Origin of the sequence: Kitasatospora arboriphila, assembly GCF_039528095.1 — a bacterium.
Classification (GTDB): Bacteria; Actinomycetota; Actinomycetes; order Streptomycetales; family Streptomycetaceae; genus Kitasatospora; species Kitasatospora arboriphila.
Genome location: NZ_BAAALD010000020.1, coordinates 16145 through 62707, shown reverse-complemented (window position 1 = coordinate 62707; position 46563 = coordinate 16145). Strand labels below are relative to the sequence as shown.

General features: G+C 73.6%; 38 protein-coding genes. 18 read left to right on the top strand and 20 right to left on the bottom strand.

Annotated elements, in window-relative coordinates; all coding sequences use genetic code 11:
* On the bottom strand, positions 1–795 hold a 795-nt coding region (locus tag ABD353_RS13430), incomplete at its 3' end, for a substrate-binding domain-containing protein (RefSeq protein ID WP_344623786.1).
* A gap of 707 nt (positions 796–1502) precedes the next feature.
* Complete coding sequence (locus ABD353_RS13425; protein ID WP_344623785.1) at positions 1503–2423, bottom strand: aldose 1-epimerase family protein; 921 nt, start codon at positions 2421–2423, stop codon at positions 1503–1505.
* A gap of 367 nt (positions 2424–2790) precedes the next feature.
* On the opposite strand from ABD353_RS13425, the gene ABD353_RS13420 reads away from it, so the two are divergent.
* The 8 genes from ABD353_RS13420 (at position 2791) to ABD353_RS13385 (ending at position 13578) form a co-directional block, all read left to right on the top strand.
* Positions 2791–4131: an NAD(P)/FAD-dependent oxidoreductase gene (locus ABD353_RS13420; RefSeq protein ID WP_344623784.1), complete on the top strand. Its 1341-nt coding sequence runs from the start codon at positions 2791–2793 to the stop codon at positions 4129–4131.
* Between the two features lie 84 nt (positions 4132–4215).
* Positions 4216–5694, top strand: coding sequence for a cytochrome ubiquinol oxidase subunit I (locus tag ABD353_RS13415; protein WP_344623783.1), 1479 nt, complete (start codon positions 4216–4218; stop codon positions 5692–5694).
* On the top strand, positions 5694–6734 hold the full coding sequence (locus ABD353_RS13410; protein ID WP_344623782.1) for a cytochrome d ubiquinol oxidase subunit II: 1041 nt from the start codon (positions 5694–5696) through the stop codon (positions 6732–6734). The genes ABD353_RS13415 and ABD353_RS13410 overlap by 1 nt, the downstream gene beginning before the upstream one ends.
* Positions 6735–6862: 128 nt before the next feature.
* Entirely contained in the window at positions 6863–8683 is a 1821-nt protein-coding gene (locus ABD353_RS13405) for a glycoside hydrolase family 15 protein (RefSeq protein ID WP_344623781.1), read from the top strand.
* Positions 8684–8776: 93 nt separating this feature from the next.
* Positions 8777–9334, top strand: a complete 558-nt coding sequence (locus ABD353_RS13400; RefSeq protein WP_344623780.1) for a gluconokinase — start codon at positions 8777–8779, stop codon at positions 9332–9334.
* Positions 9335–9483: 149 nt separating this feature from the next.
* Positions 9484–11064, top strand: a complete 1581-nt coding sequence (locus ABD353_RS13395; protein ID WP_344623779.1) for a GMC oxidoreductase — start codon at positions 9484–9486, stop codon at positions 11062–11064.
* A 28-nt stretch (positions 11065–11092) separates the two neighbouring features.
* Positions 11093–12469 (top strand): glucose-6-phosphate dehydrogenase, encoded by a 1377-nt coding sequence (gene zwf, locus ABD353_RS13390; RefSeq protein ID WP_344623778.1) that lies wholly within the window; start codon positions 11093–11095, stop codon positions 12467–12469.
* Positions 12470–12627: 158 nt separating this feature from the next.
* Positions 12628–13578: a DUF389 domain-containing protein gene (locus ABD353_RS13385; RefSeq protein ID WP_344623777.1), complete on the top strand. Its 951-nt coding sequence runs from the start codon at positions 12628–12630 to the stop codon at positions 13576–13578.
* 45 nt (positions 13579–13623) lie between these two features.
* On the opposite strand, the gene ABD353_RS13380 is transcribed toward ABD353_RS13385, so the two are convergent.
* The gene (locus tag ABD353_RS13380; RefSeq protein ID WP_344623776.1) at positions 13624–15411 is read right to left on the bottom strand and encodes a cation:proton antiporter; all 1788 of its coding nucleotides are present in this window, start codon (positions 15409–15411) and stop codon (positions 13624–13626) included.
* A 728-nt stretch (positions 15412–16139) separates the two neighbouring features.
* Between ABD353_RS13380 and ABD353_RS13375 the strand changes: the two genes are divergently transcribed.
* The 3 genes from ABD353_RS13375 (at position 16140) to ABD353_RS13365 (ending at position 20362) form a co-directional block, all read left to right on the top strand.
* The gene (locus ABD353_RS13375; protein ID WP_344623775.1) at positions 16140–17108 is read left to right on the top strand and encodes an Lrp/AsnC family transcriptional regulator; all 969 of its coding nucleotides are present in this window, start codon (positions 16140–16142) and stop codon (positions 17106–17108) included.
* A 156-nt stretch (positions 17109–17264) separates the two neighbouring features.
* Positions 17265–18719 carry an APC family permease gene (locus ABD353_RS13370; protein WP_344623774.1) on the top strand — a complete coding sequence of 485 codons (1455 nt, stop codon included), beginning with the start codon at positions 17265–17267 and terminating at the stop codon, positions 18717–18719.
* Complete coding sequence (locus ABD353_RS13365) at positions 18716–20362, top strand: amidohydrolase (RefSeq protein WP_344623773.1); 1647 nt, start codon at positions 18716–18718, stop codon at positions 20360–20362. Before ABD353_RS13370 ends, ABD353_RS13365 begins: the two co-directional genes overlap by 4 nt.
* Positions 20363–20478: 116 nt before the next feature.
* Here the strand turns inward: ABD353_RS13365 and ABD353_RS13360 are convergent, their stop codons facing one another.
* The 3 genes from ABD353_RS13360 to ABD353_RS13350 form a co-directional block, all read right to left on the bottom strand.
* Entirely contained in the window at positions 20479–21516 is a 1038-nt protein-coding gene (locus ABD353_RS13360; RefSeq protein ID WP_344623772.1) for an ABC transporter permease, read from the bottom strand.
* The gene (locus ABD353_RS13355) at positions 21513–23084 is read right to left on the bottom strand and encodes a sugar ABC transporter ATP-binding protein (RefSeq protein ID WP_344623771.1); all 1572 of its coding nucleotides are present in this window, start codon (positions 23082–23084) and stop codon (positions 21513–21515) included. Before ABD353_RS13355 ends, ABD353_RS13360 begins: the two co-directional genes overlap by 4 nt.
* 102 nt (positions 23085–23186) lie before the next feature.
* Positions 23187–24233: a substrate-binding domain-containing protein gene (locus ABD353_RS13350; protein WP_344623770.1), complete on the bottom strand. Its 1047-nt coding sequence runs from the start codon at positions 24231–24233 to the stop codon at positions 23187–23189.
* Positions 24234–24543: 310 nt separating this feature from the next.
* On the opposite strand from ABD353_RS13350, the gene ABD353_RS13345 reads away from it, so the two are divergent.
* The gene (locus tag ABD353_RS13345) at positions 24544–24897 is read left to right on the top strand and encodes a VOC family protein (protein WP_344623769.1); all 354 of its coding nucleotides are present in this window, start codon (positions 24544–24546) and stop codon (positions 24895–24897) included.
* Between the two features lie 239 nt (positions 24898–25136).
* Here ABD353_RS13345 and ABD353_RS13340 read toward each other — a convergent pair whose 3' ends face one another.
* Positions 25137–26030, bottom strand: coding sequence for an NAD(P)H-binding protein (locus ABD353_RS13340; RefSeq protein ID WP_344623768.1), 894 nt, complete (start codon positions 26028–26030; stop codon positions 25137–25139).
* A gap of 104 nt (positions 26031–26134) precedes the next feature.
* Between ABD353_RS13340 and ABD353_RS13335 the strand changes: the two genes are divergently transcribed.
* A complete protein-coding gene (locus ABD353_RS13335; RefSeq protein WP_344623767.1) occupies positions 26135–27118 on the top strand; it encodes a LysR family transcriptional regulator in 984 nt (327 codons plus the stop codon).
* Between the two features lie 65 nt (positions 27119–27183).
* Here ABD353_RS13335 and ABD353_RS13330 read toward each other — a convergent pair whose 3' ends face one another.
* Positions 27184–29328: an NPCBM/NEW2 domain-containing protein gene (locus tag ABD353_RS13330; protein ID WP_344623766.1), complete on the bottom strand. Its 2145-nt coding sequence runs from the start codon at positions 29326–29328 to the stop codon at positions 27184–27186.
* Between the two features lie 272 nt (positions 29329–29600).
* Here ABD353_RS13330 and ABD353_RS13325 point away from each other — a divergent pair, with 272 nt between their 5' ends.
* Positions 29601–30227: a hypothetical protein gene (locus ABD353_RS13325; protein WP_344623765.1), complete on the top strand. Its 627-nt coding sequence runs from the start codon at positions 29601–29603 to the stop codon at positions 30225–30227.
* 25 nt (positions 30228–30252) lie between these two features.
* Here the strand turns inward: ABD353_RS13325 and ABD353_RS13320 are convergent, their stop codons facing one another.
* From ABD353_RS13320 to ABD353_RS13305, 4 genes are all read right to left on the bottom strand, one after another.
* Entirely contained in the window at positions 30253–30699 is a 447-nt protein-coding gene (locus tag ABD353_RS13320) for a carboxymuconolactone decarboxylase family protein (RefSeq protein WP_344623764.1), read from the bottom strand.
* A 27-nt stretch (positions 30700–30726) separates the two neighbouring features.
* Entirely contained in the window at positions 30727–31287 is a 561-nt protein-coding gene (locus ABD353_RS13315; protein WP_344623763.1) for a hypothetical protein, read from the bottom strand.
* 267 nt (positions 31288–31554) lie between these two features.
* Positions 31555–31857 carry a hypothetical protein gene (locus tag ABD353_RS13310; protein WP_344623762.1) on the bottom strand — a complete coding sequence of 101 codons (303 nt, stop codon included), beginning with the start codon at positions 31855–31857 and terminating at the stop codon, positions 31555–31557.
* A gap of 155 nt (positions 31858–32012) precedes the next feature.
* A complete protein-coding gene (locus ABD353_RS13305) occupies positions 32013–32849 on the bottom strand; it encodes an EamA family transporter (protein WP_344623761.1) in 837 nt (278 codons plus the stop codon).
* A gap of 133 nt (positions 32850–32982) precedes the next feature.
* Here ABD353_RS13305 and ABD353_RS13300 point away from each other — a divergent pair, with 133 nt between their 5' ends.
* The gene (locus ABD353_RS13300; protein WP_344623760.1) at positions 32983–33567 is read left to right on the top strand and encodes a helix-turn-helix domain-containing protein; all 585 of its coding nucleotides are present in this window, start codon (positions 32983–32985) and stop codon (positions 33565–33567) included.
* Between the two features lie 207 nt (positions 33568–33774).
* Positions 33775–33906, top strand: a complete 132-nt coding sequence (locus ABD353_RS13295) for a hypothetical protein (protein ID WP_344623759.1) — start codon at positions 33775–33777, stop codon at positions 33904–33906.
* Between the two features lie 174 nt (positions 33907–34080).
* Here the strand turns inward: ABD353_RS13295 and ABD353_RS13290 are convergent, their stop codons facing one another.
* From ABD353_RS13290 to ABD353_RS13275, 4 genes are all read right to left on the bottom strand, one after another.
* Entirely contained in the window at positions 34081–36828 is a 2748-nt protein-coding gene (locus ABD353_RS13290; RefSeq protein WP_344623758.1) for an AfsR/SARP family transcriptional regulator, read from the bottom strand.
* 115 nt (positions 36829–36943) lie between these two features.
* The gene (locus ABD353_RS13285) at positions 36944–37507 is read right to left on the bottom strand and encodes a hypothetical protein (RefSeq protein ID WP_344623757.1); all 564 of its coding nucleotides are present in this window, start codon (positions 37505–37507) and stop codon (positions 36944–36946) included.
* Positions 37508–37511: 4 nt separating this feature from the next.
* Positions 37512–38342 carry a Crystal protein ET79 gene (locus ABD353_RS13280; protein WP_344623756.1) on the bottom strand — a complete coding sequence of 277 codons (831 nt, stop codon included), beginning with the start codon at positions 38340–38342 and terminating at the stop codon, positions 37512–37514.
* A gap of 400 nt (positions 38343–38742) precedes the next feature.
* Complete coding sequence (locus tag ABD353_RS13275; RefSeq protein ID WP_344623755.1) at positions 38743–39147, bottom strand: hypothetical protein; 405 nt, start codon at positions 39145–39147, stop codon at positions 38743–38745.
* A gap of 495 nt (positions 39148–39642) precedes the next feature.
* On the opposite strand from ABD353_RS13275, the gene ABD353_RS13270 reads away from it, so the two are divergent.
* Positions 39643–39951 carry a hypothetical protein gene (locus ABD353_RS13270; protein WP_344623754.1) on the top strand — a complete coding sequence of 103 codons (309 nt, stop codon included), beginning with the start codon at positions 39643–39645 and terminating at the stop codon, positions 39949–39951.
* Positions 39952–40358: 407 nt separating this feature from the next.
* Here the strand turns inward: ABD353_RS13270 and ABD353_RS13265 are convergent, their stop codons facing one another.
* Positions 40359–40874 (bottom strand): GNAT family N-acetyltransferase, encoded by a 516-nt coding sequence (locus ABD353_RS13265; RefSeq protein ID WP_344623753.1) that lies wholly within the window; start codon positions 40872–40874, stop codon positions 40359–40361.
* Positions 40875–41054: 180 nt separating this feature from the next.
* The gene (locus ABD353_RS13260; protein WP_344623752.1) at positions 41055–41351 is read right to left on the bottom strand and encodes a hypothetical protein; all 297 of its coding nucleotides are present in this window, start codon (positions 41349–41351) and stop codon (positions 41055–41057) included.
* A gap of 596 nt (positions 41352–41947) precedes the next feature.
* On the opposite strand from ABD353_RS13260, the gene ABD353_RS13255 reads away from it, so the two are divergent.
* Complete coding sequence (locus ABD353_RS13255) at positions 41948–42307, top strand: hypothetical protein (protein ID WP_344623751.1); 360 nt, start codon at positions 41948–41950, stop codon at positions 42305–42307.
* Positions 42308–42337: 30 nt separating this feature from the next.
* Here the strand turns inward: ABD353_RS13255 and ABD353_RS13250 are convergent, their stop codons facing one another.
* Both ABD353_RS13250 and ABD353_RS13245 read right to left on the bottom strand, forming a co-directional pair.
* Positions 42338–43006 (bottom strand): TetR/AcrR family transcriptional regulator, encoded by a 669-nt coding sequence (locus tag ABD353_RS13250; protein ID WP_344623750.1) that lies wholly within the window; start codon positions 43004–43006, stop codon positions 42338–42340.
* 186 nt (positions 43007–43192) lie between these two features.
* Entirely contained in the window at positions 43193–46450 is a 3258-nt protein-coding gene (locus ABD353_RS13245; RefSeq protein WP_344623749.1) for a type I polyketide synthase, read from the bottom strand.
* Positions 46451–46563 lie beyond the last annotated feature (113 nt).

The following is a 46563-nucleotide window of genomic DNA, read 5'->3' as shown; positions in this document are numbered from 1 at the left end:
GCCCTCGCCGACGCCGGCGGCCCGCAGTGCGGCGATGCCGCCCTGGACGTTCTCGTCGTTGCAGCCCCACACCACCCAGTGCTCGGGGTTCCCCGCCTCCGCGGCCGTGGTGGAGGCGACGGCGCTGCGGGCGCCGTCCGGCGTGTTGTCGGTGTTGACGTTCAGGGTGCGGACCTGGCCGCCGTCCCGGAGGAACGCCAGCTTGGCGGCGTCGATGCGCTCGCGGCAGACGCTGAGGTCCATCCGCGCCGCGGCGACGATCCGGGTGTCGGCGGCCTTCCAGCCGGTCGTGCGGTACTCCTGGGCGGAGATCCGGCCGACGACCTCGCCCATCCGGCTGCCGCTGAAGCCGACCCTGGGCACGAGCTTCTGCCGGGCGCAGACGCTCGGGTCGCCGAGGTCGGCGCAGATCTGGTCGTCGGAGGCGAGCAGTTCGATCCGGGCGTCGTGCGCGATCCGCACGAGTTGCGGTCCGAGCGCCGGGTCCGGCACCGCCACGACCACGCCGCTCGCCCCGCGGGCAACGGCGGACCGGACGGCGTCGAGGGTGCGGGCCGCGTCGGTGCCGACGTCCACCACGTCCAGGTCGACGCCGAGTTCGGAGGCCCTTGCCCGCGCCCCGGCCGCCTCCTCCCGGAAGTACTGCTGGTCGCCCTGCTTCTGGATGTAGGCGACGGAGATCCGCGCCGTCCGGTGCATCTCGGGGCCCTGGGTGGTGCAGGCGCCGAGCGTCGCGATCGCGGCGAGGACGGCGACGGTGCCCGAGGGCGTGGGCAGGAGCGGGAGACGGGACATGGGCGGCCTCGGGGCGGTTCTGGGCTCCCCCGCCCACGGCCCCGACCACGGCCCGGGCGGCGGACGTGGGCGGGACGTGAGCGGGACGGCATCGGCGTGGAGCGCGGGACGGTTCGACAGCAAGAACGCGGCAGGGGTGTGTCAGGGAACGCGCGGGGGCGCGCGGGCCACCCGGCCGGCGGACCGGTGCGGTTCTTGACGCGGTGTCCGGGGCTGCGGTGTGATGATGCCGCGCGTTCGATTCTGTTGGAGTGTGGGGTTTTCTGATGGAGCGACGCCGCGCCCGCGCCGTCGGCTGCCACCGGTCCGGGCACACCGCCGGCGCGGCCCGTCCGACTCGTCCCCGGGCACGCCGTGCCGGCGGCCCTTCCCGGGTGGTCGACCCGTCGCTGCGCTGTCCGTGGTGCGTCGAACCCACGTGCCGAGGTCGTGCCGTCCTGTGCCGCGGGCGCAGGACCGGCGGCACGGTCCACCACCTCGCAGGAGTCCTTCTCCGGCCCCGCTGCGACGCGTGAGTCCTGGGGCGACCCGCGGGCTGTGGCTGCGGCCGGTGGCCGCCCGCGGGGCGTGAAGGGCGGCTCTGCGGGAGCGCCCGGTGTTCCCTCAGCCGGCGCCGGTGCAGCGGGACGGGTTCGGCGCAGCACCGGCGCCGCGCCCGACCGGAGCCGGACCGGCGGGAGGCTCCGTCGTGCAGCGGCTCCCGCCGGTCACCCGTGCCACGGGGTGATGCCCCAGCGCATGGTGTGCCGGGCGCCCGGTTCCAGGGCGACGATCGAGGTTCCGTCGACGAAGGCGTTCGGCGGGCACGACATCGGCTCGACCGCGAGGGCCAGGCGTCGCTGCGGCTCCGGCAGGGTGTCCCCGCTGTAGATCTGGAGGTACTCCGCGCCCTCGCCGAGCCAGAGGTCCGCACCGTGCTCGCCGGAGGGGTGGGCGAGTCGGACGACCGCCCGCCCGCGCCCGTCCCGGACGAGCGAACCGAACGGGGTGTCCAGCCGGGTGGCACCGATGCTCCGCGGCGCGCGGAAGTCGTAGGGCGTACCGGCGACGGACTCCTCCGCCACCGGAAGACCGCTGTCGTCGGTGCGCAGCCAGGTGTCCGCGGGAACGGTCAGCACCACGTCGTCGACCGTCCCGGTGCCGACCGTGAGGTAGGGGTGTTGGCCGACGCCGTAGGGCGCGACCTGCCCGCCCGCGTTCCGCGCGGTCAGGGCCACCTCGAGACCGGTGTCGTGCAGTGCGTACTCGGCGCGGATGCGGAGGTGGAACGGGTAACCGGGCTGCGGCCACAGATCGGTCTCGCACACGGCGCGGGCCGTGTCGGACTCGACGACCTGCCAGGAGGTCCAGCGGAGCAGCCCGTGGATGGCGTTCCCGTGCTCGGGCTCGGACAGCGGAAGCTGCAGGTCCTCGCCGTGCCACCGGTAGCGTCCCGCACCGACCCGGTTCGGCCACGGGACGAGGATCTGGCCGCGCCCTCCGGTGATGCGGTCGTCGGCGTCGAACCCGTGGAGCACGGGCCTGCCGTCGACGGTGTACGACCGCAGAGCGGCCCCGAGTTCCACCACGACGGCGACCTGGTCGCCGTGTCGCAGGGTCAGCTGACGTCCTGTTCGGCTCACATGCACGGATAGAGCGTGCGAGCCGTCCCGCGCCGGTGCAAGCACGACACGTGCGAACCCGCGGAATCGCCGCCCTGCGACACGTCGCCGTGGCGCCGGACCCCTCCTCAGCGGCTGTCGGCCGCGCGGCGGCTTGGTCCGTTCCGGTGACGTGACCGGAGGGAAGCACCCGTCTGGCGCGCCAGCCTGTCGGCCGACCGCGCACCGTGGTTCCGTTTGAATTCCGCGTCCCAGCGGCTCGCACCCTCGGCCCCGGAGCGCGTCCACCGACCGATTCCCCGCGGCCTGCCGTGTGCACCGCTGCAGGGCCGTTCGACATGCCCGGAGGAGAGACCATGGTCGCAGGAACGGCCGGCGGGTCCCGGGGGAGATGATGGAGGACCACGTCACGCCCCGCCGGGTGGTGATCATCGGTGGCGGGTTCGCTGGCCTGTTCGCCGCCCGGGCCCTGCGGCACGCTCCGGCCGCGGTCACCGTGATCGACCGCCGGGCCCACCACTTGTTCCAGCCGCTGCTGTACCAGTGCGCGTCCGGGATCCTCTCGGAGGGCCAGATCGCGCAGCCGCTGCGCGGGGTCCTGCGCCGGCACCACAACGTGGACTGCCTGCTCGCCGAGGCCACCGACGTGGACCCGCAGGCCAAGGTGGTGCACGCGCAGCGGCCCGGCGGCGAGCCCCTGGAGGTGCCCTACGACGACCTGATCGTGGCCGTCGGCATGCGCCAGTCCTACTTCGGGCACGACGAGTATGCGGCGCACGCGCCCGGCATGAAGACCCTGGACGACGCCCTCGGCATCCGCCGCAGGCTCTACCAGGCCTTCGAGATGGCCGAGACGGCCACCGACCCCGAGGAGCGCCGGCAGTGGCTCACCTTCGCGCTCGTCGGGGGCGGGCCGACCGGCGTGGAACTCGCCGGACAGATCAGGGAGATCGCCGGGCACACGCTCGACCGGGAGTTTCGCGCCATCGACTCCGCCCAGGCCCGGGTGCTGCTCTTCGAGGGCTCCGACGCCGTCCTGGGCGCCTTCGGCCCCCACCTCGCCGACCGGGCGGCCCGGACGCTGCGGAACCTCGGCGTGGAGATGCACCTCGGCACGATGGTCACCGGTGTCGACGCCGACGGGCTGACCGTGAAGGACCGGAACGGTGCCAGCACACGGTTCCCGGCGCGCACGGTGCTGTGGACGGCGGGTGTCGAGGCCCCGCCGATCGCCGCCGCACTGGCGCGGGCCACCGGAGCGTCCCAGGACCGGGCCGGCCGCATCGCGGTCGAACCCGACCTGACCCTCGCCGGACACCCGGACATCCGCGTCACCGGCGACGTGATGAGCCTCGACCGGCTGCCCGGCCTCGCCGAGGTCGCCATGCAGTCCGGCGCCTACGCCGGCCGCGCCGTACGTCACTCCATCGAGGGCCGCAAGCGCAAGCCGAAGCCGTTCAAGTACGTGGACCTGGGCAGCGCCGCCTACATCTGCCGCGGGAGGGCCGTCGTCAAGGTCGGCCGGATCCACCTCTCGGGCAGGACGGGCTGGCTGGCCTGGCTGCTGATCCACCTGGCCTTCCTCACCGGCTTCCGCAGCAGGTTCGGCGCGGTGCTGAGCTGGGCGGTCGTCTTCGCCTCCGGCTCGCGGCGCGAACGCGCCTTCACCATGCCCGACCCACCTGCGCCACCGGTTCCCCCTGCCGGCCCGAAGCCGTCCGCCCCCTCGTCCTGACATCGCCCCGGCCAGCCGCGCCGGCCGCACCCCTGCCGATTCCTCTCAGCCCCGCCGCACGCGGGGCGGACCATCGAGGCGCACATGCTCAGCATCGCCGCCCATCTGGCGGACACACCTCCCCAACTCCTGCCGGCCCGTGAGCAGATGGCCTTCACCCTGGCCTCGCACATCCTGCTGGTGCCGTTCGGCGTGGCGCTGCCGTTCATCACCGTCCTGATGCACTACCGCGCGCTGCGCCGCAACGACCCGGTGGCCCTGCTGCTGGCCCGGCGGTGGTCCGCGGTGATGGCGGTGCAGTTCGCCATCGGGATCATCACCGGCACCGTGCTGTCCCTGGAGTTCGGCCTGCTGTGGCCCGGGATGATGGGGCGCTGGGGCGACGTCTTCGGCGTCGGCTTCGGCGTGGAGGCCTGGGCGTTCTTCCTGGAGGCCGTCCTGATCGCGGTCTACCTCTACGGCTGGCGCCGGCTGAAGCCGTGGACGCACTGGTGGCTGGCCGTGCCGCTGCCGCTGACCGCGGCGATGGGGGCGTTCGGCATCATCGCGGCCAACTCCTGGATGAACACCCCCCAGGGCTTCACCCTGGACTCCCAGGGCAACCCGGTGAACGTCAACGTGCGGCAGGCGATCTTCACGCCGATGTTCGGCCCCCAGTACTGGCACTTCGTGGTCGCGATGTTCATGACGGCCGGCTACGTGGTGGCCGGCGTGTACGCGGTCGGCTGGCTGCGCGGGCGGCGCGACCGCTACCACAAGCTCGGGTTCACCGTGCCGTTCACCGTCGCCGCGATCCTCACCCCCGTCCAGTTCTTCCTGGGCGACTCCGCCGCCCGCGCGGTCTACAACAAGCAGCCGGTCAAGTTCGCCGGCATGGAGCTGGTCTGGGACACCTCCACCCACGTGCCCGAGTACGTCTTCGGCCGGCTGAACGAGGACGGGACGATCTCCGGCGGGATCAAGATCCCGCAGCTGGACTCCATCCTCGCCGGGTTCAAGCCCAGCACCCAGGTGACCGGCCTGACCTCCGTGCCGGCGTCCGACCGCCCCACGGCCGTGGAGGCGACCATCGTCCACTGGGCCTTCGACATCATGGCCACCATCGGCAGCGTGCTGATCCTGCTCGCCCTCTGGTACGCCTGGATCTGGTGGCGACACCGGGACCTGCCGATCAACCGCTGGTTCTTCTCCTGCGCGGCGCTCGCGGGAGCCGCCTGCCTCATCACGGTGGAGTGCGGGTGGATCACCACCGAGGTCGGCCGTCAGCCCTGGATCGTCTACTTCAACATGCGAGTCTCCGAGGCCGTCACCCCGACCCGTTCCGACGGCATCTGGACGATGTTCGGCATCGTCGTCGTCCTGTACGTGGCCGTGTTCGCGTCCTTCCTGGCGGTGCTGCTGAAGATGCGGACCCGCTGGAGAATCGCCGACGAGGGCAGGGCGGTGCGGGGGACACCCGCCCCCGAGACCGACACCCCGTACGGGCCCAGGCGCGAACCCCTGCCCGACGAGGCCGGTGTGGTGTCCGGCGGGTCCGGCCCGGCCGCGGGCGGTGACCGGTGATGGCGGACCTCATCGCCTGGCTGCTGGTGATCGCCATCGCCGCCTACGCCTGCGCCGGCGGCACCGACTACGGCGCGGGCTTCTGGGACCTGCTGGCCGGTGGTGCCGAGCGCGGGAAACGGCCCCGCTGGCTGATCGACCACGCCATGGCGCCGGTCTGGGAGGTCAACAACGTCTGGCTGATCTTCATCCTGATCCTCATGTGGACGGGGTTCCCCACGATGTTCCAGGCGGTCTTCGAGGCGTTGTGGCTGCCGCTCGCCCTCGCGGCCGTCGGACAGCTGCTCCGCGGAGCCGGCTTCGCGCTGCGCAAGCCCAGCCGCCGGATCGCCCAACGGCGCGTCTACGGCGCGGCGTTCGCGATCTCCTCGCTCCTCACGCCGTTCTTCCTCGGCGCAGTGCTGGGCGGCATCGCCTCCGGACGGGTCGCGGTGGGCGTCCCGGCGTCCTCGGACGCCTGGGCCAACCCCACCTCGCTGATGGCGGGCCTGATGGCCATCGCCTCGACCGCCTTCCTCGGCGCGGTCTTCCTCTGCTCCGACGCCCGGCGGTTCGGCGCCCACGACCTCGTCGACCACTTCCGCCTGCGGGCGTGGGCCGCCTTCGCGGCCCTCGTCGTCCTCGCTCTCATCGCCCTGCCCGTCACCAGGGACGACGCCCGGTACGTGTGGGACGGTCTCACCGGCGGTCTCGGACTGCTGATGGCGATCCTGGCCGGGGTCTGCGGCCTGGCCACCGTCCTGCTCCTGGTGCGCCGGTTGTACGGCTGGTCCCGCTACACCTCGGTGGCGACCGTCGCGCTGGCCGTGCTGGCCTGGGGCTTCGCCCAGCGGCCCTACCTCCTGCCGACCTCGCTCACGGTGTCCCAGGCCGCCGGGGCCGCGCACAGCCTGCGCTGGCTGGCCATCGTGACGCTCATCGCGGTCGTGCTCGTCGGCCCGGCCCTGGTACTGGTCTACCGGCTCGACACCAAGGGCCGGTTGGAGCCGCTCACCGACTCCGACACCTCGTCCGCGGGGATGCCCGGGGACAACGTCTAGCGCAGGCACGCCGGTTCGGCCGTCCGAGGGGGGCAGGCCGGCCGATGTCACCGACAGGAACGGCCGGGGCAGAAGGGCCTCGGTCGGCTTCGTCCGGGGGGGCTGGAACTCGAACACGGAGTGTGCTGATGGACCGCTACCCGCCGATCGCCGAACACGGCCTGGTGGGCGACCTCCAGACCGTCGCGCTGGTCTCCTCCAAGGGCGTCATGGACTGGTTCGCCGCGCCCAGGGTCGACTCGCCCAGCATCTTCGCCGCCCTGCTGGACCACGACAAGGGCGGCCACTTCCACATCGGCCCCGATGCCACGGACGTCACCTACCGCCAGCTGTACTACCCGGACACCGCCGTCCTGGTCACCCGGTTCATGTCCCCCGACGGCGTCGGCGAACTGATCGACTGGATGCCGCCCAACACCTCCGGCAGCCCCACCGACCGGCACACCGTGATCCGCGGAATCCGTGCCGTGCGCGGCACCGTCACGTTCAACCTCGACTGCCGGCCGCGCTTCGACTACGGCCGGGCGAAGCACGAGCTCCGTCTCGACGACCGGTACGCGGCCTTCCACGCCCCGGGCATCGCCTGCCACCTGCGGACCACCTTCCCGGTCGCACGGGCCGGCGACGACGTGACCGGCACGGTCACGCTCAACGCCGGCCAGACCGCCGGCGCCGTGCTCACCGTCTGTGCCGCCGACGGCGCCGCGCCGCCCCCCACCAACGAGGAGGAGATCACCGAGGCCCTCTGGGACGCCGTCAACTTCTGGCAGGACTGGGTCCGCACCGCCAACTACCGAGGCAGGTGGCCCGACATGGTCCGCCGCTCGGCGATCACCCTCAAGCTGCTCACCTACGCCCCGACCGGCGCACCGATCGCCGCCGCCACCATGGGCCTGCCCGAGCAGGTCGGCGGCGAGCGCAACTGGGACTACCGCTTCACCTGGGTGCGCGACGCCTCGCTGTCGGTGCGCGCGCTCCTCGACCTCGGCTTCGCCGAGGAGGCCAGTGCGTACACCCGCTGGCTCGGCGACCGGATCCACGATCGGCTGGAGATGCCCGGCGAGCGGCTGCAGATCATGTACCGCGTCGACGGCGACCCGCAGCTGACCGAGGAGATCCTCGAACACTTCGAGGGCTACCGCGGCTCGTACCCCGTCCGGGCCGGCAACGCCGCGATGGACCAGTTGCAGCTGGACATCTACGGCGAGGCGCTGTACGCCATGGCCGAAGGACGCGAGATCGGGGTCCAGGCCGGCTACCGCGGCTGGAAGGCGGCGGCGAAGACCCTCGACTGGCTCGCGGACAACTGGGACCGCCCCGACGAGGGCATCTGGGAGACCCGCGGCGGCCGCAAGGACTTCACCTTCAGCCGGGTGATGACCTGGGTCGCCTTCGACCGCGGACTGCGCCTGGCCGAGGAGTTCAGCCGGCCCGCCGACATCGTCCGCTGGCGGGACACCCGCGACGCGATCCTGGGCCAGATCATGACCAAGGGCTGGAGCGAGAAGGAGCAGGCGCTCGTCCAGCACTACGACGGCGACGTCCTCGACGCCTCCCTGCTACTGATCCCGCGGGTGGGCCTGCTCGGACCGAAGGACCCCGCCTGGCTGTCCACCCTGGACGCGATGGACCGCAAGCTCGTCTCGGACAGCCTCGTCTACCGCTACGACCCGGCCGCGTCGCCCGACGGCCTGCGCGGCTCGGAGGGCACCTTCAGCCTCTGCACCTTCCTGTACGTCGACGCGCTCGCCCGCGCCGGCCGGCTGCGGCAGGCCCGCTACGCCTTCGAGAAGATGCTCACCTACGCCAACCACGTCGGTCTGTTCGCCGAGGAGATCGGCCCCTCCGGCGAGCAACTCGGCAACTTCCCGCAGGCGTTCACCCACCTCTCCCTGATCATGGCTGCCAGCACCCTCGACGACGCACTGGACGGGAAGCAGACGTTGTGACCGGCCGTGGACCCGGCGGCGGTCGGGCCTCCTTGGGACGAGAGTGGAGACACACCCATGTTCCCGCAGCCGACCCGGGGAGGCCCGCGCACCATGGCCAGCGAAGTCCTCGACAACCGCGTGGTGGTCGTGATGGGGGTCTCCGCCTGTGGGAAGACGACCGTCGGCCGCCGGCTGGCGGACCGGCTCGGTGTGCCGTTCCTCGACGCGGACGATCTCCACTCGGCCGCCAACCGCGCCAAGATGGCCTCGGGCCGGCCGTTGAGCGAGGCCGACCGTCGACCCTGGCTCGCGGCCGTCGCGGAGTGGATCCACACGGCGGCGGACCGCAGCGGCGGCGTCCTGGCGTGCTCGGCACTGCGGCGCGAGTACCGGGAGCTGCTGCGGCCGCCGGGCGCCGACGTGTGGTTCCTGCACTTGGCGCTCGACCCCGCCGTGGCGCTGCAGCGGATCTCCGCACGGAAGGGGCACTTCATGCCCCCGGAGTTGCTGGACTCGCAGTACCGGCTGCTGGAGCCGCTCGGGTCCGATGAGCCGGGAGCCGCCGTGGACGCCTCCGGCAGCACGGAGCAGACCGCGGAGGCGGCGCTGCAGGCCCTGGCCAGGTCCTCCCCCGGCCCGGCCGCCCCGATCCGCCCGGCCCGTCCCTGAGGTGCCGCCCGGCCCCCGCGGTTGTAGCTTGCAGAGGACGGGACCTGTCCTGCCGACGCGGTGGTGCGTGATGCGACCCCCGCCGCGCCGGTCACCGCGGGGGCGGTCGGCGCAGCCGGGCAGGCAATGACTCCAGATCGGAACCCTCCGTGGCCGACGATCAGCACTACGACGTCATCGTCATCGGCACCGGCGCAGGCGGTGGCACCCTGGCCCACCGGCTGGCCCCGACCGGGAAGCGCATCCTCATCCTCGAACGCGGTGACTACCTGCCGCGCGAGCGGGACAACTGGGACTCCACCGCGGTCTTCGTCAAGGGCAAGTACCGTGCCCCGGAATTCTGGTACGACAAGGACGGCAAGGAGTTCCCGCCGGAGGTCAACTACTACGTCGGCGGGAACACCAAGTTCTACGGAGCCGCACTCTTCCGCCTGCGCCCCGAGGACTTCGGCGAGTTGCAGCACCACGACGGGATCTCCCCGGCCTGGCCGATCGACTACACCGACCTGGAGCCCTACTACTCACAGGCCGAGCAGCTCTACCTCGTCCACGGCCGGCACGGTGAGGACCCGACCGAAGGACCGGCGAGCGCCGACTACCCCTTCCCGCCCGTCGAGCACGAGCCGCGCATCCAGCAGCTCAGCGACGACCTCCAGAAGCACGGGCTGCACCCCTTCCACCTGCCGATCGGCGTCAACTTGATCCAGGACGACCAGGGCCGGGCGGTCCACGGCAGTGCCTGCATCCGCTGCGACCGGGTCGACGGCTTCCCCTGCCTGCTGGGCGCCAAGTCCGACGCGCAGGTGATCTGCGTCGACCCGGCCCTGGAACACGACAACGTCACCATGATCACCCGGGCCGACGTGCGCCGGCTGGAGACCGACCCCACCGGCCGGACGGTCACCGGGGTGGTCACGGAACTCGGCGACGGCACCACCGCGACCTTCGCCGCGGACGTCGTGGTCGTCGCCTGCGGTGCCGTCAACTCCGCCGTCCTGCTGCTGCGATCCGCCGACGACCGGCACCCGGACGGACTGGCCAACAGCTCCGGCGTGGTCGGCCGCAACTACATGCGGCACAACAACCTGGCCCTGATGGCGGTTTCGAAGGAACCGAACCCCACCCTGTTCCAGAAGACGCTCGCCGTGAACGACTGGTACCTCGGTGCCGACGACTGGGAGTACCCGCTCGGCGGCATCCAGATGCTCGGCAAGTCCGACGCCGACCAGATCCACGGCGAGGCGCCGCGCTGGGCCGGGGCCGTCTCGCCCGACATGCCCTTCGAGGTGCTCGCCCACCACGCCGTCGACTTCTGGTTGTGCGGCGAGGACCTGCCGGCCCCGGAGAACCGGGTGACCCTGGACGCCGACGGAGGCATCCACCTCGCCCTGGACGAGAAGAACAACACCGCCGGGCTCAAGCGGCTGCGCCACAAGCTCCAGGGGATGCTGGGCCAACTCGGCATGCACCCGCACCACTTGCTCTCGCACAGCATCTACCTGCACAAGGGCATGCCGATCGGCGCCACCGCACACCAGGCCGGCACCGTCCGCTTCGGCACCGACCCGGCCGCGTCCGCCCTCGACGTCAACTGCCGGGCCCACGACGTGGACAACCTCTACGTCGTCGACACCTCCTTCTTCCCGAGCATCGGCGCCGTGAACCCCTCGCTCACCGCCATCGCCAACGCGCTCCGGGTGGGCGACCACATCGCCGACCGGCTGCGCTGACCACCCGGACCACACAGGAGAGTTCGCGATGACGACACAGCAGATGGACGCCCTGGTCATCTTCGGGGCCACCGGCGACCTCGCCAAACTGGAGACCTTCCCCGCCCTCGTGGGTCTGGTCGAGCGCGGCGTCCTCGACGTACCGATCGTGGGCGTGGCCAAGGCCGGCTGGGACCTGCAGCAGTTCCGCAACTACGCCGAGGCCTCACTCACCCTCAACGGTATGGACCCCAGGACCCCGGCCGCGACCACGATGCTCGGTCTGTTGCGCTACGTGGACGGCAACCTCGGCGACGACGCCACCTACCGCGCGATGTCCGAGGCCATGGGCGCCGGCGGGCGGGCCCTCTACTACCTCGAGGTCCCTCCGCCGCTGTTCGGCCGGATCGCCCAGGGCATCGCCACCGCGGGCCGGGCCAAGGACGCCCGCATCATGGTCGAGAAGCCCTTCGGCACGGACCTGGCGAGCGCGCGCGCCCTGAACGCCACCATGCACGAGTACTTCCCCGAGGACGCCATCTACCGGGTCGACCACTGGCTCGGGCTCGACCCCGTCGAGAACGTCCTGTTCGCACGCTTCGCCAACTCCGTGATCGAGCCGCTGCTCAACCGCACCCATGTGGAGAGCATCCAGATCACCATGGCGGAGGCCTTCGACGTCTCCGACCGCGGCCGTTTCTACGACCGCACCGGTGCCGTCCGCGACGTGATCCAGAACCACATGCTGCAGGTTCTCGCCACCGTGCTGGCCGACCCGCCGTCCGGGCACGGCCTGAGCGCCTGGCGGGACTCCAAGGCCGTCGCCATCGCCTCGTTGCGGCCACTCGACAACGACCACATCGTGCGCGGACAGTACGACGGGTACCTGGATGTGGACGGCGTGGATCCGAAGTCCACCGTGGAGACCTTCGCCGCGATCCGGCTCACCGCCGACTCCTGGCGCTGGGCCGACGTGCCGATCCTCATCCGGGCCGGAAAGTGCCTGCCGGTGACCGCCACCGAGATCAGCATCCGGTTCCGCAGCGCGCCCCACGACGTCTTCGGCCTGCGCCCGGTGCCTGCCACCAACATGCTCCGCTTCCGGATCTGGCCGGAGACCCAGGTGGCGCTGACCCTCGCCGGCAAGCAACCCGGCGGCGGCTGGCAGGCCAACCACGAGGAGCTCTCCTTCAGCCAGATCCCCGGCTCCGACATGCGCCCCTACGACCGCCTGATCGGCGCCGCCCTCGACGGCGACCGGTGGCTGTTCGCCCGGCAGGACACCGTCGAGGCCGCCTGGCAGATCGTCGACCCGGTCCTCGGCGACGCCGTACCGGTCCACCCCTACGCCCGCGGCACCTGGGGCCCCAAGGAGGCCGACGCCCTGCTCGTCGACAACGACACCTGGTACGACCCGGCCGGCTGACGCGGCCACGCCGCCCTCCCGTGCCGCAGCCCGGCGGGCCCCTGTTCACGGCAGTGGACCGCCGGGCCGCGGCCGCACCTGCGAGGACGGGTGGCCGCCCCCGTGCTGTCCCGAGGGGTCGCTGCGGCGCCCGGGTCCGGGTCGTAGGAGGACTTCGGATGGATCTGGTCCACTTTCGGATGGTGACGCCGCCGTCGCTCACCCAGCGGACGATCGACATGCTGACCGCGAACAGCGACGTCCTTAACCTGGTGGTGCTGCGGGCGGTGTCGAACTCGCCGGACGGCGACGCGCTCGAGTGTGACGTCATGAAGGCCGCCGCCAACGAGGTGCTGGGCGGCCTGCGCGGTCTGGGGATCGACCACGCCGGGTCCATCGCCGTCGAGGACGTCGAGATGATGTTCTCGCGGCACGCCGAGCGGATCGAGGCCGACCGGCCCAGCACGCTCGTCCACACGCCGCTGTGGGCCGCGGTCGAGGCCCACATCCGGGCGGAGGGGACCTACCTGCCGTCCTTCTACCTGTTCCTGGTCGTCGCCGGGCTCATCGGTGCGGTCGGCATCATGTCGAACTCCCAGATCCTCATCGTGGCCGCGATGGTGGTCGGCCCCGAGTACAACGCGATCGTCAGCATGGCGCTGGGCATCGACCGCGGCAACCGCCGCCGGGTCCGTGAGGGCGCCCGCGCACTGACTCTCGGATTCTCCCTGGCCATCGTGGTGACGCTGGGCTTCTCGGCGCTGTCGCGGGCCCTGGACCAGGAGTCCGACGCGTTCAAGCACGGGCTGCGGCCGGTGTCCCAGCTCATCGACACGCCCAACTTCTTCTCGCTGGTGGTCGCCGCGCTCGCCGGTGCGGTCGGCATCGTCTCGCTGACGGAGGCACGGGCGAGCGCGCTCCTCGGCGTCTTCATCTCCGTGACCACGATCCCGGCCGCCTCGGACATCGCCGTCTCGATCGCCTTCGCCGACTGGCACGAGGCCCGCGGCTCGCTGTTCCAACTCCTCCTGAACGTGGTCGTCCTCGTGATCGTCGGCGTCCTCACCCTCCGCCTGCAGCGACGCTTCTGGCGGCGGGCGGAGCGCCGCGTCGACGCGGGGAAGGACTGACCGGGCGCACGCCGACCGGACGGACCACCGAACCGGCGCACGCGGTCAGCCCTGGTCGTGGGCGCGGGTGGGCAGCGCGGAGGCGTTCGGCACGGGACCCAGGAGCACGAGCGTGTCGTCGGCCGCCGGAACGACGTCCTGGGCCTCGGTGACGGGTTCGAGTCGGCCGTCGGCCCGCACGACGAAGAGCAGTTCGTGGCCCGGGGGGAACGGGTCGGCGGCCGGCCTCACGACGAAGCGCGCGCCGAGCTCGTGGCGGTCCTCCAGGACGCTCCGGACGAGGCCGGGCCCGAAGAGGACGCCACCGCCGGTGTACGGGGCGACGATGCCCTGGCCTCCGGGGTGCGGGCCGACCCGGTACACCGGACCGTCGAGGCTGTCCTGCACGACCACCGAGGCGAGCGCGTTCAGGTCGTCGTCGTCCGTGAGCAGCAGCGCGGTCGTGACGCCCTCCAGGCGGGCCCCTGGGTCGGTCGCCGTGGCCAGGAGCTCCCCCGGGGCCAGCTCCATCCCCGCCTCCCTGATCCGGTCCCGCTCCCGGGGCAGGCCGGCCCACATGAGCACGTCCAGGCCGGCCGCGCGGAGCGACCGGGCGAGGTCGATCACCCACGGTGCGCCGCCGACCAGCAGGGGCCGTGAGCGTGCCGACTCGCCGACCCCCAGCCGTACGGCGACCGGCCTGGCGGTCAGTGCGTAGACCAGGACGGTTCCGACGATCACCAGGAAGGTGACCGGCAGGATCTTGTCGGCGCCCGCCAGGCCCTGGTGGACGAGCGAGGCGGAGAACGTCGCGGCGGTGGAGGCGGCGACGATGCCCCGGGGCGCCATCCAGCCGATGACGGCGCGCTCCCCGGAGCCGACGTCCGTCCGGGCGGTTGCCACGACGGACACCAGCGGCCGCACCACCAGGACGAGCGCCGCGGTCAGCGCCAGCGAAGGAAGCAGCACCGACGCGACGGACTTCGGCGCGACCGAGGCCGAGATGGAGATGAACAGCAGGCCGATGACCAGTTGGACGACCGTCTCGAAGAACGGGCGGCGGGCCGGCATGTCGAATCCGGGCAGGTTCGCCACCCCGATGCCGGTGACGATCGCCGCGATGAGCCCGGTGTCGTCCAGGACGACGTCGCAGCCCGCCGCCACCGCGACGACCGTGGCCAGTTGCGCGAGCGTGCCGAGCGTTCCGCCGAGCCGCAGCTTGCGCAGGGTCAGCCACAGCACCGCGACGCCGACGGCGCCGCCGGCCAGCCCGACGGCCATGCTTCCGAAGAACAGGCCGACCCGGTAGCCCTCTTTGTCCTGCAAGCGGACGATGAAGTGGAAGACGACGGCGCCGAGGATGCCGCCGAGGGGGTCGACGAGGGTCCCCTCCCAGGTCAGGACGGAGCGCACCCGGTCGGCGAGCCTGGCATGTTCGAGCAGCGGACCGACGACGGTCGGCCCGGAGACGACGAGGATGACGCCGAGCATGAGCGCCACGGTGACCGGAACGTCGAACAGCGCGACGACCAGCCCCAGGCAGGCTCCGGCCGTGATGGGGATCCCCAGCACGATCAGCCGGGTCACCACGCTCCGGGTCTCGCCCTTCATCTGCTGCGGATCGAGTCCCAGCCCCGCGTCGTAGAGGATCACGGCCACCCCGAGCGACACCAGGGCCGTGAAGTCGGGTACCAGGTTGTCGGGGCGGACCACCTTGGTGAGGGCCCCGGCGGCGAATCCGACCGGCAGCAACACGATCAGCGACGGGACGTGGAGCTTGCTCGCCAGGATCTGGGAGCCCACTGCCAGCGCGACGGTCAGAGCGGCGCCCAGGAGGATCTGGTCCTGGGTCACGACGGGCCCGCCCCTCCCGGCCGCGGAGAAGGCTCGGGGGCGATCCGGTCCCGTACACCCACCGCGCCCCCGGCCTCCCGGCGCCCGGGACGGTGGGCGACCGCGCCTGCCGTCAGGCGTCTCCGGGGGGACGCCACCGTCTCGCACGGCCTGCCGCGCCGGGCCGGACGGGCAGGAGGCACATCGTCGGTCACCGTCCCCACAGCTGGCTCCCTCCTCACTCCGCGCCCGGCCGCGTCTGAAGTCCGGCCGCCACACAATCACCGTGCACGGGAGGCTGCGCGCCGGAAGGGCCGTCCTTGCGCCACCCGGTCGACGGCGTTCCACCGCTCCCCGGCGCGTCGCCTCACCCCGGCCCTCCGGGAGCTCGCCGATCCGCTGGAACGGCGCCGAGCGGCCCTGGGCGCGGATCCTGACGAGTGGGCCCTGTCGGCCACGGCCCGGCCGCGCCGGTTCCTGGGCCTGCCCGGGCCGCGGCGCGGCACCGATGCGGTGCACCGCCGCTCCGGAGCGGGTGCAATCGTCGGGGGTCCCGCCGGTGGGTGTGGAGGCGAGCGGCGGGCCCCGGCGGTCGCCGGCCGACGGTCCCGGACCGGACGGCCCGTCCCCCGGGGCACCGGCCACCGCTCGACCACCACCCACGACCCGTCGGTCGGCTCATGACGACGCGGCACGCACCGGGCCACGACACACCCGCTCTGCGGACACGCCATAGGCTCGGCGGGGCGGTGGCGGGCGCTGTCGCCGGGCCGGTCGACGGGAAGGGTGTGGCGGCGGTGCTGGACGGGCTGGATGCGGCGCTGGTCCGCGAGCTGCAGCGGGACGGGCGGGTGAGCTACCAGCGCCTGGCCGAGCTGCTGGGGGTCTCGCGGGAGGCGGCGCGGGCGCGGGTGCACCGGTTGACCTCGTCCGGCGCGGTGCGGGTGGTGGGGATCGTCCGGCCGTCGGTGGTCGGGATCACGGCGGTCGCGCATGTGTCGCTGGCGGTCGAGGGCCCGGCGCGGCCGGTGGCCGAGGCGGCGGCGGCCCGGCCGGCCACGTCGTTCGTGTCGTGCACGGCGGGCGGCGGTGCGGTGGTGGCCGAGGTCCGGGTCGCGGACGACCGTGCGCTGGAGCGCGAGTTCACCGCGTTGCGGGGCGTCCCGGGGGTGCACGGCATCGAGGTGTTCCGCTGTGCGGAGCTGCTGCGGGACGCGTACTCGCCGCTGCCGGGCGGTCCGGCGGCGCCGCGGCCGGCCGAGGGGCCTCCGCCGTCGGTCGACGAGACGGACCGGGTGCTGCTGGGTCTGCTGCAGGTGGACGGGCGGGCGTCGTTCGCGGCGCTGGCGGAGCGGGTGGGGCTGTCGCAGCCGGCGACCCGGGCCCGGGTGCTGCGGCTGCTGGAGTCGGGGGCCGTGCACGTGACCGGGCTGGTCGCCGCGCAGGCGCTCGGGGTGCGGGAGGCGGTCGGCGTGGGGCTGGGGGTGCGGGGCGCCGCCCGGCAGGCCGCCGAGCTCGCCGTCGGACTGCCGGGGGTGAACTACGTGGCCGCGGGCCACGGCCGCTTCGACGTGGTCTGCGGGGTGGACGCCGCGGACCGGGCGGCCCTGCTCGGCACCCTGGACGCGCTGCGCGCCCTGCCGGGCGTGGTCCGCGCCGAGTCCTGGTACCACCTCGACATCGTGAAGGAGACGTACAGCTACGATCTCCCGGCCTGACCGGCGGATCGATCGCCCACAGCGTCATCGGATTACGAATCGCAGGATCAGAGGCGAATTGCCTGCGGAAATGTATCCGCAGGTCATTGACGCGGTGTTTTCGCCCGGCATTGAATGACCGGCGCCCCCCTCTCCCTCACCCTGCCGGGACGGCTGATGTCCAGATCCCCCCAGAGCGGCGTCGCCGCGCTCCCCCGCTCGCTCGGCGTCTTCGGCGGCGTCCTGCTGACCCTCTCCTGCGTGACCCCGGCCTCCTCGCTGTTCATCGTGGTGCCGCCGCTGCTGCAGACCCAGGGCAGCGGCACCGTCCTCACCCTGCTGATCGCCGCGCTGCTCTCGCTCGGTGTCGGCTTCTGCTACGCGGAGCTCGGCACGCTCGTCCCGAGCGCCGGCGGCGAGTACTCGATCGTCGGGCAGTTGCTCGGCCGGCTGGCCGGCTGGCTGGTGTTCGTGATCTCGGTGGTGTCGCTGCTGGTGATCCCGCCGATCATCGCGCTCGGCACGGCCGGCTACCTGTCCTCGGTGGCCGCCCTCGACCCGGCGGTCACCGGCGCCGTGGTGATGGCCCTGGCCGTCGCCGTCGGTGTCCTGGACATCAAGTCCAACGCGCTGATCACCGGCCTCTTCCTCGGCCTGGAGGTGCTCGCCGCGGCCGTGGTCAGCGTGCTCGGGCTGACCCACGTCCACCAGCCGCTGGGCGGCCTGGTGCACGCCGTCGTCCCGGACGGGCACGGCGGCACCGGACCGTTCACCGCGGGCCTGCTGGTCTCGGGCCTGGCCGTGGCCCTGTTCACCTACAACGGCTTCGGCACCGCGGTCTACCTCTCCGAGGACCTGCGCGACCCCCGCCGCACGGTGGCCCGCACGGTGCTGTGGTCGCTGCTGGCCGGTGTCGTGCTGATCACCGTGCCGGTCGCCGCGATCTGCCTGGGCGTCGACTCGCCGGACCGGCTCGCCGAGGGCGACCTCGTCGCGATCGTCGACTCCTGGGCGGGCAGCACCGTCGGCACCTTCGTCAGCCTCTGCATCGCCGCCGCCATCCTCAACGCCGTCATCGTCATGGTGCTGCAGAACGGCCGGGTGCTGTACGCCTCGGCCCGCGACCGCACCTGGCCCGACCCGGTCAACCGGGTGCTCGGCTCGCTGCACCCCCGCTGGGGCTCGCCGTGGGCCGCGACCCTGGCGATCGGCCTGCCCGGGGTGGTGCTCGCCCTCGCGGTGCCGATCGACGCCCTGCTCGGCTTCACCGGCGTCGTGGTCGCGGTGATCTACCTGCTGCTCGGGTGCGCCGCGCTGACCGCCCGGCGCGCCCGCCACCGCGCCGTACCCGCCTGGCGGATGCCGCTCTGGCCGGCCGTGCCGCTCGTCGCCATCGCCGTCCTCGGCTACTCGCTGACCCAGCAGACCGGCCGCGACCTGCTGATCACCGGCGGCGTGCTGCTCGCCGGCACCTGCTACTGGTTCGCCTACCTGCGTCCGCGCAGCGCCACCCACTGGGTGCTCAGCCTGCCCGCCGACGTGGCCGGCGACCCCCACGGCGCCGACCCCGGCACCCCCGATCCCGCCGGCGCCGAGGGCGCCGCCGCCCCGCTGAACGGAGCCCGGCCGTGACCCGCCCCGCCGACCTCGTCCTGTACAACGCCCACGTGCACACCGTGGACGACGCCCGTCCGCGCGCCGAGGCGGTCGCCGTCCGCGACGGCCGGATCGCCTGGGTCGGCGACGGCGACGGGTGGCGGGCGTTCACCGGCCCGGACACCGAGACCGTCGACGCCCGCGGCCGGCTGGTGCTGCCCGGGTTCGTCGACAGCCACAACCACGTCCGGCTGGGCTCCGACGCCGACTGCGTCCAGCTCGCCGGGGCCGGCACCCTCGACGAGATCGGCGCACGCATCGCCGACCGGCTGCGCAGCCACCCCGACGCCGCATGGATCGAGGGCGAGGCCTTCGACTACTCGGCGATCCCCGGCGGCCGGATGCCCACCGCCGCCGACCTGGACCGCTTCACCGGGGACCGGCCGGCGTTCGTGCTCAGCTACGACGTGCACACCGCCTGGCTGAACACCGCGGCGCTGCGCCGCCTCGGCATCGGCCGGGACACCGCGCAGACCGCGTACGGCACCGTGCAGAAGGACCCGGCGACGGGCGAACCGACCGGCTTCCTCACCGACTTCGCGGTGCGCGGGCTCTCCCGGGACGGCCACCGGGCGCTCCGGGCGGCCGGCGTGCCCTGGGCGGACCCGGACCGGCAGTACCGGCGGCTCGCCGGCAGCCTCGACACGGCCGCCCGGTACGGGATCACCACGGTCGTGGAGCCGCAGAACTCCCTCGACGACCTGCCGTTGTTCGAGCGGGCGCTCGCCGAGGGCCGGCTGCGGTCCCGGCTGGTCGCCGGGCTGTTCCACCCGCGCGGCACCACCCCGGAGGACCTGGCGGCGTTCGCCGCGGCCGCCCGGCGCCACGCCTCCGACCGGTTCCGGGTCGGGCCGCTGAAGCTCTACATCGACGACGTGGTGGAGCCGCACACCGCGGCGCTGCTGGAACCGTACGCCGGCCACCACAGCCACCGCGGGGAGACCTTCTACCCGCCGGAGGAGTTCGCGGAGGTGCTGGCCGGGCTGGACGCGGCCGGCTTCCAGGCCTTCGTGCACGCCACCGGGGACCGCGGGATCCGCACCGTGCTGGACGCGGTGGCGCACGCCCGGGCCGTCAACGGGCCGAACGACGCCCGGCACCAGGTCGTCCACGTGGAGTGCCTGGACCCGGCCGACGTGCCGCGCTTCGCCGAACTCGGCGTCGTCGCCTGCATGCAGCCGCGGCACTGCTCGCCGGACATCGCCGGCCCCGGACGGGACTGGGCCGAGGCGGTCGGCGAGCACCGCTGGAACAAGGCCTGGCCGATGCGCAGCCTGCACGAGTCCGGCGCGGTGCTCGCGCTGTCCAGCGACTGGAACGTCGCGGAGATGGACCCGCTGGTCGGCCTGTACACCGCGGTGACCCGCCGCGGCCTGGCCGGCGGCGAGCCGTGGATGCCGGAGGAGACGCTCGACCTGGCGACCGCGCTGCGCGGCTACACCCTGGGCAGCGCGTACGCCGTCCACCTGGAGCACGAGCTCGGCAGTGTCGTCCCCGGCAAGCTCGCCGACCTGGTGATGCTCTCCGACGATCTGTTCGAACTGGAGCCGAAGGCGTTCCTCGACGCCCGGGCGGAGCTGGGCGTGCTCGGCGGCGAGGTCGTCCACCGGGCCGCCTGACGGGCCGTCGCCGTTCCGTGCGGCCCTCACCCCGTCCGATGCGGTGAGGGCCCGTCCGGGTTGCAGTGGTCTTCGCCGGATGTGCGGAGCGCCCGGGTCGGGGCGGCGGGCCGCCGTCAGGCGGGCAGGCCGATGGCGCGTTCGCCGCTGCGGCGCTGCTGGATGACGACGGCGATCACCAGGAGGGCGCCCTGGGCGACGTTCTGCCAGAAGAAGTTGATGCCTTCGACGGTCAGTCCGTTCTCCAGGCAGCCGAGCAGGGCGACGGCGAGCAGGGTTCCGCCGATGCCGCCCTTGCCGCCCTTGAGGGCGCAGCCGCCGAGGGCGGCGGCGGTGATGGCCTTCAGTTCGAGGCCTTCGCTGCCGGAGGTGGGCTGGCCGCTGCCGGTGCGGGCGGTGAGCAGGATTCCGGCGACGGCGGCGACGGTGCCGATCAGGGCGTAGACGGCGACCAGGTACTTGTTGATGTTGATGCCGGCGAGCCGGGCGGCGGTGTCGTTGCCGCCGATGGCGTAGACGTTGCGGCCGATGTCGGTGTACTTCAGCAGCAGGTGGACGGCGAGCGCGGTGACGATGAGGATCCACACCATGACGGGCAGGCCGGCGATCTTTCCGCGGCCGAGGAAGACGAAGACGTCGTCGTTGAGGACGTAGCCCTGGGCGCGGCCGTTGGAGATCAGCTGGGCGAGTCCCTTGTAGGCGGCGAGGCCGGCCAGGGTGGCGATGGTCGGGTTGACCCGGCCGTAGACGATGACCAGTCCGTTGAGGATGCCGATGAGGACGCCCGTGCCGACGGCGGCGGCCATGCCGGCGAGGGCGTTGGAGCCCGCGGACGTGAAGGCCATCGCGCTGACGACCGAGGCGACGCCGGCCTGGGAGCCGACGGAGATGTCGAGGCCGCCGCAGATGATGACGACGGTCTGGACGACGGCGAGCAGGCCGGTGATGGTGGCGGCCTCGGCGATGACCTGGAGGTTGGAGATGCTCAGGTAGTTGTCGTTGAGTGCGCCGAAGAGGGCGAGGACGACGACCAGTGCACCGATCAGGCTGAGGTTCTGTCCGCCGACGGAGGCGAGGACCGCGGCGGGGTTGCCGCCCTTGCGCGCCCCGGTGCTGCCGGTGCTGGCCGGCGGGGTGTCGGTGGTGGTGCTCATGCGGCGGCTCCAGGGGTGGCGGGGGCGATGTCGTCGGCCATAGCGAGGCTGAGGACGGCCTCCTCGGTGGCGTCGGCGCGGTCGAGTTCGCCGGTGATGCGGCCGTTCTGCATGACGACGATGCGGTCAGCGAGGCCGAGAACCTCGGGGAGTTCGGAGGAGATGACCAGGATCGCGACGCCTTCGGCGGCGAGGTCGGCGATGATCCGGTAGATCTCGGCCTTGGCGCCGACGTCGATGCCGCGGGTCGGCTCGTCGAGGATGAGCACCTTGGGTTTGCGGGCGAGCCAGCGGGCGAGGACGACCTTCTGCTGGTTGCCGCCGGAGAGCTTGCGGACCTCGTGCTCGATGGAGGGGGTGCGCACCCGCAGCCGGTCCGTGTACTGCTGGGCGAGGTCGCGCTCGGCGGCCCGCTTGACGAAGCGGAAGCGGCGCAGGCGTTCGAGCACGACGGTGGAGGTGTTGTCGCGGATCGACCGGTGCAGGAACAGGGCCTGGGCCTTGCGTTCCTCGGGGGCGAGGCCGAGTCCGGCGCGGATCACGGCGCCGGGCCGGCCGGTGGGCAGCGGCCGCCCGTCGAGGGTGACGGTGCCGGAGTGCACGGGCAGGTCGCCGGCCAGCGCCAGGGCGAGTTCGGAGCGTCCGGCGCCGATGAGTCCGGCGAGGCCGACGACCTCGCCGGCGTGGATCCGCAGGTCGATGTCGCGGACGTCGTCGGTGGTGAGGCCGCGGACGTCGAGCACCAGGCGGTCGGTGGCGACGTGCGGGCGGGAGAACATCGAGCTGAGGTCGCGGCCGACCATGAGCCGGACGAGGTCGCCCTCGCTGGTGGCGGCGGCGTCCTGGATGCCGGCGAGCGCGCCGTCGCGCAGCACGGCGATGCGGTCGGCGAGTTGGAAGATCTCCTGCATCCGGTGGGAGACGTAGACGACGGCGACACCGTCGGCGCGCAGCCGCCGGATCAGCGCGAAGAGCGCGTCGACCTCGTGCTCGGAGAGCGAGGAGGTGGGCTCGTCGAAGGCGATGACCTTGGCCTCGCCGGTGAGCGCCCGCATGATCTCGACCAGCTGGCGCTGGGCGGGGGTGAGCTCGGAGCCGAGCAGGTCGGGGTCGAGGACCTTGTCGAAGCCGAGGCGCACGAGGTCGGCGGTGATCCGGCGGCGCAGCTCGGCCCGGTCGAGGCGGCGGCCGGCGGCCCGGGGCAGCGCACCCACGTAGACGTTCTCGGCGACGGAGACGTGCGGGATGATCTCGGGTTCCTGCGGGATGATCCGGATGCCGGCGCGGTGGGCGTCGGTCGGCGAGGCGAGCTGGACGGGTGCGCCGTCGACGAGGACGCTGCCCGCGGTGGGCCGGTGGTCGCCGGTGAGGATCTTCAGCAGGGTCGACTTGCCGGCGCCGTTCTCGCCCATCAGCGCGGTGACCCGGCCGGCGGGGAAGTCCAGGGTGACGTCCGACAGGGCCTGCACGGCGCCGAACCGCTTGGAGAGGTTGCGCACTCCGGCGCTGCCCGGGGCCGGGGCGGTGGGCGGACGGGGATCCGGCTTCTCGTCGTGGGCTCGGCTCATGGGGTCACCTTCGATTCGTGCGGGGAGGGTTCGCAGAGCTGCGCGGAGAAGGGACCGACGCCGGCCCGGCCCTCGGGCGTACCGGCATCGGCCGGCGGGGCGTCAGCTGCAGCTGATGCCGGCGGACTTCCAGGTGGTCGGGTCGACCATGGTGGTGGGCGCGAAGGCCTCCTTCGGGAAGTCCTTGCCGTTCTTGAGCTTGTCGTACATGGTCTGGACGGCCAGTGCGCCGACGTCCTTGCCGTTGATGAACAGGGCGGCCTTCATGCCGGAGGGCTTGCTGCCGCTCCAGTCCTTGCAGGCGAGGTAGGCACCGAGGCCGACGCCGATGACGTTGTCGGCGCCGATGCCCGCGTTCTCCATAGCGGTGACACCGCCCTGGACGTTCTCGTCGTTGCAGCCCCAGACGACCCAGTGCTTGACGCCCGCGTTGGCGGTGACGGTCGCGGCGATCTTGTCCTGGGCGCCGGTGGGGGTGTTGTCGGTGGCGACGTCGATGTTCTGCACCTGGGCGCCCGACCCGGCGGCGAAGGCCTCCTTGGCGGCCTTCACCCGGTCGCCGCAGACGGTGACGTCCTGCTTCCAGGCGGAGACGATCCGGGTCTCGGCCGGGTTCCAGCCGGCCTTCTTGAACTCCTCGGCGGCGCGCTTGCCGACCTCGGTGCCCATCTGTCGGCCGGAGAAGCCGATCCGGGCGACCAGGTCGTCCTTGCTGCAGGCCGCCGGGTCCGGGCCGGTGGCGCATATCTGGTCGTCGGAGGTCAGCAGCGCCACCTTGGCGTCCCGGGCGGCCTGGACGACCGACGGGCCGACGGCGGGGTCGGGCACGACGATGATGATGCCGTTGGTCTTCTGCGCGACGGCGGACTGCACCTCGCTGACGGTCTTGTTGGCGTCGTTGCCGAGGTTCACCACCTTGAGGTCGATGCCGAGTTCGGCGGCCTTGGCCTTGGCGCCCGCGGCCTCGCCCACGAAGTACTCCTGGTCGCCCTGCTTCTGCAGGTAGGTGAGCGAGATCCTGCCGTTCACCGGCGCCGTGGGGCCCGCGTCGCCCTTCAGCGACTCCTGCCCGGTGGAGCAGGCGGTGGTCAGTCCGAGGGTGAGCAGCAGGCCCGCCGCGGCGGCGGCACGGGTGGTGGTGCGGAACACGGGAGCTCCTTCGGGCATGCGCCGGCGGCGGCGCGGCGGGTGCGCTCGGGCCGTCGCAGCAGGCGTCCCGAGATCCATCAAGAACAAACACGTTCAAACGGTATGCAACATATGACACCCGTGTTGCATGGCACCGTCAAGGGGGCGGGATCGCCGAGACCAGCTTGTGACCATGGAGCGGACGGCTGCGCCTTCGTTCCGTCACCTCTCTTTCCCAGCCGACGAGTTGACGTTCCGTCCCGGTCGCGGGCCCGCGGCGCCGGTCGCGGTGCTGCCCGGACTCCGGGGCCGGCCCTGGCAGGATGACGGCATGGAACGTGTGCTTGGAATCGGTGGGTACTTCCTGCGGGCGGCCGACCCGGCGGCCATGAGCGCCTGGTACCGCGACTGCCTGGGGCTGGACGCGGACGAGCACGGCCTCTGGCAGCAGGAGGCCGGGCCGACGGTGTTCGCGGCGTTCGACTCCGGGACGGACTACTTCGGGTCCCCCACCCAGCAGACCATGCTCAACTTCCGGGTCCGCGACCTGGACGCGATGCTCGCACAGCTGCGGGCCAAGGGCGCCGACGTGTCCGGGGAGACCCAAGACATGGAGGGTGTCGGCCGGTTCGGCTGGGTCACCGATCCCGAGGGCCGCCGGATCGAACTGTGGCAACCCGCCTGAGCGGGCACCCGTGCGAGGCGGGCGGGTCCCCGGGCCGGTGGTGCGGGTGGACGGTGCGTCAGGTGGTGACGGTGGCCACGGGTTCGAGGCCGTAGGTCCGCGGGTGGCCGTTCTCGGTACCCACGAGGACATCGACCACCAAAAGCAGCGGTCCCGGAACGGGGCCTCGCGTGGTGCTCCGAGGTGGTGGGTGGCCCGGTCCGCCGGGGTCGGCGCGCCCCGGGGCCGGGTGTCGGTCGTCAGGAGAGGACGGCGGGCTTGAGGGTGTGGGCGCACCACTGCTCGAAGCGGGTGGGCGAGGTGGTGTCCGGGGTGCGGGCGGCGCCGGCGTCGAGGCCCTCGTCCTTGGCCCGCTTCATGTCGACGACGCCCTGGACGAAGGCCTCGTTGAGGCCGTACCCGACGAGGGTGGTGCGCAGTTCGTCGAGGGGCCGGCGTTCGTAGCGGACGGGCCGGCCGAGCTGTTCGGTCATGATGCGGGCCAGGTCGTTGGGCGACAGGTCCTGCGGTCCGAGGACGGGGACGCTGCCGGTGCCGGTCCACGAGCGGTCCAGCAGCAGCCGGGCGGCGGCGGCCGCGATGTCGGCGACGGCGACGAGGGGCGCCTTGCGGTCGGCGTCGACGGTGTCGGTGAAGACGCCCTTCTCGCGGATCGAGTCGCACTCCTCCAGGAGGTTCTCGAAGAAGGACGGGTTGGCCAGGGCCCGGTAGGCGGCGCCGCTGCCGGCGAGGAGGTCGTCCATGGCGAGCGAGGCGGTGACGAGGCCGGCCCGGTCGGCGAGCGGGGTGCCGCGGCCGAGCGCGGAGACGCCGACGACGTGGCCGACGCGGTGGGCGGCGAGCGCCCCGACGGCGGGGAGGGTGAATCCGCTCCAGGTGTCGTACGGGGTGAGGGTGGCGTCCGGGGGGACGAGCCAGAAGACGGCGTCGGCACCGTCGAAGGCCCGGTCGAGGACCGCGGGGTCCGCGTGCGAGCCGGTGACCACGTCGACGCGTCCGCGTGCCGCCTCCGGCAGCCGGGCGGGATCGCGCACGATCACGCGCAGGTCCTCGCCCGCGGCGGGCGCGGACTCCAGGAGCCGGGCGAGCAGGTGGCGGCCGATGTTCCCGGTGGGAGCAGTAATGACGATCATGAAGTCCTCGCAGGTCGTACGGGTGGGGTACGTCCTTCATCCTGCTGAGGTGCTCCTTGATGCCACAATGGGAACTTCGGCATGGAATCATTGCTCGGAATGGAATGATGCTGGTGAACAGCCCGGATCCGGTCATCGACGCCAATCTCGCCATCGCGTTGGACGCGCTGCTGGCCGAGCACAGCGTGACCCGCGCCGCCGCGCGTCTGCACACCTCGCCCGCCGCGATGAGCCGCACCCTCGCCCGGCTGCGCCGCGTCCTGCAGGACCCTCTCCTGGTCCGGGCCGGTCAGACCATGGTTCCCACCCCGCGCGCCGAGGCCCTGCGCGAGGAGGCCGCCGCGGTGGTGCGCAGCCTGGGTGCGCTGCTCGGCCCCGGTGCGGGCGTGGACCCCGCGGGGCTCCGCACCACCTTCACCCTCCAGGCCGCCGATCTGGTCGGCGCGGCGCTGGCGCCCGGGCTGCTGCGGCTGGCGGGGCGGGAGGCGCCGGGGGTCTCGTTCCGGATCCGGGCCGAGGAACTGGAGGCGGGACCGGCGCTGCGCGACGGCCGGATCGACCTGGAGGTCGGCTCCATCGACCACGTGGACCCGGAGACCCGGGTCGAGCAACTGGTCGGCCTCCGCATGGTCGCGGCCGTCCGGCCCGGACATCCGCTCACCGAGGGGCCGCTGACCCCGGCCCGGCTCGCCGCCGCGGAGCACGTCGTGGTCAGCCGTCGCGGCCGGTTCACCGGCCCCCTCGACACCGCGCTGGCCGAGCTCGACCTCCGCCGGCGGGTGGGCGTCGTCCTCCCGGGCCACCTGGCCGCGATGGCCCTCGCGGCCCGCAGCGACGTCGTCTGCCTGGTGCCCGCCGCGCTCCCCGGCGCAGCGCCCTCACCCCTCACCCACGACGCCGTCGCCCTCGGACTGCACCTGCTCGATCTCCCGCTGTCCCTGCCGCCGGTCACCATCGGCATGGCCTGGCACCCCCGGCACACGGCCGACGGGGGCCACCGCTGGCTCCGGGACGCCGTCCGCCGGGTCCTCCGTCCGCCGGCTGCCGCGCCGGGGGCCGCCGTGGCGGACGGGGCCGACGCCGGATAGGCCGCGGAGGAGCGGCCGGGCGGAGCCGGTCCCGCCGCGGGTGGCGGGACCGGCCGGGGTTCCGGTCAGACGCAGGTCAGCTGGGGTGCGGCCCAGTCCGCGTGGTCGTAGGTGTTGCCGTTGTCGGCGGCTCCGACCTCCAGGGTCAGTTCGTAGGCGCCGGTGAGCGGGGCGTCGAGGTGGACGGCGCCGCCGGCGCCGGTGACCGTGCCGCTTCCGGCGACCTTCACTCCGTCGGCGAGGACCTGGAAGGTGACCGAGCCGTTGGAGCCGACCTCGTCGTCCACGCCGGCGTCGGTGCTGAGGGCGGTGCACCGGCCGCCGAGGTAGTAGGTGACGGTGGAGGTGGCGTGGGCGCCGAGGCCCTTGGCGTAGGCGGTGCCGCCGACGGTGAGGGTCCGTCCGTCACCGGCCGCTGCCTCGCCGTTGCTGCGGTCGCGCTCGACCGGGCCCCAGCCGTTGAACGCGGCGGTCCAGGCCAGGTCGCTGAGGGCGTGGGTGCCGGCCGAGGGTGCGTTCCCGCAGCCGATGCGGGCGCCGGCCCAGTCCGCGTGGTCGTAGTCCTTGCCGTCGCCGGCGTCGGTGACGACGAGCCGCAGGTCGCTGCCGCCGGTGAGGTCGGCCGTCAGCCGCAGGGCCGGATCGGTGCCGCGGCGGATTCCGCTGTCGGCCACCAGGGTGTTGTCGCGGTAGACCTGGAAGACCGCGGATCCGTTGCTGCCGGCCTCGTCGTCGATGCCGACGTCGACCACCAGCCCGGTGCAGGTGCCGCCGAGGTGGTAGCGGACGTCCGAGCCGGCGTGCACGCCGAGGCCCTTGGCGTAGGCGGTGCCGCCGACGGTGAGGGTCCGTCCGTCACCGGGCGCGGTCTCGCCGTTGCTGTGGTTCCGTTCGACCGGCCCCCAGGCGTTGGCGGGCGCGGTGGACCAGGCCAGGTCGCCGAGCCAGTGGAGTCCGGAGGGCAGCGCGGTCGGCGCGGCGGGCGTGACCCGGAACATCACCGTGCCGTGCGAGGGGACGGCGGCGCTGATCGCGCCGGTCGTGGTGGTGGTCTGCTTGGACCAGAGGTCCTTGAGGGTGTACGAGGCGGCGCCGCCGATGCCGGCGGCCGCGGCGGTCGTGGCGACCGTCCTGGTGGCGGCGGTCTCGTTGGTCAGGGTGACGGCGCGGCTGCCGTCGGCGAGCGGCTTGCTCATGACGACCAGTCCGTCGCCGGAGGAGACCACGGCGCCCTGCCGGCCGAGCGGGTCCTGGTCCACGGCGATGACGTCGGCGTTGGTGAGGATCGCCATGGTCGCGGCGCCGGCGGTGCGCAGGTCGGAACCGATCAGCAGCGGCGCGGCCATCTCCGCCCAGAGGCTGAAGTGGGTGCGGTACTCGGTGTCCGTCATGCCGCCGTTGCCGACCTCCAGCATGTCGGGGTCGTTCCAGGCGTTCGGGCCCGCGTAGGGGGCGAGGGCCTGGTTCTCGTGCGCGATGGAGATCATGCTCGACCAGGAGTCGGAGATGTCGCCGGTGGTCCGCCAGGAGTTGCCGGTCTCCTGGGCCCACGTCCAGGGCCGGCTGCTGCCCCACTCGCAGATGCTGTAGAGGATGGGGCGGCCGGTGGCCTTCAGGGCGTCGCCCATCGCCTTGTACCGCTGCTTCGCGTCGACGCCCTGGTTGTTGCAGTTGTCGTACTTCAGGTAGTCGACGCCCCAGGACGCCCAGAGGTTCGCGTCCTGCTGCTCGTGGCCGAGGCCGCCGGGGAAGCCCAGCGCGTCGCAGGTCCTGGTGCCGGCGCTGGAGTACAGGCCGAACTTCAGCCCCTTGGCGTGCACGTAGTCGGCGACCGCCTTGATGCCGTTCGGGAAGCGCACCGGGTCGGGCACGAGGTTGCCGGCGGCGTCGCGGGTCGGCATCGCCCAGCAGTCGTCGAGGTTGACGTAGGTGTAGCCGGCCGCCTTCAGCCCCTTGGAGACGAAGATGTCGGCGATGCCCTTGACCATGGCCTCGTTGAACTCGGCCCGGCAGTGCGTGGAGTTCCAGTTGTTGAACCCCATCTGCGGGGTGACGGCCTGGGAGTTCTGCAGCGCGGCGGCCGGGGCTGCGCCCGCCACCGCAAGGCCGACCACCGCGGCGGCGCCCAGGGTGCCGCCGCCGCACAGCATGGCCAGGGTGGTGGCCACTCCGACGGCCCTGTGTCGGATCTTGTGGGGGATCAGGGTCATGCATGGCCTCCGGGACGCGATCAGCACACAAAAGCACTGAATCCAACGGAATCGAGCAGTCCCGAGCGTCGGCCCGTTGACTCCCGGTTGTCAAGAGAATCGGCGGCCCGCGAATGGACTTCACCAGCCTTGCTGCACATGGAAGTTGGCCGGTTATCGACTAGGTTCCGCCGCCCCTGCGGCGGCCTCGCGCGGATCGCCGTGCGACCTGACGGCCGGTCAGCGCGTTGTGAAAGATGCCGAACCGGCACAGCTTTCCTCAGGGGGATTCCATGAACGACTCCGCTTCCGTGCGCCGCGCCCCGCTCCTCGGCGCGGCGGCCGTCTCGCTCCTGTTCGCACTCGCGGCCTGCGGCTCGCCCGAGCCCGCGCCCGGCCGGGCGGAGCCCGCTCCGGCGCGTTCGTCCGTGGCGGCACCGGCCGCTCCGTCCGCTCCCGCATCCGGCAGCGCCCCGGCTCGTCCGACCGGCGCCCCGACCGTGGCGGCGGCTGCGGCGGGCGGCACATGCGGCGCTCCGGCCGGCGCGGCCTGGGTGTTCGTGTCCTCGGCCGCGAAGACCGCCGACGGCGGTGCCGACCTCGTCGTCTCCGACACCAAGGTGACGTGCAGCCCCGACGGGCTCGACCCGGTGGTGGAGGGCGCCGGCGGGACGGGGGTGAGGACGCTGCACCTCGTCGCCGGCGCGGCCGTCCACCTGCTCAGCCCCGACAACTGGCCCGCCGCCGCGACCCCCGCGGACCTCACCGGCCTGTTCGCCGCCCATGCCGCGGGCCGCTCGGGCACGGGCGCCCTGGGCTGGAAGGGCAACGTCTTCACCGTCCGCGTCGACGGATCGGGCCGGATCGGCTTCCTCGGGCAGGGCCCCTGGTCGACGCTCAACACCGCACCGCCGAAGTGACCCGGCGGCGGGCGGGTGGTGCCGGTCAGTCGTCGTGCACGGGCAGCAGTCCGCGTTCGGCGAAGACCCGCTTCGCGGCGAGGGTGGCGTTGATCGCCTTCGGGAACCCGCAGTAGGCGGCCGCGTGGAGCAGCGCCTCGACGATCTCCCGGGCCGTCAGGCCGACGTTGAGGGCGGCGTGGACGTGCACCTCGATCTGGGGCTCGCAGCCGCCGAGTGCGGTGAGCATGCCGAGGGTGAGGAGTTGGCGGTCGCGGGGCGGCAGGGCGGGCCGGGAGTAGATCTCGCCGAACCCCCAGGCGGCGATCTGGTGCGCCATCTCCGGGGAGACGTCCGAGAGTGCGGCCACCACCCGCTCGCCCGCCTCGCCGTCGATCCGGGAGAGCACCTCCATGCCGCGTTCGAACCGGGCCCGGCGGGTGCGTCCGTTCGTGCTGTCGGTCGTGCTGTCGGTCGTGCCGTCGGCTGTCATGGGGGCTCCGTGTCGTCGGGTGGTCGTTCACGCGGTCGCGGGCGCCGTGCCGCGCGGCCGAGCCCGGCCCCGCGACCACGCGGCCGCGCCGACGAGCAGCGCCGTTCCCAGCGCGTACGCCGGCAGCCAGCGGGTGGTCGTCGCCGCGAGGCAGTCGTCGACGGCCTCCTGCCCCTGCTTCTGCTGCGCGCGGGCGAGCGCTGCGGCATCACGGTCGGCGAGGTCGCCGAGGGCGGCCTGCGCCTGCAGGCTCTGGTACCGGCCGGACTGCACGCAGGCCCGCCGGGTCCCGGGCATCGGGAAGAGCCAGTCCCAGCGCTGCAGTGCGGGCGCGAGCGCCAGTGCCACGCAGAGGCCGACGACCAGCGAGTACGCGGCCAGGCTCCACCGGTAGGCGCTCCGGCGGCCGGGCGTGGGCTCCGGCACCCGGCCGAAGGAGAGGACCACCGCGAGCAGCGTCACCCCGAGGTAGGTGGAGAACCACTGCCAGGAGCCCTCCGCGAGCGAGAACGCCAGCACCACGCCGAGGGCCGTTCCCAGCACACCGGCGCCGGCGGCCGGCCGCTCCCCGCCGGCGGTTCGGTCCACGCCCCCGGTTCGGTCCGCGTCCCCGGTTCGGTCCGCGTCCCCGCCCACCCGGCGGCCGCCGGGGCTGCGTACACCCACCTGCACTCTCCTGCCTGCCGCCGGACCTCCAGACTGCTACGGCCGCCCGCCCGGGCACCGGCACCACACCAGGAGCGCCCCCGGCTCCCACCCGCCCGGCCCAGCCCTCCGGACCGTGCCCGCCGACCGGCGACGGGGGACGGCCGCCGCACCTGCGCGGCGGCCGTCCCGGCCGAACGGTGCGGGCGGTCAGCCCTCGAAGCCCCGCTCGTTCGTCACCTCGAGGTTCCGGAAGACCGGCGGCCCGTCGCAGAGCGCCGCGACCTGCGCCGCGAACTCCCCGGTCTCCGGGCGCCGGGAGTTCTCCATGGCCTGCTCGTAGGAGGGGAACTCCACGATGTTCAGGTACGTGTTCTCGGCGTCGCGGTCCTTGGCCTGCACGGCTCTGGTGGCCACCCGGTTGCCCTCGTTCTTCTCCACCCAGGCGTCCAGCAGGGCGTTGAACTCGTCGATCCGACTCGTCTTGTACTCGATGATCTGAATGAACGTCACGTACGGCCTCCTCGACTCGGCGGACGGTGGCCGTCCGCCCGTCCAGCGTCCCCCCGCCACCGGCGTGCCGCAAAGGCAGACGGGTGTGCGGCCGGAGTGCGCCAGCGCCCGCCGACGGCTGGCGTCCGGCGGACGCGCCGCACGGGTCGGCCGTCTCAGGCGAGGGTCAGCAGGCTGACGGCGAGCGCGGCGACGCCGAGACCGGCGAGTTGGCCGCGGTGGATGCGTTCGCCGAGCACGGCACGGGCGAGCAGGACGGTTCCGGCCGGGTACAGGGCGGTGATCACGGCGACGACGGTGAGGTCCCCGCTGCGGACGGCGAGCAGGAACAGCAGGTTGGCCACGGAGTCCAGGACGCCGGCGCCCGCGGACATCGCGTAGGCCGGCCGTTCGGTGCCGAGCCTGCGGCGGAGCAGGCCGGCCGCGGCGAGGACGACCGCGGAGGAGACCGCCCGTCCCACGATCAGCGGGGCGACGCCGCTGTCGTTCGGCGCCTGGTGCAGGAAGACCAGTTGCAGGGCGATGGCGGCGCCGGCGCCGAGGGCCAGCAGCAGGGCGGCCCGGGAGGGGCGGGCCGCGCCGGTCCCGGGGCCGGCGCTGACCAGGACGACCGCGAGCAGGGCGAGCGGCAGGCCGAGGACTCCGGCGGCGGTCAGGTGCTCGCCCTGCAGCAGGCCGACCGCGACCGGCAGGGCGGCGGAGACCAGGGCGGTCACCGGGGACAGCACGTTCATGGGGCCGATCGCCAGGGTGCGGTAGAGCAGGGCGAACGCGGCGGCCGAGGCGACGCCGGAGGCGGCACCCCACCCGACGGCGCCGGGGCTGAACGTGGCGCCGAGCACCGGCCAGAGCAGCAGTTCGACGGCGAGCGAGGCGGGGGCCGCGATCAGCACGGTGCGCAGCACGTGGGCCTTGCGGGAGCCGAGGCCGCCCAGGAAGTCGGCGCAGCCGTAGGCGAGGGAGCTGCCGAGGGCGAGGAGCAGAGCGATCACGGTTCATTCCCTACGATGCCAGTGGAACGACTGGAACGTACATCGGATCGACCGGTATGGTCCAATGGAGTGATCTCGCAGTGCACCCTGTTGGCCCGAGCGAGGGGATCCCGAACGAGGGGATGGTGACCAGGTGGCGGACGCGACCGAGGCTCTGCGGACGGTGGCGCACAACGTCCGGGCGGCCCGCACGCGGGCGGGCCTGTCGCTGGACGAGCTCGGCCGGCGCGCCCGGGTGAGCAAGGGCGCCCTGGTCGCCCTGGAGAAGGCCCAGGGCAATCCCAACCTGGCCACCCTCGTCCGGCTCGCCGACACCCTCGGCATCTCGGTGTCCGACCTGATGCAGGGACCGCCCGAGGGCCGGGTGCGGATCGTCTCCGCCGACGCCGCGGCGGCGCTGTGGACGGGTGAGCGCGGGGGCGAGGCCCGGCTCGTCCTGACGACCTCGGGCCCGGCCCCGGTCGAGGTGTGGCGGTGGCGCCTGGAGCCGGGCGAGGAGTACGCCAGCCACCCGCACCGGGCGGGCGTCGTGGAGACCGTCAGCGTCACCGCCGGGCGGATGACGCTGGTCGTCGACGGCGCCGAGCACACCGTCGAGGCCGGGCAGACCGCCACCTTCGACGGCGACACCGCCCACGCCTACCGCGGGGCGGGCACCGGCCCCTGCACCCTGGTCATGACCGTCCACCTGCCGCCCGGCCCAGGGCCCCTGACCTGACCCGCCCCGGCCCGGACGGGCGTCACGGCCGTCCACACCCGCAGGCCACCACCCCTTTGGACCTTCGATAGAAAGGCACTCATCAGTGAACACCAAGTAAATGAAAGCAACTGCGCCTGGATGGGTGTAGAATCTGAGATGCGAGGGCGGCCTCCAGGACCGGCATCACGGTGATGCCCACAGCCGCCCACCAAGGGGGAGACCACCATGGGTTACCAGCTCGATGCGGCACGCGCGACGATGGACGAGCGGCTCCGCCAGGCCGAGCAGCACCGACTCGCCCGCGCGGCCCAGCGCAAGAACCGCACCGCCGCCCACGCCGAGGCCCGCAAGGCCTGACGCCGACACCCCGTCCCCCGACGACGGCAGGTGCCCCCGGGTCCGCCCGGGAACGAATGACGAGGTCCCGCCCGGTCCCGACGACCGGACGGGGCCTCTGTGTCTCTCCGCCGTGTTCTCCGCGGCGGGCGCTCAGCGCGCTCCGTGCGGTCGGCGGACTCCTTCCACCGGGTCTCAGGCGCGGCCCGGGCGGCCCGCCTCGGCCGCACGGGCGCGGTACTCGGCCGCGTCGGCGGTGAAACCGTCCTGCTCGGCGAGCCGGGCGGCGCAGGAGAAGTGCTCGGCGGCCTCTGCGGGCCGACCCAGCCTCAGCAGGGCCTGCCCGCAGAGGTCGGTGAGCATCGCCCGGCGGGCCGGGACCTGCTCCGCCGGGGCGAGGTCCAGTCCGTGGCGGGCGAGCGCGAGCGCCTCCGCGGGGCGCCCGTCGTTCAGGTGGTGGCGGGCCAGGTGGTACGTGGTGAGCATGTGCGTCTGCGGACTGCCGGCGTCGCGGGCCAGCAGCTGCGCCCGCTCGTATCCGCGGCCGGCCCGGGCGGGGTCGCCGAGCCGGTCGTGCAGCTGGGCCAGGTTGGCGGTGGCGATGGCCTCGCCCTCGGTGTCACCCGCCCGCCGGGCGAGGTCCGGGGCGGACTCGAGGTGGCGGGCCGCCTCCTCGTGCCGGCCCTGCTCCGTCAGCACCCAGCCGAGCAGCGTCCTCACCCGGGACTCCGCGTCGGCGTCCCCGAGTGCGACCGCCGAGTCGAGCGCGCGTCCCAGCGGCGCGTCCCACTGCACCTCGGGCTGCTGCACCACCAGGGGCCACAGCAGGACGGCGAGGCGCCACGCCCGGTCGTGGTGGTGCGCGTCGGCCGCCGCCCCGACGGCCGCGACCAGCGTGCTCCGCTCGGTCGCGTACCAGGCCATCGCAGCGGCCCGGTCCGCGAAGTCCGCTTCCACAGCCGGCCGGTGGACGTCCGCGGGGAGCGCGCAGCAGGGCTGACTGCCCGCGACGGCGGCCCCGGAGGCGGCCAGGGCGCCGCACAGGTAGTGGTCGAGGAGCGGCAGGATGCGCCGGGGGTCGGGGGCGGGGCGCAGCGTGCGCGCGTACAGCCGGACCAGGTCGTGCAGGGCGTACCGGCCGTCCGCCCGTTCCTCCAGCAGGTTGGCGGCGACCAGCCGTTCCAGCGCCGCCCAGGTCTCCCCCGGTGCGGCGGCGGGCAGCGCGGCCGCCGCACCGAGGTCGATGTCGGGGCCGAGGTGGTGGGCCAGCAGTCCGAGGAGCTCGGCGGCGGCGGCCGGCAGCTGGGCGACACCGGCCCGCAGCACCGAGGCCAGGTCGAGGTCCCCGGCTGCGAGCAGGGCGAGCCGCTGCCGTTCGTCGTGCAGTTCCTCGGCGGCTCGGCGCAGCGGCCGCTCCGGTCGCAGCGCGAGCCGGGCGGCGGTCAGCCGCAGGGCGAGCGGCAGGCCGTCGCAGAGCCGGACCAGGTGCGCCACCGCGTCGGGTTCGGCGGCCACCCGGTCCGCGCCGAGCACACCCGCGAGCAACGCGGCGCCCTCCTCGGGCCCCAGACGGTCGATCAGCAGCGGCCGGGCGCAGTCGCCGGCGATCAGGCCCTCCAGCCGGTCGCGGCTGGTGACCACGGTCGCGCAGCCCGCGGCGCCGGGCAGCAGCGGCCGCACCTGGCCGTGGTTCAGCGCGTCGTCGAGGACGACCAGCACGCGGCGGTGACGGAGCAGGGTGCGGTAGAGGCTCTCCGCGGCGACGGGGTTGCGGGGGACGTCGTCGGGCCGGATGCCGAGGGCGACGAGGAAGTCCCGCAGGACGAAGACGGGGTCGGCGGCGGGCACGGTACCGGCGAAGCCGCCGAGCCGGGCGAAGAGGACTCCGTCGGGAAAGGCGTGGGCGGCGTGCTGTGCCCAGTGGGCGACCAGGGCGCTCTTGCCGACGCCGGCCGGCCCGGTGACCAGGCAGACGGGGGCGTCCGCGGGTGCGGCCAGGACGGCGTCGAGCGCGGCGAGTTCGCGCGGCCGGCCGGTGAATCCCGCCGGGCTGCGGGGCAGCAGGAGCGGGGGCGGCGCGTCGGCGGGCCTGGCGGGGCCGGCGGGGGCTTCGGTCTGCCTGGCGGGGCCGGCGGGGGCTTCGGTGTGCTCGCCGGAGCCGGGGCCCGTGCCGGAGCTGGTGCCGGAGCCGGTGCCCGCTGTCGCACCGGGTGCGGCGAGGATGCGGGCGTAGGCGCCGGTCATGGCGGGGCCCGGGTCCACGCCGAGTTCGTCGGCCAGCCGCCGGGCCGTGTCGTGGTAGAGCGCGATGGCGGCGGCCTGCCGGTCGGTGGCGAGCAGGGCGTCGAGCAGCGGGGCGACCAGCGATTCGCGCAGCGGGTGCCGGCCGGCGGGGCCGCGGAGCAGGCCGACGGCCTCCTCGGCGAGGCCGGCAGCGGTCAGGGCCTGGCCGAGCTCCTCGACGGCGATGAGCCGGGATTCCTCCAACTCGGCCGCCAGGGAGGCGATCAGCGGGGTGGGGCGGAGTCCGGCGAGGGCGGGTCCGCGCCAGAGCCGCAGGGCACCGCGCAGCACGGGCACGGCGGACGCGGGTGCGCCGCGGTGGTGGCGCCGGGCCTCCTGGACGCCGGTGCGGAAGCGGCGGGCGTCGACCCGGTCGGCCGGGGTTCGCAGCAGGTAGCCGTCGCCGGCCGTCACGATCGCGGCGCGGCCGGTCGGGTGGAGCTGTCGGCGCAGCTGCGAGATGTGGCCCTGGACGGCGGTCCTGGCGTGGGTCGGCGGCCGCTCGTGCCAGAGGGCCTCGCCCAGCCGGTCGGTGGTCACCAGGGCGCCGTCGGCGAGCAGCAGCATCGCGAGGACGGTGCGTCGTTTCGGCGGCCCGAGGTCGACGCCCGTTCCGTCGCAGTGCGCCTCCACCGGGCCGAGCAGACGGAAGTCGAGCAACGCGTTCTCCCCACGGTTCGTCCGCTGAACGGTGGGGAGCTACCCGACTTGACCGTGTTCATACACGTGCCCCCGATCACACCGGGCGATCGGGGGCACGGGCACCACGGGGCTGCTACATGTGGGCGTTGACGACGTACCAGAAGTAGGCGGTCGCCGCGGTGACGGCGACGTTCGCCGCGTTCAGCGCGAGGTAGCGGCCGGTGACGCGGTTCCGCAGCGCGACGGTGCCGCCCGGGCCCGCGACCGCCGTCCAGTCCCAGGTGCCGCCCTGGCCCCAGTTCGCCTCGACGGCCCCGTTGTCGTCCTGGAGGCTGCCGCCGAAGTCGACGTTCTGGAGCTCGACGGTCCCGTCACCGGCGACCCGGGCGGTCCACAGCGCGTGGTGGTACTGGTTGCCGTACCAGAGCCTGCTCGCCCGGGCGACGATGCTGTTCCAGCCGACCTCGCCCAGCCACTGGTCGGGCGCGTGCTGCGGCGCGAGGACGTAGTGCTGGCCGTCGCTGATCGCCGACAGCGCGGCCGGGCCCTTGGCCGGCACACCGACAGCGTTGCTCGTGGTGGCGGCGGTGGCCGCGGTGGCGGCCCCGGCGGTACCCAGCGGCAGGAGGGTCGCCGCGGCGAGTGCGGCCGCGGCCAGCGCCCGGGTGCCGGGCGGGGTGCGCAGGATGCGGGTCATCGGCTCAGCCCTTCCGCACGGTGAAGGCCACGTAGGCGTTGTCGCCACCGCCGCCGTCACGGCTGCAGGTGTAGCCCTCCGGCACGTCGCAGCCGTACTTGTTGCTGCCGGAGTACGGGTTGTCCCACCAGATCGAGACGTTCCCCACCCCGTACATGTTGTAGACGGCCCGGCCCTCCGTGCCGGTCATGAAGCCGTTCGACTCCGACTGCCAGGCGCCGTTGGACATCGGGTACACCGCGTCCGGCGGCAGCATGTTCTCCGTCCACGTGCCGTGCTGCAGGGCGGAGGACGTGCGCTCCAGCACCGACGTCGTGCGGTTCTGCAGCGCCACGTGGGTGCTCCTGGCGGCCGCCTGCACGGCCGGGGCCTGCCGCTCGGCGGCGGCGGCCGCGAGGGCCGGGCTGCCGCCGAGGGTGAACGCCACCGAGGCGTTGTTCCCGCCGCCGCCGCTCCACGAGCAGGTGTAACCACGCGGAACGGAGCAGCTGTACGAGTTGCCGCCCGCGTACGGGTTGTTCCAGTGGATCACCGCCTCGCCGCCCGCCAGCTGGTAGCGCGCCTCGCCCTCGGTCCCCGTCATGAAGCCCGAGGAGTGCGAACCCCAGTACGCCGTCGCGGCGTGCCCGACGGACTCCGGCGGGGTCGAGTCGTCCCAGACCCCGTGCGAGAGCCCGCTGTAGTTCCGGTAGATCACGTCCGCGGTGCCGTTGTACAGCGAGACGCTGGTGCTGCGCGCCGACCGCAGCGCAGCCGGCCCCTCGGCGGCCCCCTGCCCGCCCGCGGCCACCGCCGCCGGCGCACCCGCCAGCACGACCGCGCTCACCGCCGCCACGACGGCCGCTCCCCCGACCCCACGCATCGCCCCTGCGCCGCGCCTGCCGGCACTCCCCTTGCGGAACATCACGCCTCCTCGTCGACCGCCGCTCCGTACGGCGTGGTCCCAAGGTCGACGGCACCGCTAACGCTCCACTACCGAACGGCTGTCGGACCGCCCACGGGGCCGTCCCGGTGACCCGATGAAGCCGGCGAGCCCGGTGCCTGTGCCTGCGCCTGCGCCTGCGCCCGGTCGTTCACCGGGCGGGTCAGGAGGCGCCCGCAACGGGCCGATCGCCTCCCGGAAGCCGTCGAGCGCGATCAGCACGCCGTTCCGTATCCACCGTGCTCCTCTCCGAGGACCCGCACCACACCGATCAACACCGTGACCCGGTCCGACCGGGCGTCAGCCGAGGGCGCTACGAGCGGTGGCAGGCCTTGGCCTCGAACTCCGCGACGGGGACGGTCACTGCGGAGGCGTGACCGGCGACCGAGAGGTCGATGTAGCGGACGTTCCCCGGCGTGAGTTGGTCCCGGTCGGCGAGGGTGAAGGAGACACTGGCCGAGGACCAGGAGTTGTCCTTGGTCCAGCCGTAGAGCGTGTAGTTGGCCCCGGCGGTGAGCGGAGCCGAAGGGCCCGTCGCCACCCAGCCCGCCGCAGGCGAGTCGAGGGTCCAGGTGGTGAGGCCCGGCTGGAGGGCCTGGTCCGCGGTCCACGATGCGACCCTCTTGTCGGGGTCGGCGCTTCGCACGTAGAGGGACGCCCCGTCGATCCGGTGTCCGCAGACCATCATGACGCCGAGCAGATGGCCGTCACCGCTCACGGAGATGCCCGCGACGGCATCGACGGGAACCGTGCACCCCGAGGTCGCTGCCAGGGCCGCCCCCACACCGACCGCGCAGACGAAGCGCCGGAACACCGGCTGTGAACCGCCCGACCGCATCATGATGAGCTCCCTGCTCGGCGTAGTTGAGACCCCCGGCCCCTCGCCGACGGGGCGGGCGGCACGAATGCGGTCACCCGTGGATCATCGGTTCCCGCAGTCCGATGGAGCATCCGGCTGCCGCGGGCCACAGCGTAGACCCTGCCCGGCTGCGGCCGACCCCGAGGGCCTGACGGCGCAACTGGCGGCCCGACTCCATCGGTCCAACCTGCGCCGACGACACCAAGCCCACACCCCCACGTATCGACAACAGGCCCGACAACGGCTGCGACCATGAAAGGCCGGTCCGCAGCGAGATCCTGCCGCCGGGCCTCCGCGGCCCTGGGCACCCGACGCGCGGCCCGGGGTGATCCGATCATGGAGCCCGCTGCGCCCTTGTCCGAGGAAGAGCTGTCCGCGATCGAGCGCCGCGTGGCCGCCGCCACTCCGGGTCCGTGGGTCGGCTGGATGGAGAGTCGGCACGGAATCGGCGGGACGAGCTTCATCCAGCTCCGCGCCGGCGAGGAGGAGGACGACGAGTTCTACCTGACGCGCGCCACCGGCGGCCGGACCGTCGTCGGCGCGGATGCCCAGACCGACGCCGACATCAAGTTCATCGCCGAGGCCCGCCAGGACGTACCCCGCCTGGTCGACGAAGTACGACGTCTGCGCCTAGCCCTGGCGCGAGCGCATATGTCCGACTGACAGACTTCGGCATGGACGGTGCACGGAATCCCGGCACAGTCCGGTACTGGGCCGCACTGGCACTGCAAGGGATGCAGGCACCCGAGGTCCGAGCCGCACTCGAACGGCTCACGACGGACGGGGAGGCGATCGTGCGCGATGCTGCGCGCCAGGCCCTCGCACCGCCGACCACGTGGTTCTGAACGGCTCCTGGCCTCGATCGTTCGTGACGGTCCGCCGGTCCGTCCGGCGGGCCGTTTCGGCTGTTCGGGCCGGCGGCGGGCGGGCCTGCGGCCCGGCTGTCGCGTCGAGGGGGCGCCGGGTCCCACGGCACCGGTCCCGGGAGGGCTCGTCGAGGCGGGGCGTTCTGTGTGATCAAGCGCCGGACGAGCCGCGCGTGAAGGCCCGAGGCTGGTCGGGGGCGGAGATCAACGACCGCTCAGTGGCGTGCGGCAGGTCTGGACGTCCAGAACCATGGTGTCCGAATTGCCGCTGCGCCCGACCCGGGTGAAGCCGAGGGCGGTGTAGAGGTGCACGGCGGGGTTGCCGTCCTCGACGCTCAGGCTGAGCCGGGCGACCGGGACCGGTCGCTCGGCGGCGGCCCGGATCAGCGCTTCCATCAAAGCCCGGCCGTGTCCACGGCCGCGGTGTTCGGGCAACAGGCCCAGGGTGAGCTCGGGAACGTCCGCAGCGACGAAGCCGTATCCGGGCTCGCTCTCGGGAAGGTGCCGCGCCCAGGCCGCGCCGATCGGTTCGCCGGCGCCGGTCTCTGCGACGACCCCGAAGTCGTCCCTGCGGGGCCAGCCGACGAGGTAGCCCGCGGCGTTCGGCTCAGCGGCGAGCTGCTCGGCGGTGAACCGCTGCTCGCCGTTCCAGTTGTACGCCTCCAGCAGGATGCGCCAGAGGAAGTCGGCGTCACCGGCGACGGCGGGGCGGACGAACATCGACGTCCTTCGGATCGGGAGCGGTGCGGGCCGACCGACGATAGGTCGCCGTCCACGGATCGGCAACAAGTTTTGTCACGGGACGTCTGCGGTACCGGTCGATCCCTGTAGAGCTACCGGGAACCTTCGGGGGCCGACGCCTCGACCGGCGGCCACCCGCAGATCACCCGGGCATCGTCTTCAGGTACCGGAGTTGTCGACGAACCCCACGATGTCGAGGTATTCGATTGTGGGCGGGGCGCCGTAAATCCCCGTCACCATCTCGACGAGTTCCTCCGTGAAGAAGGCGCGGGCCTTGTCCTCGTCGTCCCAAACGTAGAAGTTCCTTGCGTGGACGCCGTCTTCGTCGAGCATGAAGCTCTTGAAGCGAAGGCCGGCCATGCCTTCGAACGGTCCTCGGAGTTCGCCGGCGATCTTTGCGACGGTTGAACGATCGAACTTTTCGGTCTGCGTGAAAGTCACGAGCACGCCGATCATCGGGCTTCCTATCGATTGGGTGAGCAGCGGGCGATCGAGTGATGCCAGAGGCGGATCCTAATACGCCGGGCCGGGAATTCTCGGCCGTTGGGCAGCGAGTCGGGCTTTTCGCACTCGCCTGCTGGACACGTTGACGGGTGACCGGTCCGTTGGGGCTGCGCCGGCAGTTCGAAGGCGCGATCCGGCGGCCGACTCGATCACGGAACGACCGGAAGGGCGTTGCGAGTGACCGGAGTTGTCCGAGCAGGGGGCATTTCGGTCGATGCGGGCGGGGGTGGACCCGACGACCCTAGGATGCGGTCTCGTGGCCGGGAGAGGCCACGGTGCGCCGACGGGCGGGAAGGCTCGGGGAGCCCCGCACCGGCCGCACACCACCCCCGGAAAGGTGATCGGTGGCCCCGCATTCGCAGAATCCTCCGTCGCGCGGCGGCAGGCCGCCGCGCAAGCAGGCCCCGGCCGGCAGGAAGCAGCCCGCCGGGTCGGGCGGCTCCGCCAAGTCGGCGAAAGCCGCCAGGTCCGCCGGGTCCGCCACGTCCGCCCGGAGTGCCCCGCCGCCGCAACGGCGGTCGGCGTGGAGCTCCCGGCAGGAGGAGGAGATGGAGTTCCTGGGCCGGCTCATCCGGGCGAGCGCGTGGCCGGAGCAGCAGTACAAGCGGCTGTTCAAGCGGCTCCCGGTGCCGGGGCGCGTCGCCATGCTCCTCGCGACGGCGGGCGCCCTGTACTGGCTGTTCGAGTCCGGCGTGTGGGTCCCGCTGCTCGTCCTGGGCGTTGCCGCCTTCGTCGTGACGGTGATCGTCCACGAGACGCGGATGGAGCGGAAGTACCCGACGCCCCGCAGTCTCCTCACGCCCCGCGACGACCGCCCGAAGCCGCGGCGCAAGCCCTCCGACGACGACGCCTGGTGGGACGAGATGATGGCCCGGCGCCAGCGCGACGAGGAGCCGAGGATCTTCTGACGGGGCATCGCCGGCGACGGGGGTGCACGGTCAGCGCGCGGCGGTCTCCTCGGGGGCGGGGGTGGTGAGGACGCCGTACAGCATGAGGTCCAGGGTGGTGAGCAGTTCGTCGGTGAGGGCGCCGGTGGGGTCGGTGGGGCGTCCGCACCAGCGGTAGAGGGTGCCGAGGTAGAGGTCGCGCAGGGCGTTGCCGATCTGTTCGGCGGCGATGCCGGCGCGGAGCTCGCCGCGTTCGAGGCCGGTGGCGGCGATCTGGGCGAAGAGGTCGGCGAGGTAGGGCTCCTCGACCAGGGGGTGGCCGGCGCGGACCCAGGCCATCAGCATGGCGCCGGTCTCCTTCTGGTGCTCCTCGCTCATCCGGCCGAGGGTGGTCATGCAGCGGCGCAGCCGTCCGGCGGCGGTGTCCATGTCGGGGCCGTCGTCGACGAGCGCGGTGGTGAGGGCGGCGCGGCGCTTCTCGCCCCAGGTACCGAGGAGGTCCTCCTTGCGCTGGAAGTAGTTGAAGAAGGTGCCGCGGGCGACGTCGGCGCGTTCGGCGATCTCGTCGATGGAGGTCTCGTCGTAGCCCTGCTCGGTGAAGAGGGCGAGGGCCGCGTCGTAGAGGCGCTCCTTCATCCTGATCTTGTTGCGCTCCCGCCGGCCGAGCGGGGCGGCGGTCTGGTCGGCCGGGGCGGCCGGGGCGGCCTGGGTGGTGTTCACCGGTGTCTCCGATCTGCTGGGTGGGATCGGGGAGGCATCCTCCCCGCAGGTCGATGCACCACAGTTTAACTATGTTTTGCAGTCAAAATTGGAAGGTTGCCCATCGCTTCCCTTCTCCGTGGTGCCTGGGGGTCGTGGCCTGCGGGCGGGCGACGTTGGCCGCCCGCAGGATCGACCGGGGTTCGGTCAGGGCATCGTGGCGAGGATGCCGTTGAGGCTCTCCGGTCCGAGCAGGCGGCCCGCGGTGAGGTCCAGTCCCCAGTCGGTGCGCAGGTGGGCGCGGAGCTGGGTGGCCATCAGGGAGTCCAGGCCGAGGTCGCGCAGGGGGCGGCGGCGGTCGAGCTGGTCCTCGGGGATCTCCAGGACGCGGGCGACGCGCTGGACGAGGGCCTCGGCGGCCGTCGCCGCGGAGCGGGACCGCTCGGGGCCGGCACCCATCGGCGCGTGCCCGCTCGGCGCGGGGCCGTGGCCGCTCGGCACGGGGCCGGCGGCCACGGTCGGCGGCGCGGCATCGACCACGACGGGTGCGGTGCGGGCGTGCCCGCGCCCGGCTGGGGGCAGCAGCCGGGAGCGGACCGCGGCGAGGGAGGAGGCCAGCCGCTGCGGCGGGCGGTGGTCCAGGGGCCGCAGGTCGATGTCGAGGAATTCGGCGAGCACGGTGCCGTCGGCGCCGAGGAAGATCACGTCGCCGCGGGCGGTGCGGCCGCCCGGGGCGGGCCGCACCCGGCAGAGCGACCAGAACTCCTCCGTGAGGTCCCCGTGCATCCGGACGGTGCCGAAGGCCAGCGGGGTGTAGGCGGTGCGGGCCGGGTACGCGGCGATCAGCGCGAGCAGGCCGGACTCCCAGGCCGCGCCGCGGGAGGCGGCGGGGGCGGGACGCAGCCGGGCGGCGGCGTGGCCGCCGCGGCGCCAGACGTGCTGGACGGCGCGGAACCCGGCGCCGATCCCGATGCCGTGGCGTTCGGCCTCGGTGTGGAACCCGGCGGCGGACAGGTAGCCGTGGTGGCGGCCGAGGACGGCGTCCAGGAGGTCCCGGCGGTTGGGCGGGTCGGCGGGGCCGACGGGGCACAACCGGCCCTCGGCGCACGGCTCCAGGGGCCCGTCGGCGCCGCGGCGGGCCTGGACGAGGACGGGGCGGACGCCGTCGGGCCCGGGCCGGCCGAGGGTGACGCGCAGGACGGTGTGCGGCAGGTCGTCCAGGGTGAGGGCCGCGCTGCCGAGCCGAATCCCGGTGAGGGCGAACCGGGTGTCGGGGACGGCGGCGCGGGCGGTGTCGAGGACGGCGTCCAGGTAGACGGTGGGCACGATCGGGGCGATGCCGTGGACGGTGACGCCGGTGCCCCGGTCGCCGACGCCCCACTCCCCGAGCGCCGCCTCGCGGACGTACGGGGCGGTGTCGCCGGTCGTCACGGCGGTGCGGGTCGGGGCGGCGGTCTCGCGGCGGAGTTCGGCGGTGTCCCACGGGTAGGCGGGCAGGTCGAGGACGGGCGGCGGGGTGCCGTACCAGCGGAGCCAGTCGACGGCCGCGCCGTGGGCGAAGGCCCGGCCGACGGCGTCGAGGAGTGCGGCGGCCTCGTCGCAGCCGCGGCGCAGGGTGGGCAGGCAGGTGCCGTCGGCGCCGCTGTCGCGGAGGGTCTCCTCGACGGCCGCGGCGAGCACGGGGTGGGGGCTGACCTCGACGAAGACGGTGCCCTCGGCGGCGAGCCGGCGGACGGCCTCGGTGAGGCGGACGGGCTTGCGGAGGTTGTCCTGCCAGTACTGCGGCAGGAGTTCGTCGCCGCGGACGGGGGCGGCGAGCACGGTGGACATCAGCGGGGTGCGGGCGGGGCGCGGGGCGAGGCCGTCGAGGGCGGCGACGAGGTCGGTGGCGATCAGGTCCATGTCGGGCGAGTGGGAGGCCACTTCGACGCGGACGGTGCGGCAGAGCACGTGCCGTCCCTCCAGGTCGGCGCTGATCGCGGCGATCGCCTCGGGCGGTCCGGCGAGGACGGTCGCGTTCGGGGAGTTGTCCGCGGCGACGCAGACGGCGGCGGACTCGGGCCGGGAGGCGAGGTAGTCGCGTGCGGCGTCCGCGGAGAGTTCGACGGCGAGCATGGCACCGCGCCCGGCGAGGCGGCGCATCAGCCGGCTGCGGCGGCAGATGACGGCGGCTGCGTCGGTGAGGGCGAGGGCGCCGGCCGTGCTGGCGGCGGCGATCTCGCCCATGCTGTGGCCGAGGCAGACGTCCGGGGCGAGGCCGAGGTCGGTGAGGGCGGCCGCGAGGGAGACGCCGACAGCCCAGAGCGCGGGCTGCACCCGGTCGATGTCGGTGGGCAGTTCGGTCGCCCGGGTGAGCAACTCGGTGACGGACCAGCCGAGTTCGTCGTGGATCGCGGTGTCGCAGCGGGCCATGGCGGCGGCGAAGGCGGGTGAGGCGGCGAGCAGGCCGCGGCCCATGCCGAGCCACTGGGAGCCCTGGCCGGGGAAGACGAAGGCGGTGCGGCGCGGGCCGGTGAAGCCGGCCTCGGCGATGCCGCCCTCGGCCAGGGTGTCGCCGGCGGCGAGGCGGCGCAGCCGGGCGGCGAGGGTGCGGTGGGTGTCGGCGCGGACCCAGAGCCGGTGGGGGTGGGCGTCGCGGCGGAGGGCGGCGACGGCGCACAGCTCGCGCAGTGCCTGGTCACGGCCGGGGCCGTCGAGGTGGTCGGCCCAGGCCCCGGCCAGCAGGGTGAGCGAGCGACGCGAGCGGGCGCTGAGCACAAGCAGGTGTTCGGCGTTCTCCGGCACGGCGGCTCCGGCGGTCCGGGCGTTCTCCGGCGCGGCGGCTCCGGCGGTCCCGACCGTCGCGGCGCTCTCCGGCACGGCGGTCGTGGGCGCGGCGGCCCCGGCGGTCGTGGGCGCGGCGCGGGGCCGGTGTTCGCCGACGACGACGTGCGCGTTGGTGCCGGAGATGCCGAAGGAGCTGACGCCGACGAGGGCGCGGTCGCCGGATGCGGTGAGTCCGGTGTTGCGGGTCACCACGCGGACGGGCAGGCCGTGTTCGGCGATCACCGGGTTGGTCCGGTGGCAGTGCAGCGAGGCCGGGACGGTGCCGTGGCGGACGATCAGGACGGCCTTGATGAGGCCGGCGATGCCTGCGGCGGACTCGGCGTGCCCGATGTTGGTCTTCACCGAGCCGGTGGGCAGGGGGCGGTCGGCGGGCCGGGCGGTGGCCCGGGCGAGGGCCCGGAGTTCGACGCCGTCGCCGACGGCCGTTCCGGTGCCGTGGGCCTCGACGTAGTCGAGCTGCCGGGGTTCGATGCCGGCGGACGCGCAGGCGGCGCGGAGCATGTCGACCTGGCCGTCGACGGCGGGCTGGAGCAGCAGGCCGCTGCCGCGTCCGTCGTTGTTGACGGCGCTGCCGAGGATGGTGGCGAGGATCCGGTCGCCGTCGCGTTCGGCGTCGTCGAGGCGCTTGAGCACGACCACGCCGACGCCGTCGCTGCGGAGGGAGGCGGCGGCGGCGGGGGGGGCGGGGGGGGGGGGGGGGGCTGGGCGCCGGGGACGCCGACGGTGCGTCCTGCGGTGGGAGCTCCGGCGGG

What these genes read in the sequence shown, in the direction of transcription:
- ABD353_RS13420 (WP_344623784.1), top strand. Translation starts at nt 2,791, where the DNA reads ATGGAGGACCACGTCACGCCCCGCCGGGTGGTGATCATCGGTGGCGGG.
- ABD353_RS13415 (WP_344623783.1), top strand. Translation starts at nt 4,216, where the DNA reads ATGCTCAGCATCGCCGCCCATCTGGCGGACACACCTCCCCAACTCCTG.
- ABD353_RS13410 (WP_344623782.1), top strand. Translation starts at nt 5,694, where the DNA reads ATGGCGGACCTCATCGCCTGGCTGCTGGTGATCGCCATCGCCGCCTAC.
- ABD353_RS13405 (WP_344623781.1), top strand. Translation starts at nt 6,863, where the DNA reads ATGGACCGCTACCCGCCGATCGCCGAACACGGCCTGGTGGGCGACCTC.
- ABD353_RS13400 (WP_344623780.1), top strand. Translation starts at nt 8,777, where the DNA reads ATGGCCAGCGAAGTCCTCGACAACCGCGTGGTGGTCGTGATGGGGGTC.
- zwf (WP_344623778.1), top strand. Translation starts at nt 11,093, where the DNA reads ATGACGACACAGCAGATGGACGCCCTGGTCATCTTCGGGGCCACCGGC.
- ABD353_RS13385 (WP_344623777.1), top strand. Translation starts at nt 12,628, where the DNA reads ATGGATCTGGTCCACTTTCGGATGGTGACGCCGCCGTCGCTCACCCAG.
- ABD353_RS13370 (WP_344623774.1), top strand. Translation starts at nt 17,265, where the DNA reads ATGTCCAGATCCCCCCAGAGCGGCGTCGCCGCGCTCCCCCGCTCGCTC.
- ABD353_RS13360 (WP_344623772.1), bottom strand. Translation starts at nt 21,516, where the DNA reads ATGAGCACCACCACCGACACCCCGCCGGCCAGCACCGGCAGCACCGGG.
- ABD353_RS13355 (WP_344623771.1), bottom strand. Translation starts at nt 23,084, where the DNA reads ATGAGCCGAGCCCACGACGAGAAGCCGGATCCCCGTCCGCCCACCGCC.
- ABD353_RS13345 (WP_344623769.1), top strand. Translation starts at nt 24,544, where the DNA reads ATGGAACGTGTGCTTGGAATCGGTGGGTACTTCCTGCGGGCGGCCGAC.
- ABD353_RS13340 (WP_344623768.1), bottom strand. Translation starts at nt 26,030, where the DNA reads ATGATCGTCATTACTGCTCCCACCGGGAACATCGGCCGCCACCTGCTC.
- ABD353_RS13335 (WP_344623767.1), top strand. Translation starts at nt 26,135, where the DNA reads ATGATGCTGGTGAACAGCCCGGATCCGGTCATCGACGCCAATCTCGCC.
- ABD353_RS13330 (WP_344623766.1), bottom strand. Translation starts at nt 29,328, where the DNA reads ATGACCCTGATCCCCCACAAGATCCGACACAGGGCCGTCGGAGTGGCC.
- ABD353_RS13325 (WP_344623765.1), top strand. Translation starts at nt 29,601, where the DNA reads ATGAACGACTCCGCTTCCGTGCGCCGCGCCCCGCTCCTCGGCGCGGCG.
- ABD353_RS13320 (WP_344623764.1), bottom strand. Translation starts at nt 30,699, where the DNA reads ATGACAGCCGACGGCACGACCGACAGCACGACCGACAGCACGAACGGA.
- ABD353_RS13295 (WP_344623759.1), top strand. Translation starts at nt 33,775, where the DNA reads ATGGGTTACCAGCTCGATGCGGCACGCGCGACGATGGACGAGCGGCTC.
- ABD353_RS13285 (WP_344623757.1), bottom strand. Translation starts at nt 37,507, where the DNA reads ATGACCCGCATCCTGCGCACCCCGCCCGGCACCCGGGCGCTGGCCGCG.
- ABD353_RS13265 (WP_344623753.1), bottom strand. Translation starts at nt 40,874, where the DNA reads ATGTTCGTCCGCCCCGCCGTCGCCGGTGACGCCGACTTCCTCTGGCGC.
- ABD353_RS13260 (WP_344623752.1), bottom strand. Translation starts at nt 41,351, where the DNA reads ATGATCGGCGTGCTCGTGACTTTCACGCAGACCGAAAAGTTCGATCGT.
- ABD353_RS13255 (WP_344623751.1), top strand. Translation starts at nt 41,948, where the DNA reads ATGGAGTTCCTGGGCCGGCTCATCCGGGCGAGCGCGTGGCCGGAGCAG.